At 61.3% G+C, this 57,671-nt stretch carries 50 protein-coding genes (1 of these 50 running past the window's edge); 31 read left to right on the forward strand and 19 right to left on the reverse strand.

Annotated elements, in window-relative coordinates; genetic code table 11:
- Positions 1 to 47: 47 nt before the first annotated feature.
- On the forward strand, positions 48 to 806 hold the full coding sequence (locus AB839_RS02885) for a hypothetical protein (RefSeq protein ID WP_223224790.1): 759 nt from the start codon (positions 48 to 50) through the stop codon (positions 804 to 806).
- Positions 807 to 826: 20 nt separating this feature from the next.
- Here AB839_RS02885 and AB839_RS02890 read toward each other — a convergent pair whose 3' ends face one another.
- The gene (locus AB839_RS02890) at positions 827 to 1,879 is read right to left on the reverse strand and encodes a DNA-binding protein (RefSeq protein ID WP_033835653.1); all 1,053 of its coding nucleotides are present in this window, start codon (positions 1,877 to 1,879) and stop codon (positions 827 to 829) included.
- Positions 1,880 to 2,153: 274 nt separating this feature from the next.
- On the opposite strand from AB839_RS02890, the gene AB839_RS02895 reads away from it, so the two are divergent.
- Together AB839_RS02895 and AB839_RS02900 are read left to right on the forward strand one after the other, a co-directional pair.
- The gene (locus tag AB839_RS02895) at positions 2,154 to 3,734 is read left to right on the forward strand and encodes an AAA family ATPase (RefSeq protein WP_033835654.1); all 1,581 of its coding nucleotides are present in this window, start codon (positions 2,154 to 2,156) and stop codon (positions 3,732 to 3,734) included.
- Positions 3,712 to 4,809: a UvrD-helicase domain-containing protein gene (locus AB839_RS02900; protein WP_033835655.1), complete on the forward strand. Its 1,098-nt coding sequence runs from the start codon at positions 3,712 to 3,714 to the stop codon at positions 4,807 to 4,809. The genes AB839_RS02895 and AB839_RS02900 overlap by 23 nt, the downstream gene beginning before the upstream one ends.
- A gap of 15 nt (positions 4,810 to 4,824) precedes the next feature.
- On the opposite strand, the gene AB839_RS02905 is transcribed toward AB839_RS02900, so the two are convergent.
- From AB839_RS02905 to AB839_RS02930, 6 genes are all read right to left on the reverse strand, one after another.
- Entirely contained in the window at positions 4,825 to 5,100 is a 276-nt protein-coding gene (locus AB839_RS02905) for a hypothetical protein (RefSeq protein ID WP_019184735.1), read from the reverse strand.
- A complete protein-coding gene (locus tag AB839_RS02910; RefSeq protein WP_033835656.1) occupies positions 5,097 to 8,288 on the reverse strand; it encodes a CusA/CzcA family heavy metal efflux RND transporter in 3,192 nt (1,063 codons plus the stop codon). The genes AB839_RS02905 and AB839_RS02910 overlap by 4 nt, the downstream gene beginning before the upstream one ends.
- A gap of 8 nt (positions 8,289 to 8,296) precedes the next feature.
- Entirely contained in the window at positions 8,297 to 9,247 is a 951-nt protein-coding gene (locus tag AB839_RS02915) for an efflux RND transporter periplasmic adaptor subunit (protein WP_021201906.1), read from the reverse strand.
- Complete coding sequence (locus AB839_RS02920) at positions 9,244 to 10,521, reverse strand: TolC family protein (protein ID WP_012480227.1); 1,278 nt, start codon at positions 10,519 to 10,521, stop codon at positions 9,244 to 9,246. Before AB839_RS02920 ends, AB839_RS02915 begins: the two co-directional genes overlap by 4 nt.
- Positions 10,522 to 10,929: 408 nt before the next feature.
- Entirely contained in the window at positions 10,930 to 11,547 is a 618-nt protein-coding gene (locus AB839_RS02925) for a cation transporter (protein ID WP_005413376.1), read from the reverse strand.
- 24 nt (positions 11,548 to 11,571) lie between these two features.
- Positions 11,572 to 13,530: an FTR1 family protein gene (locus AB839_RS02930; RefSeq protein WP_021201907.1), complete on the reverse strand. Its 1,959-nt coding sequence runs from the start codon at positions 13,528 to 13,530 to the stop codon at positions 11,572 to 11,574.
- 90 nt (positions 13,531 to 13,620) lie between these two features.
- Between AB839_RS02930 and AB839_RS02935 the strand changes: the two genes are divergently transcribed.
- Together AB839_RS02935 and AB839_RS02940 are read left to right on the forward strand one after the other, a co-directional pair.
- The gene (locus tag AB839_RS02935; protein WP_012480230.1) at positions 13,621 to 14,034 is read left to right on the forward strand and encodes a helix-turn-helix domain-containing protein; all 414 of its coding nucleotides are present in this window, start codon (positions 13,621 to 13,623) and stop codon (positions 14,032 to 14,034) included.
- Positions 13,977 to 16,988: a Tn3 family transposase gene (locus tag AB839_RS02940; protein ID WP_229295631.1), complete on the forward strand. Its 3,012-nt coding sequence runs from the start codon at positions 13,977 to 13,979 to the stop codon at positions 16,986 to 16,988. Before AB839_RS02935 ends, AB839_RS02940 begins: the two co-directional genes overlap by 58 nt.
- A gap of 43 nt (positions 16,989 to 17,031) precedes the next feature.
- Here AB839_RS02940 and AB839_RS02945 read toward each other — a convergent pair whose 3' ends face one another.
- Positions 17,032 to 17,310, reverse strand: coding sequence for a hypothetical protein (locus tag AB839_RS02945; protein ID WP_033835997.1), 279 nt, complete (start codon positions 17,308 to 17,310; stop codon positions 17,032 to 17,034).
- A 94-nt stretch (positions 17,311 to 17,404) separates the two neighbouring features.
- Between AB839_RS02945 and AB839_RS02950 the strand changes: the two genes are divergently transcribed.
- From AB839_RS02950 to AB839_RS20945, 4 genes are all read left to right on the forward strand, one after another.
- On the forward strand, positions 17,405 to 17,650 hold the full coding sequence (locus AB839_RS02950) for a helix-turn-helix transcriptional regulator (protein ID WP_033835998.1): 246 nt from the start codon (positions 17,405 to 17,407) through the stop codon (positions 17,648 to 17,650).
- A 789-nt stretch (positions 17,651 to 18,439) separates the two neighbouring features.
- Positions 18,440 to 18,730, forward strand: coding sequence for a hypothetical protein (locus AB839_RS21845; protein WP_049402761.1), 291 nt, complete (start codon positions 18,440 to 18,442; stop codon positions 18,728 to 18,730).
- A 519-nt stretch (positions 18,731 to 19,249) separates the two neighbouring features.
- Entirely contained in the window at positions 19,250 to 19,759 is a 510-nt protein-coding gene (locus AB839_RS02960) for a lactoylglutathione lyase family protein (protein ID WP_033836000.1), read from the forward strand.
- A 177-nt stretch (positions 19,760 to 19,936) separates the two neighbouring features.
- Positions 19,937 to 20,305 (forward strand): hypothetical protein, encoded by a 369-nt coding sequence (locus AB839_RS20945; RefSeq protein WP_229295632.1) that lies wholly within the window; start codon positions 19,937 to 19,939, stop codon positions 20,303 to 20,305.
- Between the two features lie 25 nt (positions 20,306 to 20,330).
- Here the strand turns inward: AB839_RS20945 and AB839_RS02970 are convergent, their stop codons facing one another.
- Together AB839_RS02970 and AB839_RS02975 are read right to left on the reverse strand one after the other, a co-directional pair.
- The gene (locus tag AB839_RS02970; RefSeq protein ID WP_033836002.1) at positions 20,331 to 20,936 is read right to left on the reverse strand and encodes a hypothetical protein; all 606 of its coding nucleotides are present in this window, start codon (positions 20,934 to 20,936) and stop codon (positions 20,331 to 20,333) included.
- Between the two features lie 149 nt (positions 20,937 to 21,085).
- Positions 21,086 to 22,060 (reverse strand): DNA-binding protein, encoded by a 975-nt coding sequence (locus AB839_RS02975; RefSeq protein ID WP_049453653.1) that lies wholly within the window; start codon positions 22,058 to 22,060, stop codon positions 21,086 to 21,088.
- A 104-nt stretch (positions 22,061 to 22,164) separates the two neighbouring features.
- On the opposite strand from AB839_RS02975, the gene AB839_RS02980 reads away from it, so the two are divergent.
- Complete coding sequence (locus AB839_RS02980) at positions 22,165 to 23,241, forward strand: site-specific integrase (protein WP_049453654.1); 1,077 nt, start codon at positions 22,165 to 22,167, stop codon at positions 23,239 to 23,241.
- Between the two features lie 101 nt (positions 23,242 to 23,342).
- Positions 23,343 to 25,307, forward strand: a complete 1,965-nt coding sequence (locus AB839_RS02985) for an AAA family ATPase (RefSeq protein ID WP_024956865.1) — start codon at positions 23,343 to 23,345, stop codon at positions 25,305 to 25,307.
- 168 nt (positions 25,308 to 25,475) lie between these two features.
- On the opposite strand, the gene AB839_RS02990 is transcribed toward AB839_RS02985, so the two are convergent.
- Complete coding sequence (locus tag AB839_RS02990; protein WP_197467664.1) at positions 25,476 to 26,177, reverse strand: adenylate/guanylate cyclase domain-containing protein; 702 nt, start codon at positions 26,175 to 26,177, stop codon at positions 25,476 to 25,478.
- A gap of 2 nt (positions 26,178 to 26,179) precedes the next feature.
- Positions 26,180 to 27,100, reverse strand: coding sequence for a TIR domain-containing protein (locus tag AB839_RS02995; RefSeq protein WP_088428977.1), 921 nt, complete (start codon positions 27,098 to 27,100; stop codon positions 26,180 to 26,182).
- Positions 27,101 to 27,233: 133 nt separating this feature from the next.
- Between AB839_RS02995 and AB839_RS03000 the strand changes: the two genes are divergently transcribed.
- The 10 genes from AB839_RS03000 (at position 27,234) to AB839_RS03055 (ending at position 39,164) form a co-directional block, all read left to right on the forward strand.
- On the forward strand, positions 27,234 to 28,766 hold the full coding sequence (locus AB839_RS03000; protein WP_043033494.1) for an adenylate/guanylate cyclase domain-containing protein: 1,533 nt from the start codon (positions 27,234 to 27,236) through the stop codon (positions 28,764 to 28,766).
- A 597-nt stretch (positions 28,767 to 29,363) separates the two neighbouring features.
- On the forward strand, positions 29,364 to 30,110 hold the full coding sequence (locus tag AB839_RS21420) for a Pycsar system effector family protein (protein WP_128990601.1): 747 nt from the start codon (positions 29,364 to 29,366) through the stop codon (positions 30,108 to 30,110).
- A 916-nt stretch (positions 30,111 to 31,026) separates the two neighbouring features.
- The gene (locus AB839_RS21425) at positions 31,027 to 31,266 is read left to right on the forward strand and encodes a hypothetical protein (RefSeq protein WP_126412177.1); all 240 of its coding nucleotides are present in this window, start codon (positions 31,027 to 31,029) and stop codon (positions 31,264 to 31,266) included.
- A gap of 720 nt (positions 31,267 to 31,986) precedes the next feature.
- Positions 31,987 to 32,310 carry a hypothetical protein gene (locus AB839_RS03020; protein WP_024956858.1) on the forward strand — a complete coding sequence of 108 codons (324 nt, stop codon included), beginning with the start codon at positions 31,987 to 31,989 and terminating at the stop codon, positions 32,308 to 32,310.
- Positions 32,311 to 32,685: 375 nt separating this feature from the next.
- Positions 32,686 to 33,402 carry a hypothetical protein gene (locus AB839_RS03025; protein ID WP_049401583.1) on the forward strand — a complete coding sequence of 239 codons (717 nt, stop codon included), beginning with the start codon at positions 32,686 to 32,688 and terminating at the stop codon, positions 33,400 to 33,402.
- Positions 33,395 to 35,245 carry a hypothetical protein gene (locus AB839_RS03030; RefSeq protein ID WP_024956856.1) on the forward strand — a complete coding sequence of 617 codons (1,851 nt, stop codon included), beginning with the start codon at positions 33,395 to 33,397 and terminating at the stop codon, positions 35,243 to 35,245. The genes AB839_RS03025 and AB839_RS03030 overlap by 8 nt, the downstream gene beginning before the upstream one ends.
- 22 nt (positions 35,246 to 35,267) lie before the next feature.
- Positions 35,268 to 36,314: an ATP-binding protein gene (locus AB839_RS03035; RefSeq protein WP_157806056.1), complete on the forward strand. Its 1,047-nt coding sequence runs from the start codon at positions 35,268 to 35,270 to the stop codon at positions 36,312 to 36,314.
- A gap of 826 nt (positions 36,315 to 37,140) precedes the next feature.
- Positions 37,141 to 37,686, forward strand: a complete 546-nt coding sequence (locus AB839_RS03040) for a hypothetical protein (protein ID WP_126412179.1) — start codon at positions 37,141 to 37,143, stop codon at positions 37,684 to 37,686.
- 403 nt (positions 37,687 to 38,089) lie between these two features.
- On the forward strand, positions 38,090 to 38,470 hold the full coding sequence (locus tag AB839_RS03050) for a DUF3653 domain-containing protein (protein WP_061478214.1): 381 nt from the start codon (positions 38,090 to 38,092) through the stop codon (positions 38,468 to 38,470).
- Positions 38,471 to 38,735: 265 nt separating this feature from the next.
- Positions 38,736 to 39,164 carry a hypothetical protein gene (locus AB839_RS03055; RefSeq protein ID WP_197467665.1) on the forward strand — a complete coding sequence of 143 codons (429 nt, stop codon included), beginning with the start codon at positions 38,736 to 38,738 and terminating at the stop codon, positions 39,162 to 39,164.
- 219 nt (positions 39,165 to 39,383) lie between these two features.
- Here AB839_RS03055 and AB839_RS03060 read toward each other — a convergent pair whose 3' ends face one another.
- Entirely contained in the window at positions 39,384 to 39,863 is a 480-nt protein-coding gene (locus AB839_RS03060) for a DMT family transporter (RefSeq protein ID WP_061478216.1), read from the reverse strand.
- A gap of 8 nt (positions 39,864 to 39,871) precedes the next feature.
- Complete coding sequence (locus AB839_RS03065) at positions 39,872 to 41,269, reverse strand: amidohydrolase family protein (RefSeq protein WP_061478217.1); 1,398 nt, start codon at positions 41,267 to 41,269, stop codon at positions 39,872 to 39,874.
- A gap of 140 nt (positions 41,270 to 41,409) precedes the next feature.
- On the opposite strand from AB839_RS03065, the gene AB839_RS03070 reads away from it, so the two are divergent.
- Both AB839_RS03070 and AB839_RS20950 read left to right on the forward strand, forming a co-directional pair.
- Positions 41,410 to 42,315, forward strand: a complete 906-nt coding sequence (locus AB839_RS03070) for a LysR family transcriptional regulator (RefSeq protein ID WP_061478218.1) — start codon at positions 41,410 to 41,412, stop codon at positions 42,313 to 42,315.
- 536 nt (positions 42,316 to 42,851) lie between these two features.
- A complete protein-coding gene (locus tag AB839_RS20950; protein ID WP_082783271.1) occupies positions 42,852 to 43,757 on the forward strand; it encodes an SDR family oxidoreductase in 906 nt (301 codons plus the stop codon).
- Positions 43,758 to 43,913: 156 nt separating this feature from the next.
- Here the strand turns inward: AB839_RS20950 and AB839_RS20955 are convergent, their stop codons facing one another.
- Positions 43,914 to 44,582: a DUF1349 domain-containing protein gene (locus AB839_RS20955; RefSeq protein ID WP_241776743.1), complete on the reverse strand. Its 669-nt coding sequence runs from the start codon at positions 44,580 to 44,582 to the stop codon at positions 43,914 to 43,916.
- Positions 44,583 to 45,353: 771 nt separating this feature from the next.
- Complete coding sequence (locus AB839_RS03075; RefSeq protein WP_061478327.1) at positions 45,354 to 45,749, reverse strand: low affinity iron permease family protein; 396 nt, start codon at positions 45,747 to 45,749, stop codon at positions 45,354 to 45,356.
- A gap of 237 nt (positions 45,750 to 45,986) precedes the next feature.
- Between AB839_RS03075 and AB839_RS03080 the strand changes: the two genes are divergently transcribed.
- The 3 genes from AB839_RS03080 to AB839_RS03090 all read left to right on the forward strand — a co-directional run bounded on the left by AB839_RS03080 (position 45,987) and on the right by AB839_RS03090 (position 50,415).
- On the forward strand, positions 45,987 to 46,760 hold the full coding sequence (locus AB839_RS03080) for a glucose 1-dehydrogenase (RefSeq protein WP_061478219.1): 774 nt from the start codon (positions 45,987 to 45,989) through the stop codon (positions 46,758 to 46,760).
- A 206-nt stretch (positions 46,761 to 46,966) separates the two neighbouring features.
- Positions 46,967 to 49,576 (forward strand): cation-translocating P-type ATPase, encoded by a 2,610-nt coding sequence (locus AB839_RS03085; protein ID WP_061478220.1) that lies wholly within the window; start codon positions 46,967 to 46,969, stop codon positions 49,574 to 49,576.
- Entirely contained in the window at positions 49,573 to 50,415 is an 843-nt protein-coding gene (locus AB839_RS03090) for a universal stress protein (RefSeq protein WP_156476606.1), read from the forward strand. Before AB839_RS03085 ends, AB839_RS03090 begins: the two co-directional genes overlap by 4 nt.
- 88 nt (positions 50,416 to 50,503) lie before the next feature.
- Here the strand turns inward: AB839_RS03090 and AB839_RS03095 are convergent, their stop codons facing one another.
- Positions 50,504 to 51,094, reverse strand: a complete 591-nt coding sequence (locus tag AB839_RS03095) for a GNAT family N-acetyltransferase (RefSeq protein WP_061478222.1) — start codon at positions 51,092 to 51,094, stop codon at positions 50,504 to 50,506.
- A 269-nt stretch (positions 51,095 to 51,363) separates the two neighbouring features.
- On the opposite strand from AB839_RS03095, the gene AB839_RS03100 reads away from it, so the two are divergent.
- The 4 genes from AB839_RS03100 (at position 51,364) to AB839_RS21430 (ending at position 55,930) form a co-directional block, all read left to right on the forward strand.
- A complete protein-coding gene (locus AB839_RS03100) occupies positions 51,364 to 52,071 on the forward strand; it encodes a helix-turn-helix domain-containing protein (RefSeq protein ID WP_061478223.1) in 708 nt (235 codons plus the stop codon).
- Between the two features lie 148 nt (positions 52,072 to 52,219).
- A complete protein-coding gene (locus AB839_RS03105; protein WP_061478224.1) occupies positions 52,220 to 52,966 on the forward strand; it encodes a response regulator transcription factor in 747 nt (248 codons plus the stop codon).
- A gap of 2 nt (positions 52,967 to 52,968) precedes the next feature.
- Positions 52,969 to 54,924: a PAS domain S-box protein gene (locus AB839_RS03110; protein WP_061478225.1), complete on the forward strand. Its 1,956-nt coding sequence runs from the start codon at positions 52,969 to 52,971 to the stop codon at positions 54,922 to 54,924.
- A 13-nt stretch (positions 54,925 to 54,937) separates the two neighbouring features.
- Positions 54,938 to 55,930, forward strand: a complete 993-nt coding sequence (locus tag AB839_RS21430; protein ID WP_197467666.1) for a hypothetical protein — start codon at positions 54,938 to 54,940, stop codon at positions 55,928 to 55,930.
- A gap of 103 nt (positions 55,931 to 56,033) precedes the next feature.
- Here AB839_RS21430 and AB839_RS03125 read toward each other — a convergent pair whose 3' ends face one another.
- Positions 56,034 to 56,480, reverse strand: coding sequence for an Hsp20/alpha crystallin family protein (locus AB839_RS03125; protein ID WP_061478228.1), 447 nt, complete (start codon positions 56,478 to 56,480; stop codon positions 56,034 to 56,036).
- Positions 56,481 to 56,596: 116 nt separating this feature from the next.
- Positions 56,597 to 57,052: a hypothetical protein gene (locus tag AB839_RS03130; protein ID WP_156476609.1), complete on the reverse strand. Its 456-nt coding sequence runs from the start codon at positions 57,050 to 57,052 to the stop codon at positions 56,597 to 56,599.
- 212 nt (positions 57,053 to 57,264) lie between these two features.
- Between AB839_RS03130 and AB839_RS03135 the strand changes: the two genes are divergently transcribed.
- Positions 57,265 to 57,671, forward strand: the 5' portion of a protein-coding gene (locus tag AB839_RS03135; protein WP_061478230.1) for a CBS domain-containing protein. 43 nt of this gene lie beyond the right edge of the window; 407 of the gene's 450 nt are visible here — the first part of the coding sequence; its start codon is at positions 57,265 to 57,267; its stop codon lies beyond the right edge, outside the window.

Here is a 57,671-nt window from a genome sequence, read left to right on the forward strand (position 1 = left end):
CCCCCCCCCCCCAGGAGCCACGCCGCTCCCTCATCCCCGGAAACCGCATGCCCGGAACCTCGTCAATGACGCCATCTGGGGTCGCCAGCATCGAGGAGTTGGGCCTTCGTGGCACCCTTTTCCTAGCCGCACTGTTAGCCGCGCAGCTACGACGCCTACCGGTGGCGCCCACACGCCGCTCCACCTTGCTGGTGCTGGACACGCTGCGAGACTTGGCCTTGATCCAAGTTCCCTGGCCAGCGGATCGATGGCAGATCCGCCCCGATGCCGAGGTCACGCCCATCGAAGATCTGCAATGGGCTTTCGCCTGGTCTACCCACGAGCGCAGGCACCTGCTCCCGGTGCTGGAAGACCAACTCGGCGATATGGCACACGATGTAGACTTGGCGGACGCGAAACTGGAGCTGTGGGATGAACTTGCACTCTGGGAGACCGAGCAGTTTCTGGAGCAGCAATTGCTCAAACATCACTTCGACCCAGGCTGGGCACGTGATGTGGGGTTCGTCTTTCAATCCGGACCGCGGGGCTTGCCGATCGCGCGGTGGCGTTACTGCTGCTGGGCGGCGGTACGCCAAGGTGCCTCGGTGGCGATGCGTCTTGGCGTGCACGACAGCGCCCATGTGCGGGAAGCCATCTTTCAGGAGGTCCAGAAGCGCCTGCGCTACCTGATGACCAGTTCGCCCGAGCAAGGCATGTTCAAGCCCTATCATTTGGCACCGGAGTCCTCAGTAGCCAAACTGTTTGTAGATTGGGTCGTCCCTATGGAATGGGCGTACTGGACAGGTGAGCGCCACCCCAGCCGCTAGCAGACAAACGAGCAGCCTCGTCAGTCGGCTCCCCCATCTTGCGCATGGCCGCGCCGAGTTTTCTTCACCGCATTTTGTGCTGGCGTCAGTTGATTCAGTAGAGGCTCTAGCGCTTCAAGACGTGCATTGGCACGCAACGCATCGGCTTCAGCGCTCTCGCGGCGCTCACGCTCCCGCGCAAGGGTGTCTTGAACTTGAGCTAGCTCGTTGCGCATGGTATCCAAGGTCTTGGCGTCAGTCTTCCAGCGCTCCTGCAGTGCCAAATAGTCCGTCGCGGTCTGGCGCAACGCCACGACCTCGCTGTGTTGGCCTTCGTGGGCCTGTCGTAGCTGGGCAAGCTTACGCTCAATCCGCCCGTGGCGCTCCAGCCATTGACCATTGTCGCGGTTCAGCACCAACAGCTCCTGATTCTTCGCGCCCAAGGCTTCATTGGCCTGACGTAAGGCTACTTGCAGCTCTTGGACCTGATGCTCGTGACGGCGAAGCTCTTGCTCACGCTGCTCTTTGGTTGAAGTGCGGTAGTGCTCAAGCGCTTCCCGGGCATGGGCATGCTTGTCCTCCAGAGAACGCGTATGCGCCTCATGATCAGCCAGCCGCACCGTCATGCCAGCGATGCGCTCGTTCAACTGGGCGATTTCCGCGATCCTGTCACCTAGATTCTGTTGAAGGAGGGCGTGAGCAGCTTGCTCTTGGTGCAGGCTTGCTTCGGTGCGCTGCAGCCGACTGCTCAAGGCGGCAGCCTCCTCTTGGGCACCGGAAAGCGCCTGTTGCCGACTGTGGAGCTCAGCCTGATGGCGCTCACGCTCCTGGGTGAGGATGGCCTCTGCTTCCTCCTGGAGCCGCGAGGCCAAGCGCGCAACCAAGTCCTGCAAAGCATCACTAACGGCTACCGTCCTCGCCGGACCGCCGCCTTCCTCTCCTTCCAGTTCACGCAAGTAGCGGTGGATCGTGGTCTTGGAGCCCGTGTTGCCCAAGGCCACTCGCACCGCGTCGACTGACGGCTTCTTGCGTTGGGCCAGCAGCGCGTCGCGCGCCTTCTGGACGTCACTCTTATAGAGTCCTGCGCGCGCCATCGTGCCACCTCACTTTATTTCGTAATGTATTACATACCATGTAATTACATACTATTAAAGCAGGTAGACGACCGCTCGTCGGCGAAAATAATTATACGGGATAATATTGAATTATCCCGCGTAAGGCGGATTCTGACCCTTCCCCGCGTCCCAAGCAGTACGAAACCGCCCAGGGCCGGCGATCGCTGGGTAGTATGGCCCAGAGCGGAAAGGAGGCCAGCCAGGGTGCAGGCAGGCTCCGCCACCGAGCCCGTTGGCCATCAAAGGACTGTGCATGCCGATCGAACGTATCGTCATCGACAACTTCAAGTCGTTTCGCCATCTGGACCTGCCCCTCAATGCCCACATGAACCTGGTGGTGGGCGACAACGAGGTCGGTAAATCCACCCTGCTGGAGGCCATCCACGCGGTGGTCACCGGCCAGCTGCATGGGCGCAATCTTGCCTACGAGCTCACGCCCTACCTGTTCCACCAGCCCATGGTGCAGGAGTACTTGGGAGCGCTTGCCACGGGCACGCCGGCCTCGCCGCCACGGATCTCCATCGAAGCCTATTTGGGCGCCGACGCCGCGCTGGCGTCGTTACGCGGCACCAACAACTCCCTGCGTCTGGATACCGCCGGCATCCGGCTGCTGGTCGAGCTCAACGACGACTACCGCGAGGAGTTCAACGCCTACCTGCAGCAGCACCAGGGCGCGGTCAGCCTGCCGGTGGAGTACTACACGGTGCGCTGGTACTCCTTCGCCAACAATGGCGTCACCGCCCGTAGTATTCCGTTCGACTCGACCATCATCGACACGCACGGCATCAAGACCTTGTCCGGTGCCGATCGCTATATCGCCGGCATCATCGAGCAGGCACTGACGCCTGCGCAGCGCGTCTCGCTGTCGCTGAGCTTCCGCCGCATGCGGCAGAGCTTTTCCGAAGAAGCGGATGTGGCAGCGATCAATGCCTACTTGACCGAGCACACCGGGGACATCAGCCACAGGGCATTGACGGTAGGCGTGGACACATCGCCGCGCTCAACGTGGGAAACCAGCCTGTCACCCTACCTGGATGAGCTCCCGTTCATCCAGGCCGGCAAGGGCGAGCAAAGCGCGGTGAAGATGAAGCTGGCGATGCACGCGGCCGGCGCGGCTCACGTGCTGCTGATCGAGGAGCCGGAGAACCATCTGTCCTATTCCAGCATGACCCAGCTGATCGACAAGATTGCGGCCCACTCCACCGCCCAGCAGGTGATCATCGCCACCCACAGCAGCTTCGTGTTGAACAAGCTGGGCGTGGACAACGTGATCCTGTTCAGCGCGCAAGGCCAGATGAAGCTGGACCAGCTGCCCAGCGATACCCACGACTATTTCATGAAGCTGCCGGGCCACGACACGCTGCGGTTGATCCTGGCCAAGCAGGCGATCCTGGTGGAAGGCCCTTCCGACGAACTGATCGTGCAGCGTGCCTACAGTGACCATCACGGCGTGGCGCCGATGGCTCACGGCGTAGACATCATTTCGGTCAAGTCGTTGGCATTCAAACGCTTCTTGCAGATTGCCGATCGACTGAGGATTCAGGCCAAGGTGATCACCGACAACGACGGTGATATCGCAGTTGTGCAAGAGCGCTATGCCGAGCACATCAACGCGATCTATTACGATTCCGACGAGAGCGCCCCTTCGCTGGAAGAGCAGCTGATCAAAGCCAACTCGCTGGCCGAACTCAATACCGTGCTGGGCAAGGCCTTTGCCGATGAGGTGGCGCTGCTCAAGTACATGAAGGGCCATAAGACCGATACGGCCTTGGCGATTTTCAATAGCCCGCACTCGATCAGGTTCCCGGACTATGTCCAGCGTGCCATCACCTAACCGGGTCCTGCTCTCGGCAGCCGGCTCGGGCAAGACCACGTTGCTGGTCCGGCAGGCCTTGGAGCGACCTGGGCGCCGCATCGCGATTGTCACCTACACGCTGGAAAACCTAGAAGAGATCCGGCGCTCGTTTGAGGCCCACGCAGGCGCGGTCCCCGCGCATGTCACCTTGCACAGCTGGTATGGCTTTCTGCTGCGCCAGTGCATTCGCCCGTACCAAGCTGCGCTTTGCCCTGAGCCTCGCATCGAGACCATCCTGTTCGTAGAAGGTGTCACCAACAACCGCGCCCCACGCACCCAGGTGGCGCGCCACTACCTGGCGGGCAACCGGATGTATTCGGACCGAGCGGCCGATTTCGCTGTGCGCTGCGATGAGCTGACCCAAGGCCAGGTCGTGGCGCGATTGGCGGCGATGTACGACGAGCTCTACATCGACGAAGTCCAGGATCTGGCCGGCTTTGATCTGGATCTGGTCGAACGGCTGTTGAAGAGCGAGATTGCCATCACGTTGGTAGGCGATACGCGCCAAGCCACGTATGCCACCAACTATGCGCAAAGGTACAGCCAATACCGTGGTCCGAATCTGGCAGCGCTGTTTCAGATTTGGGAGGCCGACGACTTATGCCGGCTGGATCACCGCCTCACCAGTCTGCGCTGCGTCCAGGCCCTGTGCGATATGGCTGACACGCTCTATCCGCAGATGCCGCGGACCCAATCAGGCAATGGCGAGGTCACCGGACACGATGGCATCTACCTCGTCGCTCCAGGGGATGTGGCCGCGTACATGCAGGAGTTCGCCCCCACCGTGCTCCGGCATGACCGGCGGCAGGCGTGCGACGGACTGCCGGCGGTGAACTTTGGGCAGTGCAAGGGCCGCACCTACAGTCGGGTCCTCATCTTTCCGAACGGGCCGTTGACGCAGTACCTGCGCACGGCCGATGCAGCGCGTATCACCGCGCCGCCGAAATACTACGTGGCCTTCGCCCGGGCGCGGCAAAGCGTGGCCTTTGTGTATGCCGGCGCGTGCGCGTTGCCGGGTCATCAGCTCTATGCGCCTGCCAGCGCAGACGCATAGAGCCAGGGGCTGCGATCACATCTTCTTTAACGGCGCCGCGGTGGGCGGCGGCGGTACCGGGCCCGGGTCGTTGAAACACAGCATGATCTGATCGATGCCGAATTGATCGGCCAGGACCTGGGCAATCACAGCATGTACCAGGTCCAGGTCGACCGAGGGCGCCGCGACCGTGATGGTGGCCGCGATCGCACGGCCATGCTCACCGGCGACCAGGCGCAGGTCGTCCACCGCTTTCACGCCCGGGTCGGTAAACATCGCCGCACGGACCTGTTCCAGGTTGAGCTCGTTCATGGGGACTCCAAAGCAGTGCTACCGGCGCGGGGAGCTCGGTCGCGATGCAGCCAACGATAGAGCACCGGCAGCACCAACAAGGTCAATGCGGTGGATGAGACGATGCCGCCGATGACGACAGTGGCCAGCGGCCGCTGCACTTCCGAGCCAGCACCGACATTCAAGGCCATGGGTAGGAAGCCCAGCGAGGCTACCAGGGCGGTCATCAACACCGGTCGCAGGCGTCCAAGGGCGCCGTCGCGCACAGCGTCGTCTAGCGGATCGCCCTGTTCGCGCAGACGGCGGATGAAGGCGATCATGACCAGCCCGTTGAGTACGGCCACGCCCGACAGCGCGATGAAGCCCACACCGGCAGAGATCGACAACGGAATCCCGCGCAGAGCCAGTGCCAGCACACCGCCGGTCAGCGCCAGCGGCACGCCACTGAACACAATGGCCGCATCCTTGGCCGAGCCGAAGGCCATGAATAGCAGAGCGAAGATCAACGCCAGTGTCACCGGAACGACCACGCCCAGGCGTTGGGTGGCCGAGATCAGCTGCTCGAAGGTGCCGCCGTAATCGATCCAGTAGCCCTCTGGAAGCGCGGCATCCTGGCCGATGCGTGTGCGCAACTCGCCGACGAACCCGCCCAGATCGCGCTCGCGCACGTTGGCGGTGATCACCACGCGGCGCTTGCCGTTCTCGCGGTTGATCTGATTGGGCCCGCGCTCTACCTGGATCTTCGCCACTTCCCGCAGCGGCACCGTGCGAGGCCCCCCATTGGCGCCGGCGGCCAGACGGCTGGACTCATCGACACTGGTGCTTGCCGGCAGCGGAATGGGCAGATCTGCCAGCACAGCGGGGTCTTGGCGCTGCGCTTCGGGCAGGCGCACGACCAGGTCGAAGCGGCGGTCGCCCTCGATCAACTGGCCGGCAACACTGCCCCCAATGGCGGTGGCCACCGTTTCCTGCACATCGCCCGGGTTCAGGCCATACCGTGCCAATGCCGCCGGATCTGGCATGATGGTCAGCAGCGGCAGGCCGGAGACCTGCTCGGCCTTGACGTCTTCGGCGCCGGGGACGCTACGCATGACCCGCTCGACCCGGCTGGCCAGGCGCGTCAACTGGTCAAGGTTGTCGCCGTAGACCTTGACCGCCACGTCCGAACGGACGCCGGAGATCAACTCGTTGGTGCGCATCTGGATGGGCTGGGTGAACTCGTAGTTGCTGCCCGGGATTTCCTTGGCCGCCGCCTCCAGCTCTTCCACCAGCTCGGCCTTGGGCTTGCGCGGGTCGGGCCACTGGTCGCGGGGCTTGAGCATCAGGAAGGTGTCGGCCATCGACGGCGGCATAGGATCGGTGGCCACCTCGGCGGTGCCGATCTTTGAGAAGATGTTGGCCACCTCCGGGAACTGGGCCAGGCGCTTCTCCAGCGTTTCCTGCATGGCCACCGACTGCTCCAAGCTGGTGCCGGGAATACGCATGGGCTGCAAGGTGATGTCGCCCTCATCCAGGCTCGGCACGAACTCCGAACCCAAGCGGGTGGCCAGCACGCCACAGCCCACCACCAGCACGGCCGCGCCGGCCAGCACCACCACGCGCCGACGCAGGGCCCAATCCAGCAGCGGCGTATAACGGGCACGCGACCAGCGCATCAGGCGGTTGTCGTGCTCAGCCACACGGCCGCGCAGGAAGCTGGCGATCGCCGCCGGCACGAAGGTCAGCGACAACACCATGGCGCCGGTCAGGGCCAGCACCACCGTGATCGCCATCGGGTGGAACATTTTTCCTTCTACCCCGGACAGCGCGAAGATCGGCAGGTAGACCGCGGCGATGATGCCCAGGCCAAACAAGCTGGGACGGATCACCTCGGCGGTGGCCGAGGCGGTCAGGTCATAGCGCTCTTCATCGTTGAGCTGGCGGCCCAGCGCGTGCTGCGCCTCGCCGAACCGGCGCAGACAGTTCTCGATGATGATCACCGCCCCGTCCACGATCAGGCCGAAGTCCAGCGCGCCCAGGCTCATCAGGTTGCCCGACACGCCGCCACGCACCATGCCGATGATGGTGAACAGCATCGCCAACGGGATCACCGCCGCGGTGATCAACGAGGCGCGCACATTGCCCAGCAGCAGGAACAGCACCACCACCACCAGCAGCGCGCCCTCGATCAGGTTCTTGGACACCGTGCCGATGGTGCGATCCACCAGTGCGGTGCGGTCATAGACGGCCTTGGCATGGACGCCGGCAGGCAGGCTGGCGTTGGCGGCATCCAGCTTGGCCGCGGCCGCCTGGGAGACTTCCCGGCTGTTGGCGCCGAACAACATGAAGGCGGTACCGACCACGACCTCGTGGCCATTCTGGGTGGCCGCGCCCGTGCGCAGCTCCTTGCCTTCGCCCACGCTAGCGACGTCGCGCACCCGAATGGGCACGCCATCGCGCCGGTCCAGCACGATGTTGCCGATTGCCTCCAGATTGGCTAGCTGGCCCGGCACGCGCACCAGGAACTGCTGTCCGTTGCGCTCGATGTAGCCGGCGCCGATGTTCTGGTTGTTGCGCATGACCGCGGCGACCACGTCGTTCAACGTGAAGCCCAGCGCCACCAACTGAGCTGGATCGGGAGTGATGTGGATCTGCCGCTCGAAGCCGCCGATGGTGTTGACCTCGGTGACGCCGGGCGTGGTGCGCAGCTGCGGCCGGATCACCCAGTCCTGCAGGGTGCGCAGGTCCGTGGCCGTGTACGGGGTGCCGTCGGGCTTGCGAGCGTTGGGCTCGGCCTCCACGGTGTACATGAAGATCTCGCCCAACCCGGTGGAGATCGGCCCCATTTCCGGGTCCAACCCTTCGGGAAGCTGGGAGGCGATCTGCTGCAGGCGCTCGGCGACCTGCTGGCGGGCAAAGTACAGGTCGGTGCCGTCCTTGAAGACGACGGTGACCTGCGAAAGCCCGTAGCGCGACAGCGAGCGGCTGTAGTCCAGCTTGGGCAGACCGGCCATGGCCGTTTCGATGGCAAAGGTGACCCGTTGTTCGGCCTCCAGCGGCGAGTAACCCGGGGCCTGGGTGTTGATCTGGACCTGGACGTTGGTGATGTCGGGTGTGGCGTCAATGGAAAGGTGACGGTAGCTCCACACGCCCAGCGCAACCAGCGCAGCGGTGAGCACTAGCGTCAGCCAGCGATGGCGGATGGACAGCCCAATGAGGCGTTCGAGCATGGCGGGCCTCATTCTTCTTCCACGGTGGACTTTTCGATGTCGGCCTTGATCAGGAAGCTTTGGGCCACCACCACCTGTTCACCGGCCTTGAGGCCTTCCAGCACTTCGGCGCGTTCGGCGTCGCGGCGCCCCAGCTTCACCGGCCGGGTGTGGTAGGTTTCGCCCTGCTGCACGTAGACCACGTCCTGGTCTTCTGCGGTCTGCAGCGCCGTGATCGGCACCACCAACGCTGCCGATTGGCGATCCACGGTGACCCGCGCCTTGACCGCCGACCCCGGCCGCCACAGGCCATCGGTGTTGGCCACCGTGCCGCGCGCAATGGTGCTTTGGCTGGCGGTGGCGGTGCCGGGCAGGACGCGCTCCAAGGTGGTCTGTGCGGTGACGCCATCGCTCAAGCGGGTAACCGTCACCGGCACGCCAGCACCGATGTGCTGGGCGTCGGCGCCGAAGATGTGCAGGTCCACCCACAGCGTGGACAGGTCGGCGACCTCAAACAGCGGCGCGCCCTCAGCGGCGGCCATGCCTACGGCGGCCGTGCGCGCCATGACCACGCCACTGATCGGCGCGGTGACGGTATAGGTGGTCAGGCTCAGGTTGCTCTCTACCGTGGCCAGTGCCTGGCCGGCCCGTACCTGATCACCCACGCCCGCACGCACGGAGCGGACCGGTCCGGGGAAGCGTGCCGTGACCTGCGCGATGCGACCGTCAATCGGGGTCAACAGCCCTTGCACCTCATGCTCGTCAGCAATCTCACCGGGGCCTGCCGGTGCGACCTGGATACCCGCTGCCTGCGCAGCTTTGGCGGCAATCTTGGTTTCCAGCGGCGCTTCCTCGTGCTCGCCGTGCTCTTCGCCCTCAGCGGCGGCGCCGCCTTCGGACGCTTCGTTGGGGGCCGACGCGTTGCAGGCGGCCAGCATCATCAGGGCCATGCCCAGTGCGGTCCAGGAAAAGCGATTCATGGGGTCTCTCCGGTGGAAGCAGCCGCCGGCGGCGCGACAAGCGCCTGGCCGGTCAGGCGTTGAATTTCGATCAGGGCGCGCTGCGCATCGAGCGCCACGTCCAGCTGCTGCTGGGCCATGGCCGTGCGTTCGGACTGCAGCTGTGCCCATTCCAGGTAGCTGATCGCGCCGGCGCGATAGGCGCGCTCGGCGGCCTGCTCAGCCCGGGCCAACTTCGGCAGCACCTCGCCTTGCAGCCGTGCCACCTCGGCCTGCGCCACGGTGTAGCGACCATGGGCTTCGACCAGCGTGGAATACAGCGACAGGCCCTTGGCCTCGCGCTCGATCGTCAGAACCTCCAGCTCGGCTTCGCCGGCGCGGATCTCCGGCTGCGCGCGGCTGCGGCTGCCCAGTGGCATGGACAGGCTGGCCACCAGCGCGGTGTCGTCAGTCTCCTGCAGGCGGCGCACGCCCAGCTGCCACGACAAGTCCGGCGAGGCCGCCGAACGCGCCAGCTGCAGTCGTGCCTGCGCGATCCGGCGGGCATCGGCAAACTGCGCCAACTCGGGAGTGCGCTCCAATTCCTCGGCCAGCGACTGCATGGACGCGATCGCCGGCAGGGTCATGGGATCCGCCGCGGCCACCTCGAAGCTCGGAGCACGTTCGCCCCAGAGGGCAGCAAGGTGCTGCCGGGCGGCAATGCGCTGCTGCTCGGCCCGATCACGGGTCAATTCTGCTCTCGCCAGTGCTGCTTGTGCGGTGAGCATCACCGATTCGGGAGACGCGCCAGCCTGCAGGCGCTGCCGGGCAGCGGCGACGGTCCGCTGGCGCTGGCCGACATCCATGTTCGCCAGGCTGCGTTGCCGGTCGGCACCGACAACGGCCAAATAGCGCTGCGCCGTCTCGGCGAGCAGGTCCAGCCGCCCGGTCTCGCGCTGCACGGCCAGTGCATCAATCCGGCTTTGGGCCAAGGTGCGCCGGGCGTCGAGCTTGCCGCCGCGCTCCAGGACCGAGCTCAGGCTCAAGGTCAACTCCGCGCTGTCCAGGCCACGGGCCGCGCCCGTGCCCAGCGCATTTTCAACCTCCGCCCCCAACGTCCACGGTGGCCGCTGCACGGCCTGGTCGCGCTCGGCAGCGAGCACCGTGGCTCGCGCATCGACCAGGCGCAGCTCGGGGTGGGTTTGGGCCACGCGTGCAAACGCGTCGTCCAAGGTCATCAGCTCTTCTGCTGTCGCCGGCGTTGCCGCCGCGCTCAACAGTAGCCACGCGGCCAGGGCCGCCAATCGCACATGCATGAAGTACTCCAGAATTTTCGATAGCCAACAGGGATCCGGCGCACGCCGGCGCGCATCACCCTGCGACCGGCGGCCGGAACGGCGCGAGCAGGTGCTCATGCCGATATCTGTCCGCATGGGCTGTCGCCGACGGCCAATGCCGGCCGATATGAGCAATGGCCAACACTATTTCTGGAGCCGGCGCGGCCTGGCTACAGCACAGCACCAGCTGCTGTAGCCGGTGCAGCGCGGCGTCTACGCCACGCTCGGAAGCTGGTGATGCCACTGCCGGGTCATGGTCGGCCGCGGCCAGATGGGTTTGAGCATGGAGCTCGCCAACCACTGCCAGCACCGGCTGCGTCACAAGGCCCACGGCCAAGTGCGCCAGCAGCAGCCAGCGCAGGCCACAGCTCAGCCGGCCAAGCGCTGTCATGCAGGCGTTTTGCGCGCGTCGGCACGCGCCCGGCGAGCATCACCCAAGATCTCGAAAGCCTCCTTGATCACATACAGGCCGATCAGGGCGCCGATCACGAAATCCGGGTAGGGGCTGGCCAGCCACCACACCAACAGGCCGGCCAGAATCACCCCAACGTTGGCCACCACATCGGCGCGGGTAAACAGCCAGGTCGCTCGCAGATGCACTTCGCCAGACTTCAAGGGGGCGAGCATACGGAGCACCTTCAGGTTCACGGCCAGCGAGACCAGAGCGGTACCGATCATCCAACCGCTGACCGGCTCGGCGCCGTACATCACCCGGCGGCCGACTTCGACCAGCACGCCTACGCCCAGCACCAGCAGCACGCTGCCACTGACCCACGCGGCGTTGGCCTTGAAGCGCGCCGTGCGCCCGATAGCGACCAGGCCAATGGCATAGGCGGTGGCGTCAGACAGCATGTCCAGCGCGTCAGCCAGCAGCCCGGTGGAATGGGCAATCCAGCCGGCAATGCCGCCGATCACGGCCATCGCTGCATTCAGGACCAAGGCGATCCAGAGGATGCGTCGCTCCTCCTTGTTCTTGGCTTCGTGGTGGCACCCGCAATCACTCATGTCTTGGTCCTCTGCTGTGTTGTTTCATTGCTTGTTTGCGCCTGGCTGTCTACGCACACCGGAACGGGCATTGGCGAGGAACCCCACGATGGCGGCGGTGCCTACCAATACCTGCGCCAGCAGCGACTGCCAGGTGGGATACAGGCCGATCCACTCGATGCGCGGCAACGCGAGCGGTGTTTGAGAGATCCAGCCCGCTTCCTGCAACGCGGCCACGCCTTTACCGATCAGGATGACCGCCATCACCGCGATGAGAATCGAGCTGATCGAAAAGAACCGGCCAATCGGCAGCCGCCTGCTCATGCGCAGCATCCAGTACGCCACCGCAGCCAACACCGCGATTCCCGCCACCAGGCCTGCGAGGATGGCGGTGGACGCCTGATCGCTCCACATCGCGATGTAGAACAAGATCGTCTCAAACACCTCGCGGTACACCGCGACAAAGGCCAGCATGAACAGGAAAACAGCCGAGCGCCGTGTCAGCGCAGTCGTCAGCTTGGCGTGCAGGTACTCCTGCCACCGCCCTGCAAGGCTCTTTTGGTGCATCCAGATGCCTACGCTGAGCAGGACAGCGGCAGCGAACAAGGCCGAGACGCCCTCAGTGACTTCCCGGTTCGCACCGCTGATATCAACAAAGTAAGTGGCCACTGCCCAGGTAGCTGCGCCTGCCAACAACGCGCAGATCCAACCCGCATGCACATACGGCAACACATCAGACCGCTCGGCTTTACGCAAGAACGCCACGATACCAATCACGATCAGCAGCGCTTCCAGTCCTTCGCGTACCAAGATGGTAAAGCTGCCTAGAAACGCGGTGCTGGCGCCTATTCGGGTGTCCTGCAGCGCCACGTCCGCGCGATCAAACAGCTGGGCAATTTGCGCTGCCTGCCCGGCAACGTCAGCCGCGGGCGCATGCTGATCCAGCTGCGCGCGGTAGCCTGCCATGGCCGTCTCGATCTCTCGCAGCAATGACGGATTGCGCGTGGCCAGCGTGGGTTCAAGCGGCTCTACACCATCCAGATAGGACGAGAGCGCAAGCTTTTTGGCTTGAGCCAGGTCCTCATCAGCGTAAGCGCGCTGGCTGGCGGCCAGTCGCTGCCGCGCCACCGCAAAGCGATCGGCTCCTGGTACCGCTTCGTTTACTGCCTGTGGCTGCGAACGCAGGTAGGCGATGATCGCGTTTGCCTGATCGGCGGGCATCGTGGTGGCAAGATCGGCCTCTCGCGTGCGTGTCAGCGCTTCGAGCGAGGGAATGTGCGTATGGGCCTCGGCACTGGTGCGCCATAACGCCTCACCTTGAGCCTTGGCTTGCGAGGAGTACCCCAAGCTGCCCACATAGAATGCCAACGCCCAGCGATCACTTTCTGACAGCCCAGAGAAGCTGACCATGCCGGTACCCGGCACACCCTGGGAAATGACCTCGTACAACGACAGCGGCGTTCGCTGCGCGGCGCGAGTGGCATCGGTGAACGCGATCGGCGGCGGACTTAACGCTTGCGCGGCGGGGCCATCACCGTGACCTGTGGGGCCGTGACAGGCCGCGCACTGCTGGCTGTAGATGGACGCGGCCTGGGAGGTCTTCGGCGCGCTCGCCGGAACAGCGCCGATCGGGTAGCGGGCCAACAGCGTCGTGCCGAGCCCGCGCGCCAACGTTGCCACTTGCGCCGGGTCGGCCTTCTCTGCCACCGCCTGGACCAGGCGGTCGGCCTGGGCCGTCAGCTCCTGCTGGTTCTGGCCACCGGGCAATGCTGCCAGCTGACTGCGCACGGCGCCGGCAAACTCGCTCATTTCGGCGTATTCGTTGGGGGCAATTACGCGACCGGCCTGGACCGCGCCGGGGTAGTCGACCGCGATGTAATCGAGCATCTGCCAGGTTTGGCGCAGGTCTGCTGCGGCAGGCTCCGCCTGAGCAGAAGCGGGCAGAACCCAGCCGATCAGCAAGGCAATCAGGCAGTAGCGAATCAAGGCGATGGGCAGTGGCATGGTCGTCACATGCAGCGCCGCGGCCGGAGTGGCGGCGGATACGGGTTCAGCGTAAAGTCCGTAGCTACTACGGAGTCAAGCGTACTACGAATGAAAATCAGTGAGGCTGCCGACGCCAGCGGATGCCACTTGGAGACGATTCGCTATTACGAGCGGATCGGGTTGCTGCCGCGCCCGGGGCGCACGGGCAACGGCTACCGGGTCTATGGCCCGGCCGACATCGAGCGGCTGCGCTTCATTGCGCGTGGCCGGGACCTGGGCTTCAGCCTGGAGGAGGTCCGCAGCCTGCTGCAGCTGGCCGGCGATGAGGAGCTTTCGTGCGGGGACGTGGACCGGTTGGCCCGCAGCCATCTGGCCGACGTGCGCGCCCGCATGGCCGACCTGCAGCGCATGGCCAGCGAGCTGGAACGGGTGATTGCCAGTTGCCATGGCGGGCAGCGGGCGGAATGCACCATCCTGTCGACGCTGCGCCAGACGACCTCGGTGGAGGCCACGCGCCAGTGACCGAACTGGACCGCTACCTCGATGCGGCCACGCGCCAGAACACGGTGCGCAGCTATGCGTCGGCGCTGCGGCACTTCGAGGTTGAATGGCAAGGCCACCTCCCAGCGACACCTGACAGCGTGGCCCGGTACCTGGCCGCTTATGCGCAGACCTTGGCGACCAGCACCCTCCGCCAACGTCTGGCGGCCATCGCCTCTTGGCACCGCGACCACGGCTTTGTCGACCCGACCCGATCGCCGCTGGTGCGCAAGGTGCTCAAAGGCATCCAGACCCTGCACCCGGGCCAGGTCAAGCAAGCCGCGCCGCTCCAGATTCGGCGGCTGGTCGAGCTCGATGACTGGCTGGCCGCGGCGATCGCTGCGGCACATGCCCGGGGCGATGGGCCGGCGGCGCTGCGCCATCAACGAGACCGAGCGCTGGTGCTGCTCGGGTTCCGCACTCTGGAGCTGGCCGCCATCGGCGCCCGTGAGCGGGTCAATCTGGGCTACTACCGCAGCATCAGCCACGCGCTGACGCCTGCCACGCGCACGCTCATCGACGAACTGCTGCGCGCACCGGAAGGGTCCAGGTTCACCGGCTGGCAATCACTCAAGCGCGAGCCCGGCCGGCCCACCAACAAGGAAGTTCGGTTCTACCTGCAGCACATCCGCATGCTGCAGCAGTTGGCCGACCAGCTGCCTCCCATCGATGTGCCGGTGCCCAAGCTCAAGCAGTTCCGTGCAATGGCTCGGGCCTATGACGCCAGCGAGCTGGCCGAACTGGCTCCGGACAAGCGCTATGCGCTGGCCACCATCTTCATTCGCGCCCAGCATGCCAAGACACTGGATGATGCAGCCGAGTTGTTCATCAAGCAGGTGCGCGGGCTGGAGAACACGGCCCAGCAGAAATTGCTGGCCTACCAGCTCGAACATGCCAAACGGGCCGACTTCCTCATCGGCCAGCTCAAGGAAATCCTGCAGGCCTATCAGCTAGACGGCAGCGATAGTCAGCGCGTGGATGCCATCGACAACAGCCTGGAAGCGGAAGTGTCGACCTTGCTGGCCGAATGCGAAGAACATATGGCCTACGCCGGGAAGAACTACCTGCCTTTCATGCTGCAGCCCTATGGCGCGGTCAGGCCGCTGCTGTTCAATGGGCTGGAGCTGATGAAACTTCGGGCGACCAGCCACGACGCCGGCATGGAGCCGCTGATCGCAGCGGTGCTCTCGCTGCGCAACCAGCGCCGTGAGCTGATCGAGGTCGCCTCCCTCGGTTTGGACCCGGAAAAGGACTTTGACTGGATGTCCAAGCTCTGGTGTCAGCACGTGTTCGGCAAGCGGGCCAGTGCAGCCGGCGCCGGCTGGATGCACCGTAAGTACTTCGAGCTGGCCGTGCTGGTGCAGGTCAAGGACGAACTGAAGTCCGGAGATCTCTTCATTCCCAGCAGCGAACGGTTTGATGACTACCGTGAGCAGCTGGTCGATGAAGCCACCTTGGCCCAGGAACTGGAAGCCTACGGCCAGGTGTCAGGCCTGCCCACCGACGCCGAGTCTTTCGTGGCGGGATTACGTGCACAACTGACCTCCCTGGCCGATGAGGTCGACGCGCGTTTCCCGGAGAACGTACATGCGGACATCCTGGATGGGCGCCTGGTGCTGCGGAAGGGGCAACGCGCCGAAGTCTCCAGCGCGATTACCACGGTGGATCGCCTCATCGCCGAACGGCTTCCAGAATCCAGCATCGTCGATGTCCTGATCGATGCCAGCCAATGGCTGGATCTGCACCGTTTCTTCCGCCCGATCGCCGGCACCGAGAGCCAGGTCGAAGATCTGCCCCGACGTGTGATCACCACGCTATTCTGCTATGGCTGCAACCTGGGGCCGACGCAGACGGCGCGGTCGATCAAGGGCTTCAGCCGGCGCCAAGTCGCTTGGCTCAACCTGAAATACGTGACCGAGGATGTGCTTGAGAAGGCCATCGTGGAGGTCATCAATACCTACAACAAATTCGACCTGCCTGGCTATTGGGGCAGCGGCAAGAGCGCATCAGCTGATGGCACGAAGTGGAGCGTCTACGAGGACAACCTGCTGTCGGAGTATCACATCCGCTACGGCGGCTACGGTGGCATCGGCTACTGCCACGTGTCCGACAAATACGTAGCGCCGTTCAGCCACTTCATTCCCTGTGGCGTGCACGAGGGCATCTACATCCTCGACGGTCTGTTGGCCAACACTTCCGACATCCAGCCTGAGATCGTCCATGGCGACACGCAGGCCCAAAGCTATCCGGTCTTCGGCCTGGCCCACATGCTGGGCATCCAGCTGATGCCCCGGATCCGGAACATCAAGGACCTGACATTCTTTCGGCCCGAACCGGGTAGGGCTTATAAGAACATCCAGGCACTGTTCGGGGACAGCATCGACTGGCAACTGATCGCCACCCATCTCCACGACATGCTGCGGGTGGTGATCTCAATCCGATTGGGCAAGATCACCGCGTCCTCGATCCTGCGCCGGCTGGGCACCTACAGCCGGAAGAACAAGCTGTACTTCGCCTTCCGGGAACTTGGCAAGGCCGTTCGAACGCTGTTCTTGCTGCGCTACATTGATGACAATGAGATCCGCAAAACGATCCATGCTGCCACCAACAAGAGCGAGGAATACAACGGCTTCGTGAAATGGGTGTTCTTTGGCAGCCAGGGGATCATTGCTGAGAACGTCCAACACGAGCAGCGCAAGATCATCAAGTACAGCCAGCTGGTGGCCAACATGATCATCCTCCACAACGTGGAAGGCATGAGCCGGACCTTGGCCGAGATGAGGAAGGAGGGGATTGAACTGACGCCCGAGATCCTGGCCGGCCTGTCGCCTTATCGGACCAGCCACATCAATCGCTTCGGCGACTACCACCTGGATCTTGAAAGGGAAGTGGCGCCGCTGAGCTACACAGCCAAGGTGCTTGAACAGACCCCATAGATGGGGAGAACCTGATCGAGAGACGAGCAATCAACTTTGAAATTCAGTCGCTTAGGCAGCTTTTGGCCCTGTACGTAATGATTCCCTGCCGACCCTCTTCAAGGTTCATCCCAGCGACTGCCCAGTTGAAGGCCGCTCTTTCGTGGGCATTGAGTTCCGCGTCGATAGCGTCAATTGACTGCCGGTATTGCTGCTGGGTTCCATTCGTAACCATCTTCTTGTCTGTCGGACCGCTGCAGGCAGCTAGCAGTGCTGATGCTGCCAGGATCAGTGTTGCTCTGCTTCTGGCCGCGGTGATGAAGCGGTATGGCTGTTCGCTCATGCGTCCCCCTGTCAATGAAGAAGACAGAATATCGGGTTTTTAGATATCGGAGAACTGGATATAGCTTTCTAGGCCGCTCAGCCAAGGCGCGGTCGTGTCGAAGTCCATCCATCGAAAAGAGTACGCTGCCCTCATTGAGGCTGTTCGCGAGGCGCGGCTAGCTGCCGGTCTGACCCAGGCCCAGGTGTCCAGCATGCTGGGCCGCAGCCAGTCATTCATCAGCGACGTCGAAACAGGCAAGAGAAGGGTTGATGTGGTGGAGCTGAGAGATATCGCCCGCCTGACAGGCCTTTCGCTGGGCAAGTTGATCACAAACTTTGAGAAGCGAATCAAAGGCTAAAGCCCCTTAGGGTGTAGCGGTAGGTTCGCGCTTCTTGCCGGCCGGTCGGGACCAGGCGCACACGCCAGTGACAGACGGCCAACCGGATGGAAGGGGCACGCCCTGCCGGAAATCCCTGACGTAGATCGGCCTCGGCGTGCCGGGTCGAAACTTTAGGCTGTTTTGTGGAACCGTGGGGTCTGAACCCTCGTGTAGATCCGGGTGAAGCGACGTCTTTACAGTTGTTGATGTGAAGACATTTCTCCGGCCCACTCCACAGCAGCTCCACAGGTCGCTAAAGCGAACCCCTAAATGCCTCCGATGGGCTTGTCGCGGGGCCTATACCCTTTCGGCGCGACTGTCTGACGTGGAGGATTGCGCCCTACACAAGCTTCGAGACGCAAAGGCTATCGCTTGAGCGCTTGGCAAAGCGCGAGCTAGGGATGGGGTTCGGAGAGTGGCGCAGTCGGCTTCGTTTTCTGAGGGCAATTGATGCCTTGGGTTCAGACCGATCAATTACGCAGATTGCAGACGATCTGGGCTATGCAAACTCAACGTCTTTCAGTGAGATGTTCAAGCGACACTCTGGCCGGACCCCAGACCAGTATAGAAGGGGCCTCAGTCCGCTCCAGCGAGAGGTGGAGCCCTCCTCCCGCTGAATCGAGGCAGGCCTCGAAGCTGTTGGGTCAACCATTTAGCTGGCCCAGACAGTGGCCATTCGGATCGATGGATCATCCAGAGGGTGTCAACCACCGGAGATCCACAGTCAACCACCTCAATTGCGTCTTGCCGAGCGAAGGATTCACGGGCGTGTCGCGGAATGACAGTGAATCCCAGCCCGAGCGATACCGGCTCAAGGATGAGCGCAACCTGATTGGTGAAGCCGTGTATAGGAAGCGCGCGTACGCCTGGATTTCCTGGGAACTTGCGGGCGAGAAGGCGGGTGGCCATAGCCTGGCCATCTGGATGATCAACGAAACCCAACTTTTGAAGATCCGCCCAGCTGTCCGCGCAGGCACCTCTCGGAACTACCAGCTCAAGCGCCTCCTCGGTGAAGGGCTCAGCCCGCAGCCGAGGGTCATCCGGCCGAAGTGCAAGTAGACCCACCTCGTACTTCTTCTCCAGTACCGCCGATAGGATTTCTGGGTCCGGCGAGAAGCGATGACGAATGATCAAGCCGGGATGGGTGCGCTGGAAGTCCAGCAACACCGGGTAAAGAGCAAGGCCAACACTCCCGGGGGTTATCAGCGCAAACTCCCCCTGATCGCTGTCCGCGCTCGCGAGCTTGGCTTGAAGCCGGCGATCGGCCGAATCCATCTCTTGGCAGTACTGCAATAGAGCCATTCCCGCCGGCGTCAGTTCAATAAATCGTGGTCTGCGCAGAAACAGGGCACCCAGCTGTTGCTCAAGATGACGTACATGCTGACTGACCGCAGCCTGGGTGAGCTGCAGCTGGCCTGCGGCCCTGGTAAAGCTCCCGACCTCTGCGATAGCCCGAAAGGATCGGAGCCAATGCTCATTCAGCATAAGAATATTTTATCAATCTGATAAAAATGGATCAGATCATGGTTGAGTTGCAGGGTCTAATCTTGCGGCTACCCCTCTCTTCAGTGGTGTGCCGTGCCTGCCCTACCCCCTCCCTACCCTCGCGCCTTCTCCCACATCGGCCTGTCTGTTACCGATCTCGATGCCGCGGTTTCCTTCTATACAGAAGTCTTGGGCTGGTACCTCGTCATGCCGCCGACCAGGATTGCTGAAGACGAAAGCGCAATTGGCGTGATGTGCACGGATGTGTTTGGGCCTGGATGGGGCAGCTTCCGCATTGCACATCTATCCACTGGTGACCGGGTTGGAGTCGAAATCTTCCAGTTCAATAACGCCGAGCGTCCCGCGAACAACTTCGAGTACTGGAAGTCGGGCGTCTTCCACTTCTGTATTCAGGATCCGGACGTTGAAGGCCTGGCCGCTCGGATTGTGGCAGCTGGTGGAAAGCAGCGAATGCCGGTTCGAGAGTACTTCCCAGGGGAGAAGCCCTATCGGATGGTTTACATGGAGGATCCGCTGGGCAACATCCTGGAGATCTACAGCCACAGCTACGAGCTTACGTATTCAGCTGGCGCGTACGTCTAGCTCCACGCACACCCTCAGCCAGCTTTCGACTGCCAGGCAGTCCTCGCCAAACTGAGACACGACGGTACGGAGCAAGTGTCTCGGCTGTAGAAGTCAGAGGTCTGCAAGTTAGAAGCTGGCGAACGTAATTTTAACGATTCATCGGCGAGCCGCGCCGCTAGCCCTAAGGAGCATATGATGAAAATGAACGGCATTCGTTGGCCGGAAGGCTACCTTCCTGGTTACACCGAAAACTTTGTCTCGAATGAGCTGATCGTCCTCGGCCTTGCCGCAGCTGATGTTTGGCCGTTGCTTGAAGAGCCACGTCTGTGGCCGACCTACTACGGAAATTCAGCCAATGTGCGCTTCCACGATGGCGCCGGCCCTCTGTTGCGAAACGGGGATCGATTCTACTTTGAAACCTTTGGCTTCCCCGTGGAGGCTCAATGCGTCGAGCATGAGGCTCCTACCTCCGAGGGTCCGGGCCGGATCGCTTGGCATGGCTGGGCCGGTGAGCCCGGGTCTGCCGATCGACTTGACGTTCATCATGCGTGGATTACCGCGTAGTTGTAACGAACAGCATTTGCATGGGCTATTCATTAGGCAGCACGATTGTGTCGTAGTTGAAGTCTCGAGGCCGCTGACCGGTTGCCTTGATTGCTTCTTCGACGGCTCTATCGAGCATGAGCAGGTACTTTTTAACGATCTCGCTCCCCCGCCCCTTTTTCATCTCTTCTTTTCTCAGAAAGAGTTCCTGGATCTCCTTAAGTGCACTCACAGCCGTTGCTGATTGCTGCAGCGCAATCGCCAAGGATCGGTTCGGCACGTCAACATAGTTGACTGAATCGAAAGCCTTATGAAGCTGGGTCAGATGCGCCAAGATCAGCCGGGGGCCGCCGAATCCTCCCTCGAACTGCGCCAGCATCAGTGTCGCTGGAAATCGCGCATAGGAAATCAGCTCTATGAGGGACTGTGTGACCTCCCGTCTCCTGACTCTGGCGTGCCAAAGGGGGATCAGTCCCGCGGCGATGATGGCTGCGATGCTGCCGATCGCTTGCACCCACGCCGGCCAGTCAAGCGCTAACGTGGCGGATTTGGGACTCGGCTTGCTCATGAGTGCCCAAGTCAAGACGGCTCCTGCGGCAAAGGTCATCACAGCGACCACCGCCCAATCTCTGTCAGTTCTTCCCTGCTTCATGGCGTTCCTCCTCCGGCGTGCTGGTTTCTACCGTTCGTACGGGGCCTGTCGCGCCGTGCTCTCGGGCGCGGTCGAGGATGAACTTTGGGGGGGGGCGTGTACGTCCTCCAAGTCTTTCGGGGAAAGAAGCCTTGATCGAATGGATGGCCTCAAGTCTTAGATTTCCTGCTATTGGATTCTTGTGTCGGCTCGCCCACTCTTCTGGGCGCGGTGCGGCGTGGCTTGCTTTGCCTGCTTGGCGTTGCCGTGTTCGCTCTCCCTTGTCGGAGTGCCTCGGTAACTTGCCGAGTGGTTTCCTTCAGTGACGTCAGCTGCGCCTCCAAGCCATCAGCCCGCGCGTTCACGCCTTCCAGTCGGCGCAATGCCTGTTGCTCGCGGTTGGCAGCAGCAATGGCTTGTTGCTCGCTCTCTCGCAATGAGGTGGCCAAGGCCATGCGCTCCCGCCCCCACTCCTGCTCGGCTGACCGCAACGCCTGGCGATGCCGGTCAACCTCCGTATGGGCACGATCCTCCACTGCCCTGACGTGCGCCTGGAGCGCCCTCCTCTCTTCTTCGTGAGCGGCCGCGGCCTCGCCCAGACTGCGGCGTACGGCATCCAGTTCCTGCTCGAGTCGCTCCGCCCGTCCATAGGCTCCATCGCGTTGGCGCAGCAGGTCTTGTACTTGTGCCGTCATCTGGGAGACCTGTGCCGCCAACTGCTCCGCGGTGGTGGCGGCGGCCTGAGTCTGGACCTGAGCCTCCCTTTCGCGCTTCTGGCTGGCCTCAATCGCCAGCGTCAGGGCCACCCGGTCCTCCTCCAGCAGGCGCTCGCGTTCCTCCAGTGCGTGCCTGGTCGACTCCAGCTGGGTCTGAGCGAGCTCGCCGGCATCCTGCAGCGCGGCCTGCCACAAACGCTGGCTCAGGTGAGCTACCCGCTCTGGGATGCCTGGAACCGCCGCCTCAATGGCGCGCTGGCGCAGGCGAAAGCCTACGGTCTGCCACCAGGTCTCCAGCCAACGCGTGACGGTGTTGGGCGAGCCGGTGCCCAAGTGGGCTCGGATTCGCTCGACGGTGGGACGTTCGCCGGCGGCGATGATGTCGTCCGCTGCCTGGTGCACATCCAGTTCGCTGATGCCCTTGGCCATTGGGTGTCCTTCTGCGGAACGGTGAGAATTGGCAGGCCATGTCTGATAAGGCATATTTATCAGATGTAGCTCAACCTAATCATAGTGCACAATACATAGTACATATGAATAATATCACTGCTGCGTCAGGGGAACTCGTTTCGGGGCTGGTTCCGGAGCGGCTGGCCACTTCCGCCGCAGAAGCGGTGCGAGACATCCTGCAGGAGGCCGAAGCGCCTAACACCATTCGCAGCTACGCCGGCGCCCTGCGCTATTGGGCGGGCTGGTTCGAAGGGCGCTATGGCAGGCCCATCGCCCTACCCGTCCCCCCGGCGGCAGTGGTTCAGTTCATCGTGGATCACATGGGGCGCTCAGGCGATTTGGGGCTTCGTTGGGATCTGCCTGCAGACTTGGATAGTGCCTTGGTGCATGCGGGCCTGAAGAAGAAGCCTGGGCCGCTGGCGTTCTCCAGCCTGGTCCACCGGGTGGCGGTCTTGTCGGCGGCCCACAAGCAGGCCCGCCAAGACAACCCTTGCGAGGATCGCGCCGTGAGGACCCTACTGTCCAAGGGGCGCAGGGCTTCTCACAAACGAGGCGAGCGCCCGGCCAAGAAGACCGCGCTGTCAGCCGCAGATCTGCGCGCAATGGCGGCCACCTGCGACACCTCGCTCAAGGGGAAGCGCGATCGCGCCCTGCTCTACTTTGCCTTTGCTAGCGGCGGGCGCCGCCGCAGCGAAGTCGCCGAGGCGACGGTGAATCACCTCACCCGACTGCCCGAAGGCGGCTACACCTATCGCTTGGATCACGGAAAAACCTTGCAGTCCGGGCCAGTGGTTGGCAGCAGCCCCGACAAGCCCATCCTGGGAGAGGCAGCCACCGCACTGCAGGACTGGCTGGACGTGGCCGAGATTACCGACGGCCCCCTGTTCCGGCGCGTCTGGCCACGGTCATTGGGCGGCGCGCTCAGCGGCAAGGCGGTCGCCGCCATCGTTAAGGACCGGGCGCGGTTGGCCGGTCTGGACGGGGACTTTGCCGGCCACAGCCTGCGCTCGGGCTTTGTTACCGAAGGTGCGCGGCGTGGGGTGGCCCTGCCGGCGCTGATGGCGATGACCGATCACCGCTCCGTGGCCAGCGTGATCGGATATTTCCAGCAGGGCGGCGTCGGCAGCAACCCCGCCGCGCGCCTGATGGATGAGGACTGAGCCTCCGGCCCGAGCTGCCAGCAGTGCGCGTTGAATGTGCCCCGCTCGGGCCCTATCCTGCACAAGACGCGCACCATCCACGGCAGGAATCAGGGGGCAGCATGAAGCTAGTCAAGGCACGGATCCGAAACTTCCGTTCTGCAGAGGATTCCGGAACGTTCGATGTCGGAGAGCTGACCTGCTTGGTCGGTAAGAACGAGGCGGGCAAGACTGCAATTCTGACGGCGTTGTTTGGTACCCGTCCCATCGCCGACCAGTTTGCTTACGACACGGTGCGCGATTACCCCCGCCGCTTCCTCACGCGGTATGAGGAACGCCACGACGACGAACCCGCACCGGTTGCCACCCTGACCTGGGAGCTCAGCCACGAAGACCAAAAGGCGGTCGCCGACGTCCTGGGTGCCGGCGCGTTAAGTAGTACGACCGTTGACGTAACGACAGATTACAGTGGCCACAGCACTTGGAGCATTCACGTCGATCCCAACGTGGTGCGCGCGTTTCTGCTCGACCAGCACGGTGTGGCAGGCGAAGAGCGGGAGAAGTTTTCCAAGATATTGCTGGATCGACTCGTGGTCGAGATAGATGCGCACCCCGAGCCGTCTGACCAATTGCAGGCGGTCAAGCGGTCCATCAGCGGCTTCCGCAAGGGGAAACCAGTGCTGGCGGCCATCGATATCCTGCAGAAAAGGATGCCGGCGTTCTTCTATACCTCTCACTTTGATCGCATGTCCGGGGAGATATCGCTGGACAAGCTGTCTCGTGACACCCAAAGCGGCGCGACGATCTCCCCGGGTGACCAGATTTTCCTCGACTTCCTCGAGTACGCCGGGACGTCGGTCAGCGAATTGCAGTCCAGCACACGCCTGGAAGAGCTCAACGCACGTTGCCAAGCCGCCTCCAATGAAATTACCGATGAGATCTTCGAGTTTTGGAGTCAGAACGACGCGCTCAGTGTAGAGATAGCGCTTGCCCAAGGCCTCTCCGAGGATCCCGCCCCCTTCAATAGCGGGACTGTTGCCAAAATCCGCATTCGGAATGACAACCACAAGGTTTCGGTGCCCCTGTCTGAGCGCAGCGCCGGATTCGTCTGGTTCTTCTCCTTCCTGTCGCAGTTCAAGCAGATGCGAAAGAGGAACCCCGGTGCGATCATCCTTCTGGATGAGCCTGGATTGACGCTACATGGAAAGGCGCAAGCTGATCTGCTCCGCTACATCATTGAGCGTCTACTCCCCGACCACCAGGTCATCTATAGCACCCACTCGCCCTTTATGGTGCCGGCCGATCGTCTTGCGGACGTTCGCGTCGTCGAGGACGTTGTCACCTACGACCAGCGTCGCCGCCCCACCGTTAAGGGCACACAGGTCTCCGCGGACGTCCTGAGCGTCGATCAGGACACGCTGTTCCCCCTTCAGGCCCATCTCGGTTACGAGGTTACCCAAAGCCTGTTTGTGGGAGCGCATACCCTGTTGGTCGAAGGACCTTCGGATGTGCTCTATCTTCAGGCGGCATCGCACGCGCTCAAGCAACGCAAGCGCCAAGGCTTGGACAGCCGGTGGGTGATCTGCCCCACAGGCGGCATAGACAAAGTGCAATCGTTCGCCTCGCTCTTCTCTGGCAAGGGCATCCACATGGTCGCCTTGTGTGACTACGGCAATGGCGATAAAGGCAAGGTGCAGCGGCTGAGGGAGTCTCAGATCATGAAGACTTCCGGCGTCTTGGTAGCCACGGATTTCACCGGAAAGGCGGAGAGCGACATTGAGGACTTCTTCGCACCCGCCGTCTTCGCCGACATCCTCAACGGTGCCTACGGTCTGAAGGGAAAAGGGCAAATTTCCGCCCGGCAGTTCAGCCAAGACGGTGCCCTGACGCGCCAGGTCAAACAGGCCGAAGCACTGTTTAATGTCATGGGGGCTTCCGTTCCGCCCCTGGATCATTTCACTCCCGCCAACTGGCTCATCCAGAATCAGCACGTGCTGGCCGCGGAAACTACGGCCATCAATGAAACGCTGGAGCGCTTTGAGAAGGCCTTCGCTGAGATCAATGCGGCGCTAGGGGCCGGTGCGTAGATGAACCTCTGCCAGAGCTCCGCAATGGCAGCGGGTTCCTCTCCCGGCGCGCACTCATCGGAGGGCAGGACTCGGCTGCCTGACTCCCGCGCCATGAAATCGGCCTCTAACAGTGCGCCCTTTCCCTGCCATGCTGGCCCTGCGAATGCCGGGTCCGCAGAGGGCGCTTTAGACGCGCCAAGCCCAGTCTGATCCGTGAATGCGGCGACCACCCTGCCGGTTCCAGCGGAACGCCTCCCACATCAGAGTCGGCGGCGTTCCACCGTACTTCAACTCATCAGCCAACCGGATGAACACCTCATCGGTAATCCAGGTTGACGGGGCAAGGTCCAGGTCCGTGAGCTTGGCCGCATGATTGGCCGCGCGTCCAACCCAGACGATGTCGTTGCCGCCTCGAATACCCGTGCGAGCAGCTCGGATTGGGCTGCTGTCGATTCCGACGACATGCCTCACGGTACCTGTCCAGTCGGGGTACTGCTGTTTCAACGCTGGCATGACGATCATCTTGACCGCATAGTTGATTTTCAACCCGGCCTTAGCCGCCGGCGTGGCTTGCCGGTCACCCACCCAGATGCCCATGACACGATCTCCGTCGTAGGAGGTGATCTTGCCGCCCTCTTTCCTGATGATCGTCGCTGCACAGTGCAGGAACGCTTTGTAGATCTCTGCACTCAACTGCCAGGCTTCGGTGTCGACCATATTCGTTGAGCCGTTCAGGTCCGCGTACAAAACAGTGGCACGATCAAACTCCACTGCGTCATTGCCCAATCGCACATCTTCTGGATCGGGTACAACTTGACCTCTCCGTGTAGACCATCGGGTTTGTGCTATCGCCTGCACGGCGGCCGTCATCTCTTCCAGCAGTGCCACCGTCAGTCCCTCGGCCCAGCTTCGAGAATGCGGGAGCGAATTTGTTCGCATGCCGGTGCAATCAAAGCCCGGGCGTCCGGGCCAGGGGTGTATCGGTAGGGGACGGTCGTGAGCCCCGTGAGATCACTGGGAAGCTTCAGCTTGTCTTCGCGCGGCTCCATCAAGAAGGCGCGCCGACGCCCCAGGAATCCAATGAACATACCCAGTTCAAAGACGACGTTGTCGCGCATGACAGGCCACTCGTCACCGCGGCTGATGACCATGTCATCCGCGTGGGCCACGGCAATGGCAAAGTCTGCCTGTTCCAGCTGGCGCTCGAGCTCGTCAAGTGTGTAGTTGGCGGCGCGGAACACCCCGTGGTCCCATACCACCGTCAGGAACGGGTCGTGCTCGAAGTGCTGTACCAGCAACCGCGTGACAGGGAGCGCCTCCACCGACGACATCACAAAGACCCGGACCTGTCCGCGAGGTTGGGTAATCATGTGATTGCGCTCTTTTAGACGGCGCGAAAGGGTCGCGGCCAGCCGCCGCCAGATGACGGGGTGTGAATCCGCAATCCTGCTGAAATCGATTTCCGGCACCTTTAGCACTACGGTCGGCTCGCGTGCAGTAACAGTTGCCGCCCGCAGTTGCGCCGGTTCGATGGCTGCCATTTCGCCGACGTGGTCCCCAGCCCTTCGGGTATTAACCACTTTGCCGTTGACCAGCACGTCCACGGAGCCGGAGACAATGAAGAAAACGTCGGTCTCTGGGGCGCCCTGAGTGATAAAGGCCTGCCCTGTCCCCACGTCGAGCAATTCCCCGGCCTGTGCCAGCTGGGCTGCGGCCGCGTCCAAACCGGCCAGCAGGCGGAACTCAGCCAAGGCGGCGATCAGTCGCCTGCCATCATCCGCCGCGAGGCGCTCGACGATCCCAGTCCCCATACTGCCCCCTTGAAAGTGTGAACTGGGTCCCAATATACGCCCAAAGGAGCTGGAATGAATCCGGCTGCCAGCCACGCCGTAGGCGACGCGACCCGCCCGGCCTGGCCTCCTCTTGGGCGCAGGGAGTAGCACGATGGGACACAGCTGGAAAAAAGATCGCACCAAGAAGCGCATTGCCACCCGTTACGCCGAAGTCCGCGACGTGGACATCCGCGATTACAAGCGGGAAACCTCGCTGGTGGATATTCCAGTCAATCGCGCCTATCGCGTCCAAGGGGCGCATGTCTACATCGACATCGTCAATCTGGCGGACATGCTTAGCTGCACTGACATCGAAGGCGAAACCTGCCACAAGCGGGCCCTTCGATTCCTGAATCAGCACTACCGCGCCGTCCATCGCATCCTCGTTGAAAGTGATGCCATCCGTGTGGACTTTCACAACCAGCGGCTGCATGCGGTTGTGACCAAGCCGTACGGCGATGCCAACGAACGCGCCCGGATCGAGCGCGCGGTTGCGATCGCCCAGCTCGCCATCGATGTGCTGGCTGAAACGGGCGACTCGGACGCGCACATCCCCAATGCCCAGGTTCGTGTCGGCATTGACAGCGGGATGGCGTTGGCCGTCAACAATGGTCGTCGCGCCAGCCGAGAACCTCTTTTCTTAGGCTCCCCAGCCAATCAGGCGGCCAAGTGTGCCGGGCATGGAGGGGCTGAAGGCATCTACCTGACGCACGGCGCACGTGCCGTGCTTGAACTGCCTACCTTGACCGGCAACAAGGACCGCACCACTTCGCTGACCGATGCTCAGATTTCCGCATGCGTCGAGGCCGCTGCACTCGGCATTTCCAAGTCGCGCATCATCGAACTCTGGAAAGATGAACAGGCCGAGCTCCCTATCGGCGAATTCAAGTTCAGTCGACCGACGCCTCCGCTTTCTGATCTGGACTTCTCCCTGCTCAGCGCGGCGAACTCAAGGCGATTTGATGGCGTTTCGATCTATGCCGACATTGACGGATTCACCGACTTCGTGGACAAGCACTTAGAGGAGGATCCCGAACATCTGGTTCGAACACTGCACGTATTGCGCTCTGAGCTGGATGCGGTCGTACACGAGGATTTTGGAGGGCGTCGTGTCCGTTTTATTGGCGACTGCCTTCATGGGGTGCTGCTGGAGGGCACGTCACAGACGACAGATGCGCAGGACACGGTCAGCACCGCTGCCCAGTGCGCGGGTGCATTGCGCAGCAGTTTCTCCACTGCCCTAGAGCAACTGAGCGCCGAAGGCGCGGAAGTGGCAGAGCTGGGATTGGCCATTGGCTTCGAACTTGGCCCCCTTGCCATTTCCCGCCTGGGCATGAAGGGGAGCCTTCTGCGGTGTGCCACGGGGCGAGCGGTGTTGGAATCTGAAGCCCAACAACGACTCTGCGACGGTGTGGAGACGGCCATTGGTGAAAATGCCTACAAGGCCGCCAGCGCCGCGATACGGACCGTCTTTACCGACAAGCGAAAGGCGGCGAACCTAGACTATGCCGCAGCGGTGGAGGAACTCGCCGCATCCGGGGACCGCGTGGCGAAGGCAACACTGGAGGCACACTACGCTGAAGTGGCACCCGCAGTGGCTCCTGCGCTCGCGCAGCCGATCCGTCCTCATGTGGCCGCGACGTGACGCCAAGGCCTTTGGAGCTGCTGCAGCGCGTGGCACCGGACTACGGTGCCACGTTGATCGTAGACCCTGTCGGGGGGCTGGTTGGGATCACAGTGGTTCGGGCCGGCGGAGCCGAGTACGCATTTAGATTGCTCGTCTCCGTTGCAGGCGAGCACGTCTCAGTGCGCGAGATCGCCGACCCCGGCATGCTGCCGGGGTTCTGTCCCGATCGGCATATCAACGGTGACCGTAGCTTCTGCCTCGGCTGGGGAGAAGACAATCCGAGCCGGATCCAAGACGAAGCAGCAGCGAGGCATTGGTGGGCCACGGTCTACCAGTACCTGACCTACCAGATCGGCGCGAACGCCCGCCGGGTCTTTCCTGGAGCGGAGAACGGCCGCGCGCACGGTCGTGCTGCGCAGCATCAGGCCAATGCTGAGCAGGCAGCCGAACGACTGGGTCCGGCATTCAAGGCAGATGTGCTCGCGGGGCAGTTCATGGTCCGCAAGGATTCGCGCCCTCAGAAGCGGAGGCTCGAGCTCTGGCACGGCAAACTACTCCTTGCTCGGGTGTCGACGCGCACTGAAACCTTGGTCGGGAGACCCCCAGTCTGCCCATGTGGCCGCGATCCTGACGGTGCGATCACTGCATGTGGCGACCACGCTGCGGCCCTGGTCACTTTCATCTTGGAACAGCACCGATGTGCGCTGGCCGACACAGCTTTCCTTGAGGATTGTGCGGCTGCAGGAGCGCGCTGCTGCGGAACGCTGGACATCTGCGGTCTTCGATCTGCCATCAAACGAACACAAACCGTATCCCTCAAGACAGAGAACTCACCCCGTGCAAGAACCTCAAAATTCTGGCGGCCACCCGCCAAATCAAAGCGACCGCGTTAGTGCCGCTTGGCAGCAGCTGAATTTGGTCTTGGGCTTCTTCTCCCGTGTAGACACAAAACTCTCGGTCGGCCTGGGTATCAACCTGGGCATGCTTGCCATGATCGCGACGCGGCTGCCGAAACTTGATGAACTAACGGCCCTGATCTCGGTTGTGGGCGTTTTGTTCCTTACACCGCTTACTGTTAGCTTCTGGCACCTGTGGTACGGATATTTTCCGGAACTGCGAGGCGGGTCAAATTCGCTCATCTTCTTTGAACGGGTGTCGAGCATGGCCGAGCACGAGTTCTTGCAGAAGTGCGCGGAGCGTACGCTGATGGAGTTCGAGGAAGACCTCCTGGGTCAATGTTGGCGCAATTCCAAGATTCTCTCGTCAAAATTCAGCTGTTTGAAGTACGCGTACATTGCCACTGTTCTGGCAATCGCCCCATGGATGGCACTCATCGTTGTGCTGCCTCCGCCGGCAAAGTGACACACAAGTGGCTTCTGCTCATCCAGTTGTTGAGCCGGAGCCCCGGGCAGCGCTGACAGGGCCGGGCCTTCCGGCCCAAGTCGGCCCAAGGTGAGAAACGGTGCTGGCCATTGCCGGAGTTTGGCCATCGGCTATCACACGCACGTCGCAGTTAGCTCCCTTTCGGAAGGGGATGCCAGCCTAGACGTGCAGCAAACTCACGACGATAGACGGTGTCAATCTGGGGCGGGGCTCGCCGGACGTACTCTTCTGCGAGCGTCGCAGTTTGCCCTGAGAGGCTTGCGAGGTAGGCAACTGCTTCTTCCACTGATGGGACGCGTTGATTTTCCCCGTTGAACTTCGGTGGCAGCGCCGTCCATAGCACAGTGGTAATCCCGCGAGCAGCGGCCCAGTCAGCGAGCCCAGGAATACTCGCCGGTGCTGGACAGCCATGTGTCCAGACCCCCAAGTGTCGCTCCATGTTCTTTGAGGGAATGGCTTCCCGCTCACGCAAGGCTCGCTTGGCGTCGCCCTCGTCGTCGGTACCAGCCTCAACCCAGAAGGAGGTGACAGCAGACGCGGCCGCATGCATGACCAACGTAAGCCGTCCATTGCCGGATTGCCTTAAAAACTCTACGCAAACCGTTGGCCCGTCTGCCAGCCACTGTCCACGAACCGGTAGACCGTCGGGTTGCCATACCAGCGACCCCCAACCAAGATAGGCAATCATCTTGAGCCTCTACTCGACTGCGACAGCCGTGCCGCCCACCACAAGCGGCTCATTTCGTAATCGGTCGAGCCTTTAGTCTCTGCGCTCACCATCCTGGATGCCTCCTCGTCTCAACAAGACTCTGTATTGATAGCGCTACCGCGCCATCTGCCGCGATGTTGCGCTGCAGGGTCCGACGCCGGGCGAGAAGAAGCGCGAAGACGGAGCATGCTGCTGATTGCGGACTACCCGCAAGAGCGGGTGACGCATGCCTGGGAGATAGTCGAACCCGCTGTCTTCAAGCTCAAGTACGAGGCGGGAGAGAACCTCATGCTGCAGGAGCAAGCGGCGTCGCGACGATGCAATCCGAACACCCCGGCACCCTGTGAAAGGAAGCACGAAATGGCTGAAGTACCAGAACAGCTCTTCGGCAATAAGCTGGATGGGACTATCCTGCCCCACCAGTAGCAGGCAATCGTGCAGTGCACGCCCCAAGGCAAAGCAGTCATGCCGTCTGCCCTGCTCATGGGCGACCCTCAACATCACCACTAGTGCCGCCAGGCTATCCAGAGTGCCCAGCCCGCACAAGCCCTCGGTGATCTCTCGTAACCGACGGTCTCGGCGGACAAACATGCCGGCTCGCAAGCTCGCTCCGCTGAACACTTCCAGTTGCACAGGTGCACTGAGCGACATGAGTATTGATTCTCCACAACCGCCAAGTGCCTCGTGGACATTCAGAGCGGCCCAGACCGGTGAACATAGAACCATGCGGGAGCCGGGATAGCGCGCCTCGGCTGCTGCCTGCGTCGCCTGGGACGGGACGTGTTCCGCATGGGCATATTTCACCCACACATTGGAGTGGCAGCCGGGACGCTCCGGGGATATCGACTGTCCGAGCGCGTATGCGCTGGATAGGCCCATTCGGCTTCGCAAGCATTCAAACCACAATCCGACACTGAGTGATCGCAGGCAGTACGGCACGGCTCGGTTGGCGGGAAGTATGCTCGTGCTTGCACGCATGCGGGCAAGTCGCGCCTCGCCGTAAAAGGGTATCTCTTTGAGCGCCATGGCCGTGCCCCTCCCCATTCACCTTTGATGGGTAACGAAACGCGAGTTTGTTACTCCTTCCACCATCCGTATTAGAGGGGCAGAATCAGGAGGACACAAGCGACGGGGTGTGACCACGCCATGACGGAGCGGACCAACGAATCAATCCTGGCCCCGGAACGCCGTGAGATCGAAAGAGAATTGACCTTTCATTTCGGGCCTCTCATCGGCTATGAAAACTTGCCGCGAGCTCTTGGCTATCGCTCCAGCCACGCGCTCCGCCAAGCAGAGGCACGCGGAACCTTGCCCGTGAAGATATTCAAAGTGCCCGGCCGCCGCGGCAAATTTGCCTTTGCGATGGACATCGCCGACTGGATGGTTGGGCTGAGGGCCGCAATCAGTCCGCCGGCAGTATCTGGCACCCCGCAAGATGAAGCGGCTGCTCTGAAGCCCAACCAGGAATGACGCCCCACAACCCAAACTCAAGGGGCCGGGCTTGTAGCGTTTCAAGAACAGACTCAAGACGTCCCCGAAGATGCGCTCGCCGAGCGCCGAGGAGAGTACCAAGAGCCGGAAACTAACATCTCCGAACCCTGGAAATGACTTGCCCCCGTTGGCGCGGGGGCAAGTGACATCTGTTGGAGCAGATGGTGGTGAAACTCAGCCTGTACCCTGAGGCTCACCCTTTTCCTTGACAAAGTCAAGCGACTTCCCGTTCGCGCGGAGGGGTGCGCCCATTTCCTCCCCATCTCATATGGCGGAGGCGAACCTGAATGGGCACCTTGTTCCAATCTCGAGACCGGGCAGACGTTCGCAAGCCGACGGCTGAGGAGCAGGATGATGACCGCAGGAAAAAGCGCGACCGCCAAACCGACGGACGAAGACCGCCGTGAGGGGCATCTGCCCCATTCCCCTCTCGAGCTAGCACGCGGCAAGCGCGACCGCCGCGAAATCTTTGTATTTCAGTCCCCGAAGAATGGGCGGACCGTAACGGTGGCCGACCTGGTCAACTTTTGCCAGGCGCTGATGCTCGAATTTGACCCCCAGGTGGAGATGTATGTTGAGAGGCCGCGTCGAATCACGGTAGGCGAGAAGCGCGACCTTGAGTTGAGCTTCTGGGTCGGGCGGAGGGATGGCACCCAGCACTACCAGTTTGTAATCCCTACAAAACGGGTGGCTTCACTGAGCGTTGGCTTAGTCAAGCTTCCCGCAGATGACGAGCTCATCCACATGGCCTTGAATCAAGGGCTCGTATTGCGACTTGTCCACGAAAACTCTCTGGCATCTCGCGCCAGCGAGGTCGCTGTTGCCTACGAACTACTTCCGCTTGTCTGGGCCAATGCAAAGATCGCGGGGGCCAGGCAGTTGGAAGTGAGGATTGAGGACATGCTCCAGAACGTTGAGCGCCTCACCATGAGCGCATTACAACTGCAGACGGGCCAGGCCCGGTTCGCAGTGGCTTGCGCAGTGGCAAGCCTCGTCTACACCGGCCGCGTACAACTCGTGGACTATCGCCCAGGGGATCCGGATGCCCTCGTGGAGGTGCGTCATGGCTAGGTACGAAATCTATGATCAGGCGACACTCGACGAGTGGTACTCCCCACATCCGGTTGATATTGCACCAGATCATCTCTCCAAGTTCCGCGTGGCCAAGGAAGCACTCACCGCCTTGCTTCTGGGCCGTTCCACCATCACCGCTATATCCCGGAGATATGGAATCTGCCACAAACGCCTGAAGCGCATGGCAATGAAAGCGCCCACGATAGCCCACGATGGCATGCCGCACGGATTTCGCGTATGCATTCCATGGGGCAGTTACTCGACTGAGCTTTCCTTCGAACCCGCGGAATTGCCGCTGGTTCCAGGAAGATTTGCGTGGCACAAAGTCTCCGAAGCTGTGCCAAGTGTTAAAGCCTTGATCGATGGCTTTGCAACCCATCTGCCGCCGGGCCGCCCTCCAAGCGCGTTCGTAAAATTGCACCAACGAGTCCTTGCGGAGCTGAAGCAGCACAACCTGGAGGACAAATTCCCCCTGAACGATCCTGGCAAGGGGAAGCGCTCGCTGCTTGCTTTGCTCAAGCGGCGGCAGTCGGCAGTAGCCGACGTGGACCTTTATGAACCTCAATCGGCATCGAACGCTCCTGTCGCTTTGGAGCAAGCAGTACGGATGGGCCTGTTCGCCAGAACGGAGTTTGACGCGCACCAAATCGATGTTGAATGCAAGATCTCCATCGATATGCCCAATGGCGCGCGTGTTACGCGCAAAGTGTCACGGCTATGGCTTCTCATCGAAATAGAGACTGAATCCAGGGCGGTAACGGGATGGCTTCTCTGTGTCGGCCAGAGCTATGACAATCTTGATGTAGCGCTCTGCTTGTCCAAGTCAATGGAACCCTGGGCTCCCAGGGACCTGACGATCCCGGACCTCTTCTACGCACCTGGCGCTGGAATGCCCGTCTATCAGGCAGCAACGCCGATAGTCACGCGCTCGGCCGCTGTCGCACTGGACAACTTCCTTGCGCACTCGGCCCATGCACTCGAAGCAGCATTCTGCAGGGCTCGGGGAGGTGTGATGATCTTCGGAAAGTCGCACACACCGCGCTCACGACCCATTGTAGAGCAATTCTTCTCGCGCTTGGAACGTGGTGCGCTGCGTAAGATCCCCGGCGGTTTTGAGCCCGCCAAACGGCTGGGGGAAAACAAGATCAGGATCAGCAACTTCTCTCCGGATGCCCATCCCATCCAGATGCACCTTCTCGAGGAGCTCCTGGACGTCATCATAGCCAACTACAACGCGACGCCTCACTCCGCACTCGGACAGATGACGCCGCTAGCGTATCTCACGAATCGCAAAGAGTCAGCGTTTGCGTTTGCGCCGGAAACCTGTGGCCTGGATGCTGCAGATATGGCTTCGACAATCGTAAGCCTGCCCGTAAAAGGCAACAAGGATAATGGGGAGTTGCCCCATGTCACCTACTTGTATGCGGACTACCGATCCCCTTCCCTTAACGATAAATGGGGACTGATTGGCACCAGGATTCTTGCGCGCGTGAATAGGCGCGATCTTCGTTCAATCGTGCTACTTCAAAGTGCCACCGTGCCATTCGGAGTGGCTACCGCGCGAGCGCCTTGGTCGCGCGCGCCGCATGACGAGAGGACGCGAAGGATCATCTGTCGTTGGTCCAAACAGCGCAGTGATTTCTCAATCGCTGGCGTGGAGTGTGCAATTGAAGCCTTCATAGCGCATCTTCGATCTACTGCAGACACGTCCCAACCCGCAGTCGACCAACTTGCGCGCTTGCAGCAGTTGCACTTCGGCCGTCTGCCCGACATTCGGTCCCAGCCAGCTCACATCCCGGTAAGAGTCCCCCGGGGAGGCAAGGTGAATCTTGATGACTAGATCGGACCTTGCGGAGGCCATCATGGCCGTCCGTCGCCTTGACCCCGACCATCCACTTTTCATTGAGTCTGGCTACCGTATCAACACGAAGCCTGTCGAACGCATGGCGGATTTCGTTCTGTACAACATTCAGCAGGGTCATCATGGGTGCTCTCTTTATTCAGAGAGCGGGGTTGGCAAATCCACGGCGCAAGACTATCTAGTCGAAACCGACTGGCGCTGGCTCGTGGAGGACGGACGCCGCGCAGGTGTGGCCAGGGCAATCGTCGCAACCTCAGATGCATGCAGGAGCCCGCTGAGCTTCTGGCACGCGCTTTCACATCAACTGGGAATGCCGCGCTGGTCATCGGCCAGGCCTCACGAGCTGAGGGCACGAATACACAATCACATGCGCGCCGCGTGTGGGCACGCCGACGTACGCAGGTACGTATTGTTCATCGACAGTGCTCAACGGCTCACCAATCTTGAGTTTCAGTGCTTAGAAGATCTTGATAACTTGATGAGCAAGGACAAGCTTACTCTCTTTTTGGTCTTTGTGTACCAAAGTGACCAGCAGGGCATCGAGCTTGGCGACATGTGGCAGCACCATCCGTCACATGTTGTTCGCCGGTGGTTTCTGGACTCAGCCCCATTTCTTCCTCTTGCGGCGCGAGATGAGGTCAGGCATGCCCTGTCGCGCTACGACGGCGCAGCATGGTGGCCGACAGAGGACATGCCATTTTCTAGATACTTCGCCACCGACGCATTTGATCGCGGATGGCGGCTGGAATCTGAAACGGAGATGATTTGCGATGCTGTGTCCGCCCTCCGGAGGGAGGTGGGACTTCCCGAACATAGTGGCTGGCCGATGTGCTCCTTCACATCGACCGTGCGGAATCTGCTAACGAACGCTTGGTTTCAGCAGAGTTTCGAACGCTTCACTCCATCTGACGTCCGTGCTGCGCTTGTGCATGTCGGGTACCTGCGAACCGAGTTCATTCGCATGCGCGAGAAGATGTCCGACAAGGCAATCGCCATCATTGAGAAGATACAGAATACGGCAAACCAGGTAGGGGGAAGCAATGAATAGCTCTCGCGCCGTAAATCCTTCTACGCCTCGGATTGTCGGCGCAGAGCATGAGTTCTATCCATACATATCGGGCTACGGCGTGCTGCAGCGGATCGTTGCACTGGGCATGCCAACAAGTGAGCAACTCATGATCATGGGGGTGAGGCGTAAGACTGGGCGCTCCATGCTCCGCCCTTTGCTTCTGCCGGGCCGGGTGCAGGATACTTTTGCGTCAGCCATCGAAGTCCGTGACGTCACAACGAAGAATCTATGGAATCCGGCCGCGTGGCTTCCAGTTCAATCACTTCGACTTCTCGCGGGTAGTGAGCTTCCATATATGCGGTGCCCCGCATGCGCACTTCACGGCTACCATTGTTCACTATTTCTCCTTCCTTCCATCTCTGCGTGCCCTTGGCATGGCGAGAAGCTCATCAGCCACTGCGAGGCATGCGGAAGGACGCTGGGCACCAGTTTTGACCACTCCGGTGGTCTCGGGACTTGTACTTGTGGATTTCAGCCAATCGACGCCCACACAGCGCTACTGGACGTCAGGCAATTTCCCGCTCGTGAAGTGTCGCAGTGGGTGGATGACTACCTTCATTGGGCATCACGCCAGCGGGCAGGCCGAGTGATTCACTTCCCCAGTGATGCGCAAAGCTGGCCTTCAGCTCTGGCGCGCCTGATTGATAGAACGACTCCTATGCCGCCCGTCCACCAGGACGATGGCAATGCTCACGTAAGGTATGAGGCTTTCCAGCCATCCGCTGACGATCCGGAGCCAGGGGCGTTCTGGGGCTGGGCAATGATTGGCGGCAACTCGGGCCTCATGTGCGCTCCGCTCCCATTGATGGCCTACGATGCTTTGACGCGGGCCACTGCAGCGGCATGCGCCAGGGTCGGACTTGAAGGCCTATCTGTCCTGAGCTTCCGCTCAACGCACTACGACACCCAAGGACCCACTGAGGTAGAGCGGCACGAGTCGTTCCTAGCTCCCTATGGTGTTTCTGCCAGCGGCGCGACTTGGCTCAATCTCTCGGTTGTCGACCCGATGGTAACGTTAGCGTGCGGCACAGCGCTGGAGCTGGCCGCTGCGGCCTTTGGTATCGCGAACGACAAGCCGGATAGGTCCCCTTCCGTAATCGTCGCTTCGGTATTGGACAGCATTAAGGGAAGATCCGCCTTGGTCGACGCGCTTGTGTGGGTTCTGGCAACCGCTTATGAGGAAGGCTTGGCGTTGACGCTTGCAAGGGTGTTCAAGCTGAATCCGAAGGATGTACTGCCTTCAGGTGGGTATCCGGTCATCGAGCTTCAGGGTTCCGCCCGTTCCTTGAGAGAAGTCCGGGTCGCCTGGGTGACACCTCGAAAAACAGCTAGAATCCAGCAGAAATCCTAAGGCAGGCAGTTCTTAGCAATTTTTGCCATCATTGGGGCAACGGCACTGTCTCGTGCCGGACTGCGAACGGCAGTAGCCTTCATGCGAGTACGCAACACAAGGGGAGGCTTTGCCGCCGCGTGGGCTAATTGGCAATTCTAATGAACCCCCGGCAGTCGTGGGCGTGTTTTATGGGCTTCCGGAACTGTTGGGCGTTATTTATGTACTTCTGGAAATGCCGGGCGTCTTTGGTGAACTTCCGGGAATATCGGGCATCTTTGGTGGACTTCCGGAAATATCGGGCATCTTTGGTGGACGGAAGCTGCCAGGAAGAGGCTAAGCTCACCCCATCCATATCTTCTACAATCAATGCGTTAGAGGCCGGGCGTTTTCGGTGCGGCAGACACAAGGATGAGATCGCGGCATGATTGAGTTCGACCCGCACCACCGTATCGACCTGACCGGCCCTTGGGCCGGTTTTTCTTTCATCGGTGATCGTCTGATCACGCCCGAAGGCCGCGAGTTGTTGCCCGAGGATCTGGCGTGGCTGTCTCTCACCGCCTGTCAGGCGCAGGAATGGCGCCGGATGATGGAAGCTGCCCGCTCGGCGCCGTCGATCGACAGTTCCAGAAATGTGCGCAATCGCGATGCCGGCATCCGCCATCATCCTGCCACTGTCGTCAATCTGCGGGACGTTGTGAGCCAGCGCAAACAGCGTTCGGCGGTGGTGATGGCTGGTCCTGACGCCGAGCCACCTGCAGCAGACCTACCGGCGCCGGGGCCAAGGCGCTGCGAGCGCGTGTGAAGCGTTTCCGTAGGGGCGCTGCCCCTACACCCCGGTTCATTGCTCGCGGCAGCGCAGCCATTCGCCCTGCTGGGCCATGCTCGGCCCATTTGCTAGCTTGTACATCTGCAGGTACATCTATGATGCGCAGACTGTGCCGTCTGACGCAGTCGCCGTGATTGATCTTTGCCTGACTCGGCTTCTAGCGGACCGAGCATTCAAACGTGACAGTTATCGTGCGGGCGAGTTGTCCGGTTTCGATTTACCGAGGCTTGTCGAAAGCTTGATGTTCGTGTCAATCGAGCGGGCTGAACGTGCCAGCCGTTACGTCAATGGTGACTGGGCGGAGATTGAGAGAATCATGCCGCAGGTGGACCGGTACGTGCGTGCGGCGGGCTGGGCGGTTCCGGTAATGGCGGCATACCTTACTCTATGCGAACGATCGCGAGCGCATTACCCCTCCGGTGCGTTCGCGGACCAAGTTCTGGAGGTCCTTTCACTGGGCCCTGATGGGCTGCGAGGTTGGCGCGGCACACTCTTCTGCGCACGAATCGCCGGCCTTATCCAGCATCTGTCACATCGGGACGCCCCGATGAACCTCTCGATGGCGCAGGCCTTCCTTCGGATACTCGACCAGCTGATCGACATGGGCGACCGTCGCAGCGCCGCACTGCAACTGGGTGAGGGCTTCCGCGACATTCGTCTGGGATCTTGAATAGTGGGACAGCACGAGTCGTCCGGTTAACAGTCCTGCGCGTAAATCGCCCATTTGTGACGCGAGATCAGTCGTTCGCGCTCGAGGAATTTGTCTCGACTACCCCCGATAAATCTTCCTAATCCCCTGCCCCGCCGACCTCCGCTTCCGGCCAGAAGCGGACGTTTTCGGTCAAGCCAGGGTTCGAGCGCGCGGCCGCCTGCACCGTTCCTCGAGCAATCACACAAGCAACCTGGACCAGCGATCTCCAAACAGCGAGATTGCAAGTCCGGCCAGCATGACCAGCGCGCCTGCAAGCTTGATGAGGGAGACGGGACGATGGGCAGAACCCATCAATGCGAAATGGTCGATGGCCAACGAAGACAGCAGCTGCCCGGCGATCACCAGCCCCACCAGGGCGGCCATGCCGGTACGGGGCACCAGGATGACGTTGCTGAGCAGCGCAAATGCGCCCATCACTCCGCCCAGCAACACCCAGGCCGGCTGCGCCGGGATGCCTGCAAGCAGGCCGAGGGTGTTGCCCCGTACGAGACCGACGAGAGTGAGCGACAACAGCCCCACCATGAAGGAGAAGATGGCGGCTGCAACAGGATCGCCGCCCAGGCCCTTTGCCAACTGACCATTGAACGTGGTCTGCAATGTGACGGCCATTCCCGCAACCATTGCCAGTGGAAAGGCCCAGGCACCGAAGCTGTTCATGTTTACTCTCAGTGATTGGTTAGAACGGGGAAGGAAGTGCCGAACACGTCCGGCGTGTAGCCGGCAGCCGAGAACAGGTGCGCGCAGGATTCGTCCACCGCAGCGCGCAACTTGCCCATGTCCAGGCCGCACATTTCGCCGCCCCGCTTCAGCACCCGGCCGCCGACCATCACGGTGTCGATGTTGCTGCGCTCCGCCGCATGCACCACTGTTCCGAACGCATTGTTGGACGGATACAGGTTGATGTCGCCGGTGCGGAACAGCACGATGTCGGCCTGCTTGCCCGGCGTCAGGCTGCCAATCCTGTCCTGCAGCCCTGCGCAGGCCGCGCCATCAAGCGTGGCGGCTTCAAGCAGGCGGTGGGAATTGAGCGGATCCTGTGAGGTGCCGGCACTACGCGGGGGACGTGCATTGACGCGCAGCACGCGCTCCAGGTAATAGGCCACGCGCATTTCCATGAACATGTCGCCGCTGTAGGACGTCTCGTTGTCAACGCTGAAGCCGGGTCGCAGCCCGTGCCGAACCGCCGCATCCCAGGCGAACATGCCATCCTCGATACCGTAGTGGGCATCCGAGCGCGGGCAGACATTGATGTGCACACCGGCATCGCGAAGGATCTCCCAGCCCTCATCCTTCAGGCAGGTGCAGTGGTTGAAGATGTTGTCCGGGCCCAGCAGCCCTTGCGCATGCAACTGAGGGAGCTGGGCGCCCATCTGTTCACCGAAGAACTCGGTGACGATCGGGATACCCAGGCGGCGTGCTTCGGCCCAGAGCTCCGGCTCGATGTTGGCCATGGTCGCCAATGTGACCAGGTCGTTGGCCGGGTCCTTGAAGTACTTTTCCTGCAGGCGGGCGAGGTTTCCCGGCCAATGCGCGCGGTCCCAAGTGCCGGACACGGGAGCGCCTGATGCATGCAGCGCACGGATGCCGGCATCGAGCAGAGCTTCAACCGATGCATCGGAGTGCGCGGCTGTGCGGCTGTTGTGGGAGTTGTCGATGACCGTAGTGATGCCAGCATCAATTGCGCCCAGCGCGGACAGCAAGGTGCCGACATACATGTCCTGCGGACGGTAATGCTTGGCGAACGAGAAATGCGTGGCGTTGGAGTAGTGCTCCAAGGTCTCGGCGTTGGAGTTGATCCGGCGCAGCTGACCCTCCCAGGCGTGGCGGTGGGAGTCCACCATGCCCGGGATGGCGATCATGTCCTTGGCATCGATGACGAACGCGTCCTCGGCGCTGAGGTTCTCGCCAACGGCAGTGATGGTCCGACCGGAGACCAGGATGTCGCCCTTCACGAGGTTGCCCACAGCCGGGTCCATGCTGATGATGGTTGCGCCACGGATGAGCGTCTTTTCGGCCGCTGCGGTTGTCGGTTGCTGAAGAATGTCTCGCGGGAGGGGGCTCATTGGGGCAAGGTCGATTTCTGGAATGGCGTGAACTCTATGCCCCGCTGACCCTGCGAAAAATCCATGCTCTTCGTTTTTATTATTCGTAGAACGCGCATAATCAGGATCGAGGTGACCGTCAACTGTAGGGTGGAAGCGAAATGGATCGGATTCTGGCGATGCAGGCGTACGTGCGGGTGGTAGAAGCGAAGAGCTTTGTGCGTGCCGCCGAGGCTCTCTCCATGCCCCCCTCCACCGTCACGGGCTTGATCAAGGGCTTGGAAAAGCACCTGCGCGTCCGCCTGCTCAACCGGACCACGCGCAGCGTCAGCCCCACTTCGGAAGGCGAGCGCTACTACCTGCAGTGCCGCGAGATCCTCAACCAGATCGAACAGGCGGAAACCGGCCTGAAGTCGTCGCCACAGGACCTGCGGGGGCGATTGAGGATCGACATGCCAGGCGGCCTCGCGCACTCGATACTCCTCCCGAACCTGGACAGCTTTCGCCGTCAGTATCCCGGGGTCCATCTGATGATCGGCGTGGGTGACCGGCCGGTCGACCTCGTCCAGGAGGGTGTGGACTGCGTGATCCGGACCGGGCCGCTGGAAGACTCCAACCTCGTAGCCCGGCCGCTGGGGAACTTCCGCTGGATCACCTGCGCCGCACCAAGCTATCTGGAGGTGTATGGCGTCCCACAATCACTTGAAGACCTCGCCGGGCACCGCGCAGTCCACCATTTTTCCTCTGGTTCGAGGGGCGGTGGCAGCCTGCTCTTCTCAGCTGATGGGAAGAGACAGGTAGTACCAGTGGAGGGCTCGGTCGCCGTCAATGAGACCGAGCTGTACATCAAGCTGTGCATGAAGGGATACGGGCTGGCACAGTTGCAAGGCGTACTGGTCGAGAAGCAGTTGCAGGATGGCAGCCTGGTTGAGGTGCTTCAGCGGTGGCGTCCGCCGTCGGTGCCGGTTTCGATCCTTTACCCGCACCACCGTTATGGATCGCCCATCGTCCAAGCATTCATAGCATGGGCTGCAGAGCTTTTCTCCGCCAAGAGCGAGAAAGCATAGATCGCGAAGTCAGCCGTCGCGTCCAGAGATTCCGAGGCGGTGTCGAGCATCTATCTCTCGGGTGGACTGCTAGAGATAGCGTATCCCTCAGACAGATGCCTCCCGGAAGCCGCCGGGCAAGGTGTCCGCTTCCGGCCAGAAGCGGACGTTCGCCCTACCCCCGATAAACATCCCTTATCAGCCCTGGGAAAGTTGGCGCACGTCAAAGATGCAGATCCGAAAAAGGAAAGAACTTCTGAGGTTGATTTCAACGCAGACATCGCTGTGTCTGCCATTGAAGTCTGTGTGAAATCTACAGCGGCTGTAACTGCTTAGCTCGCTTGAAATCCGCTAGAGCGACCAGTGAACAGAAGGTTGCAAATGTACACTGGGCGGTGTACATTCACGCAGCAAAACTTACACTGACTAGTGTACTTGTAACACCTGTCATGACTGTGGCAGCGAGACGAGACGCTGGTACTGACCCGCAGCAGCCAATGCGCGAGGCCAAGTTTTTTCACGTCGCATTCAACAGATGTTTAGCCGGAGGGTGCTGGATGTTCACTGTTCCTGATCAGAAGAACCGGCTGATAGTCGTGACAGGTGCCAATAGCGGTACAGGTGAAGAGGCAGTCCGGCGATTAGCCGCTTCGCATGCCGACATCATCATGGCTGTTCGCAATGAGGAAAAAGGGAATGCCGTCTGCAGACTTATACGTGCTCAGCTCCCTTCGTCGTCGATTAAGGTACGCCACTTAGATCTCTCCTCCCTTGCGAGCGTTCACGAATTTGCTGAGGCCACCCTAAGGGATGGCCGTCCTGTGGACGTACTCATCAACAACGCGGGCATCATGATGCCGCCGCGACGTATGCTGAGTGCGGATGGATTTGAGCTGCAGATGGCGACCAACTTCCTTGGCCATTTCGCTCTCACTAACCTTCTGATGTCCGCTCTCCTTGAGGCGGAGGCTCCTCGCGTAAGCACGGTCACGAGCAGTGCGGCAATTGGCGCGAAGATCAACTTGAGTGACCTTCAAAGCTTGTCTTCATATAGCCCAATGGCAGCTTACGCGCAGTCGAAGCTCGCCTGCTTGGTGTTCGCTAACAGATTGGGCGAAATCGCAAATGAACAGGGATGGCCGCTGCTTAGCACAAGTTCTCATCCAGGGCACACTCGAACTAATCTACAGACAAGCGGCCCGAATATAGATACAGGCTCAACGCACAAGAAATTGGCTTTCAGGCTTGTGCCTTCCATGGATGTCAAGTGGGCGACAGACTCGCTTCTAAGAGCTGCGGTGGACCCCACTGCAACGCAGGGTGCGTTCTATGGGCCAAAATTCTTGCTTATTGGGGACTCTCATTTGGCTAAACAGCCACGATCTGCCGCGGTTGTTGATCGGGCACGTCTGTGGCAGCTCGCGGAGGAGCTAACTGGGACTTCGCTTCCAACGGAGCGATAGATCGTTTCTCCCGTCCCGCGCGCCTCAATAAGAGGCCTCGGCGTCTATTCACCGGCACCGTATGGGAATCTGGCGCCACCCACGCCTATCAGTAACGCCGGGGTACTAATATTGCGATGACGCTGCGTCGCTGCATACATGAGTGGCAAAGAGATATCAGGTGAGGTCGTGTAGATCTTTGCCTATGTTCGGGCCCAGCTGCCAATCTGAGAAGCGAACTTTTAGTCCTTCGCGCTCAGGTGTGCACGCCATTGGGCCCACCTCGTACGTACTAGCTATCGGAAACGGACACAATCGGACCAAAGGCCAGTACTTTCCATCTCTTGACACTTGGAGGCGAAGCACACCTTTCCCGATCGTGGCACGCATCCAAAAGTCTGAAGGGTCCGCTTCGTAGGGACTTGTTGCCCAATCAGAACCTCCGTTTGTTACGACGCTGCTAAGCATCGCACGCCCATCGCTGAGCTCGATGCCCGCCTTAACCCACCGCCGCTCGTCGATACGGATCATGATTCCCGCCTGATCATAGAGCGACTCAAAGTCGGCGCGGATGCGGAGCTGGCAGGTAAAACTTGCTGGAGCTTCTATGGCGAGAAAGTGGCCACTATCGCGAATGAACCCATAGTAAGTCTCACGCCAAAAATCAGTGTTCTTATCGGTCATAACCTCTAATGCACCATCTGAAAGTACCCGATGCACCTCAGGCTCGTTGAACCATTTTCCCTCGGTCCAGTAATTAGTTAACGTTGATCGAGCTCCAGTGGATAGGGCCACTCCATCCGTTGCCGTGACGCTCATTGCCAGCCTGCGCCAGATATCTTTCATGTGTGAGTCATTGTCAGTCATGCGGCCATTATAGATCCAAGGAGCAGGCCGCAATAGATCTCAAGGGCGATTCTATATAGCGGCCATCAGATCTTAACTTGTACATCTGTCCAAGGTGACAAGTCAGCCCTCTGCCACCAGCCGGCCTGAGCGGCCGCACCACCATGGGTGTGGAAGCAGGGCTCGGCATTGCGTTCTCCTAGATGCTTGTGCGCCGAAGCAAGACTGCAAAGCAGACGATCCAGCAGCGCTTCATGGCATGCCCCAACGCCTGATCCGACACACTCTTGGCAACATAAGTGCATTTCTCTGCTCTTGGTCAAAAGCTGGCGTCAGCACCGGGCTAGCTACTTGAATAGTTCTTATGCTTGCTATCGGCTAGAAGCGGACCTGCGCCCTACCCTATAAACGCAACGCGGCATGCGAAGCGCGCCTTGGGTGTCCCGGTAGGCCAGCAAGTGCGGCATGAACGTGCGTACGTCGTCACCAAAGCGCTCTGCGTAGACCCTGGCGATGGACGCTTCGACCATTCTTCGATCGAAATGGTCGCGGTCGATCAGCGAGGCTTCGACAAATCGACCCGGATGAGGGGCCAAGGGTATCGGCTGTGGGATCGTGTCCATGGGGCGGGATCGTCAGCCCCGGCGATTAAGGCAAATTTAGGTCGTTGTTAGATGAATGCTAGTGATTCGATAGGATGACGTTCTGTACCGGGACGCCGCCACGGAGACACGCCAAGCGAAGGTCTGGTGGTTGTCCATGCATCCGCCCTCAGACGCCCGGGGCTGTGCCGTTGGCTGACCGGTCATTCCTTGAATTGCGGGCCAAGCTCTCGTACGTCTCGCGGTATCGGTCAAGTGTGGCCTCATCAAGCTCTTCCAGATCCAGGAGTGTATTGCTCGCCTCCTCCGTCGCCCGGATCAACTCATCGAGCTTTATCTGAATCGCTTCAGTGTCCCGCGTCTGAGTGTTCTGGATCAGGAATACCATGAGGAAGGTAATTACCGTTGTTCCGGTATTTATCACCAGCTGCCAACTGTCGCTGAACTTGAAGATGGGGCCGGTTGCCAGCCAGGCCGCCACGCTCAGCAATGCGGTTGCAAAGCTTATCGGTCGTCCTGCAAGTCTCGATATCTTCTTTGCGAAGAGATTGAACAGGGCGTCCATGATGGAGCCTTTGAGAGTGCGGGATGCCATCTTGTACAACGATAGGCCGGCCGATCATGATCTAGGTCAAGGATTGGCATTGCGCAGACCGGTCTGCAATCGCTTCAACGCATCAGTTGGCGGACGTGCACGCTGGATCAAAAAGCCGCATTGTTGATCCAGATCAACTTACATGTTCTTGCCTGGTGCAGCGTAGCAGGCGGAGGCAGGCAATGCGTCGTGCCGTCTGGCAGGGTCATGAACAGGCTGCGTGAGAAAGTATGCATTATCACCGGTGCGGCGGTGGGTATTGGTCAAGCATGCGCCAGACGCCTGGCCCAGGAGGGGGCCGCTGTCGCCCTGTTCGACCTGCTTGATTCGCAGGGGGAAGCGCTGGCCGCCGAACTGCTTCAAGCAGGATGTGCTTCGCGCTACTGGCATGTTGATGTCGCTCGCGAAATCGACGTATCTGGCGCGATCGATGCGGTAGCTGCCGCGTTCGGGCGCGTGGATGTCCTCGTCAACAATGCCGGCATCGCCGGTGCGAACAAGCCGACGCATGAGCTTACCGAAGAAGAATGGGATCGAGTGCAGGCGGTCAACGTCAAGGGCGTATTCTTCTGCACCAAGCACGCGATACCCCACATGCGCCGCGCCCGCGCCGGCAGCATCATCAACCTTTCTTCTATCTACGGCCTTGTTGGAGCGGCTGACGTGCCTCCGTACCATGCCTCGAAGGGAGCTGTCCGTCTCATGAGCAAGACCGACGCCCTCCTCTACGCGTCTGACAACATCCGCGTGAACTCTGTGCATCCAGGCTACATCCGCACGCCAATGGTCGAGCATCACCTGCGCGATAGTGGCGCGACCGATCTGGACCGTGCGCTGACCGAACTTGGGAGATTGCATCCGCTGGGACACATTGGCGACGTGGACGATATCGCCTGGGGCGTTGTCTATCTGGCCTCCGATGAGGCCCGCTTCGTCACTGGTGCCGAGCTGGTCATAGACGGTGGGTACACAGCGCGCTAGAGCGCCTGCCGGTGCACGTCAGGGTCGGCGCTGGGATTGCAGGGTTCCTCTTTGCGGATCGGTCGAATGCGGCGGGTAGTTGATGCAGATCAAAGACCGTGAGCGGGAATGGTTCACGGTGAGGCATCCCTCCAAGGCAATAACTTCCCGTGCGAGTCGTCAGATCCACCGCCGCGCCGCAGCCGCCTGGAAAAGCAGGTGGTCGGGTGCAAGGCCTGTCCTTCGCCGAAGCGCTCCGTCGCTTGGCATCGGAGGGGCCCAACGTGTTGCCCCAATCCGATGGCCGTGGCGGATTGCGCATCATGCGCAGCGTGCTCGCCGAACCGATGCTGCTGCTGCTCGTCGCCGCTGCGACGATCCATTTGCTGCTTGGCGATCCGACTGATGCGGGAATGCTGGGCGTATCAGTCCTGCTCGTCGTCGGCCTGACGTTCTATCAGGAGTATCGCTCCGAGCGCGCGCTCAGAGCACTCAGGGAGCTCGGGAGTCCGATGGCCCGGGTACGCCGTGACGGTCGCCCTGTGTCGCTGTCGAGCCGCGACATCGTGCGTGGCGACGTCCTACAGCTCTCCGAAGGCGACCGGGTGCCAGCGGATGCGCGGCTCGTCGCCGACGATGGATTGAGCGGCGAGGTGCTGCAGTTGGACGAATCGCTGTTGACCGGTGAGTCCGTCGCCGTACGGCGAGTTTGCGGGGTGATGACGCAGGACCGCGTCTACGCCGGCACATTGGTCGTTGCCGGACACGCGACGGCGGTCGTGACGGCAACAGGTACCGATACCGCTATTGGCCAGATCGGCGCATCCCTGCAGCAGGTACGCACCCCACCGACACCAATGCAGCGACAGATCCGGCGCGCCGTCCTGGCGTTCACGGCGCTTGCGCTCGCGGCGAGCACGCTGGTGGCTGTCCTCCACTTTGTTCTTCACCGTGACTGGCTGCAGGCTGCGCTGGCGGGCGTCACCTTGGCAATGGCCAATGTTCCGGAAGAATTTCCAGTCGTGCTCAGCGTCTTTCTGGCGCTGGGCGCGTGGCGAATGGCCCGGCATCGGGTACTGGTCCGGCACCCTCCCGCGATCGAAGCACTGGGTGCAGTAACGGTGCTCTGCACGGATAAGACCGGCACACTCACCGAGAACCGGATGGCCGTCGTTGAACTCGTGGCCGGTCAGGATCGGTCGTGCTTGTCCGGCGACCTCTCCCCTGTCTTCCGAAATCTGCTCGAATCCGCGGACGCCGCCTGTGCCGATGATGCTGTGGATCCGATGGAAAACGCATTGCGGATGTCCCTGCGTGGCGTCCCATCGACGGTTCGACCACCGGCTGCGCATCGTGTCGCCGAGTACCCCTTGACGCGTGCGCTGTTGGCAGTAGGCCATGCTTGGCGCCTGCCTGGCAGCGCCGAGATCGCGGTGTTCTGCAAAGGAGCTCCGGAGGATGTCACTCGCCTGTGCGGGTTGGTGGAGGGTCGGCGAACCGCCGTGCTCGCCGAAGTCGCTGCGATGGGCCGGCGTGGATTGCGCGTACTTGCAGTGGCTGCCAGCCCCCCGGGCGCTGGCCTGAGAATAGCGCCCGCCACCCTGGGCAGCTGCCCGCTGGAGTGGCGTGGCCTGGTGGGCTTCGCCGATCCGCTTCGGGCCGGCGTTCCCGAGGCGGTTCATGAAGCAGCCGCCGCAGGTATCCGTGTGCTCATGCTGACAGGCGATCATCCGGAAACGGCTCGCGCGATCGCCACCCAGGCGGGGATTCCCGGTGACACCGTAGCAGTGGGCGACGCCTTCCCCAGCCTCGACAGGGATGGCATCGCTCGCAAGCTGTATGACACGTACGTCTTCGCGCGAATCAAGCCAGACCTCAAACTGGCGCTGGTCAAAGCGCTGCAGGCATCAGGCCACGTGGTGGCGATGACCGGGGACGGCGTGAACGATGCGCCCGCGCTCATGGCGGCCCATGTAGGCGTGGCGATGGGGGCACGCGGAACTGATGTCGCGCGTGAGGCCGCGTCAATCGTACTGCTGGACGACAACTTCGTAACGATCGTGCACGCCATCCGGCGCGGGCGTATCATTTATGACAACATCGTCCGCGCAGTGCGCTACATCCTGGCCGTACACGTGCCGATCACCGGCCTGGCACTGCTGCCGCTGATGATCGGGCAGCCACTGGTACTGCTTCCATTGCATGTGGTGTGCCTGGAGCTGATCATCGATCCAGCCTCCACGCTGGTGTTCGAACGCGAAGGCGGCGCACCGGACATCATGCGTCGCCCGCCGCGCCGCCCCGATCATCGTTTGCTCAACGTGCGTCTGCTGCTGGAGAGTATGGGCCAAGGGGGGCTCGCGTTCGGGGCAGTGGCCGTGATCTACCTCTTGGGACAGAGCCAGCACTTGCCCGTGCAACAGACCGGTGCAGTGGCGTTCGTTGCACTGGTCGTCTCCAATCTCTCACTTATTGTTATCAACCGTGTCGGTGCCGAGCAAGGGTCGTGGTGGCGCAGGCGCAATCCGGTATTCTGGACCATCGTCGCTTCCGCGCTGTTGCTGCTGGCCGCAGTCATTCTACTGTCAGGGCCGTCGCGTTGGTTCGGATTTGCACGCCCTCCTCTCTCGTTGGCGGCCGTCGCATTAGTGCTGCCGCCCCTGATTCTGGGCGGCGCTGAATGGCTGCGAGCAAGATGGCATGAGCACTTCCCGCGATTCGCAGTGGGCCAATGGCCGCCCTCTCCCGTGATCGGTGAATCCGTTGATCCAGGTCAAAATGGCTCGCCACACCGAACGGGATCTTCGGTTTCGTCATCCCACGGAGAATCGCCGTGATCAAAGATATTCTTCTTCCCATCACTGGAACTCCCGGCGATGGGCCTGCGCTTGCGGCCGCTGTCCGGCTGGCATCTGGATTCAACGCCCACCTTGCGGTGCTTGAAATGGTGAATCTGCCAACCGCCTTCGCCAATCCCTGGGGGTTTCCTCCCGAACCCGGCTTGCTTGCGATGTATGCCGAACTTCGCAAAGTGGGCCAGCAGAACGCGTCCAGACTACGCACGTTCCTGGAGAAGGAAGGAATTTCCTGGGAGGTCCGACTGGATGAAGCCTTGCTGGAGGATCCAACCCATATCGCAGCACTCCACGCGCGATTCAGCGACGTAGCGTGCGTGGCGGCACCTACCCAGGGAGATCGCGGCACCAGCCTGACGCATGAGTATTTCCATGCGCTGCTTTTCGAATCGGGCCGGCCAGTGCTGGTTGTGCCCGCCCATGCTGTCATGCAGGCGCCCCCACGCCACATCGTCCTCGCCTGGCATCCGACTGAAGAAGCCAGTCGGGCACTCAACGACGCACTTCCGTTCATGATCTCCGCTGCTACGATCGACGTGGTGCACGTGGCCGTGGATGAAGAGAATCCGATTGGACGGGAGCGAATCGGCCTGGACATTGGTGTGCACCTGGCCCGTCACGGCCTCGAGGTCAACATGGTGTCCCAGCCTCCGGCGGCCGATTCTGTCGCCCAGAGTGTGTTGATGCATGCACGCGCAACGGGAGCGCAGCTCGTCGTGGCGGGAGGTTATGGACACTGGCGCGCACGCGAGTGGCTATTGGGTGGTGTCACCCGCGACCTGCTGCATGCTGCACATCTACCGGTGCTCTTTGCGCATTGAAGCTGCAGGTGGTATGCGTGGCATTCGGCTGCCGCAGCCGCCGTCCTTGGGCAGCGCTGTCTGGAAGCAGTGCGTGAATACGTTGATCTCAAGCATCCGGTTGGCCGCGGTCAGCCGTATCCAGGTGAAGATCTTGACGCAGGTCGAGCTCGTGGATGACCTGGCAAGGCTCATCGGGATCGAGCCGGCTCGTGAATCCCAGGTGATGGGCCAGATCCCTCATCGCCGCATTGCCGGAGAGGTCCACCGAGTACAACGTACGCATGCCACGCGATCGCGCTACTTTGATGAGATGGCGCATGAGACTGGTACCCAGTCCCTTGTTCTGCCACTGGTCCGACACAGTGACCGCACACTCGCAGTTCTGACCATCGCTGTCCGCACTGAAACGACTGACGCCAATGATGTTGCTGTTGACGTCACCTGTCTCGATTGCGATGAAAGCGGCCTCTTTGACAGGATCGATCACCGTCAGGCGTGACAGGAGTTCCTCACTTGGATGGCACAGTCCACCTAGAAAGCGATAGTGCCGCGTTTGGCTGGAGAGGCCTTCGATGAAGGCGCGCTCTGCCTCGCGATCCTGCGGTCGGATGGCACGAATCAGCACGCGGCTGCCATCGCGCAGCGTCTCAAGCCACTGAGGTTCGATGCTGGTCTGGGTTACGGGTGCGCTTGCCATGAGCAGATGCCTCGATTCAGGACGGCCCCATGCTAGGACTTGATGAGAGCCTCGCTTTGACCTGGATCAACTATCCACGCTGCCGGCACGCGCAATGATGCCCGTACACATTTGTCCGGTCCCGGCACTTGCCGGCCCCAGCTCCGAAAAGGCCCGCCCTGACAGGTTGCCTGGTGTTACACAGTGTTACTAAACGTGTCCGGCGCGTCGTCGGCCGCTGATCGATAGCTTGTACCGTTGATCCACATTCCCTGACGAGGAGCGCGGCGATGTGGGACGGTCAGGTTTTTCCAGATTCGTGCATGCAGGTCGGGCCGTTCGAACCATGCCAAGAGCCGCACGCTGGCACAGTCATAAACGCAGCATTGTTCCCGAACATTACGATGCAGTGCCGACGGCTGCAGTCCAGGCAATGCCTGTTCCGCGCGGGGCAACCCTGCCGCGCCTTGTTCATTGTGAATGCGGGCCTGTTCAAGACCTCAGTGCTCAGCGAGGATGGTCGGGAAAGGGTGACCGGCTTTCATCTGCGCGGCGAACTGCTCGGCATCGACTCATTCGACATGCCCACTTATGCGTGCGATGCGATCGCGCTGGATACCAGTGAGGTCTGGGAACTGCCATTGTCGTGGTTGAAGGGTGAAGGAAGCGACCTGTTGCCATTCATTACCGGCATGCTCGCGGCCGAAATACGGCGGGATTGGCGTTGGATGCTTGCCCTTGGCACCTTGAGTGCCGAACAGCGGGTGGTGGCATTCCTGCTGGATCTGGCCGCACGCCTGCAGTCTCTCGGCTACAGCGCGCAGTATCTCCTGTTGCGCATGACCCGCGCAGATCTGGGCAGCTTCCTGGCCCTGCAGCTGGAGACCGTCACCCGAGCCCTCTCCCATCTTGATGCGACTGGCGTAATCGCCGTGAATCGGCGTGAAATCCGGATCCGTGACGAGACCCGCCTGAGATCCATGCTGACCTGCCCGTGATCCCGATCCCGTGGAGCCACCGCGATCCCGTGGCTGGCGCCTGATACTGCCGCCTTCTGTCTTGAGCCCGCCCCGCGGTGATCGCTTGCCGGTTACTTGGAAAGGGAGTAAATATCCGCGCATAAGCCCATCCTTGCCTGGCGCCCGGATGCCGGAATCGCTTCACCGCCGCGACAGTACGCCCGCAACGGCACCCCATGTGCTGGTGGTTGACGACGACCCGGAGATTGGCAGGCTGCTCTCGCGTTATCTGGGAGCGCACGGGCTGGAGGTCAGCGTTGCTGCAGATGGCACCACTCTGCGGTCGGTAATGCAACGCACTAGAGTTGACGCAATCCTGTTGGACCTGGGGCTGCCAGACGAGGATGGCCTGTCCTTGGTTCGCGACCTCCGCAGCCGCTGGCAGGGCCCGCTGATCATCGTCAGCGGACGCGGCGAATCGGTCGACCAGGTGGTGGGACTGGAACTGGGGGCGGACGATTATGTCAGCAAGCCGTTTGATATGAGGGAGCTGCTTGCGCGTATCCGATCCGTGCTGAGGAGAGTACCCCCACAAGCGCTGACCGTGTCGGTCCCCCAGGAGGGTTTCGAGTTTGCTGGGCTGAGACTGGAACTGTTCTCACGGCGACTGATCGGTCGAGACGGCTGCGACATCGAATTGACCACCGGCGAGTTCGATCTGCTGGTTGCACTGTTGCGCAGACCCAACCACGTGTTGAGCCGCGATCAGTTGATGACCGCGATCCATGGCCGCCAGGCGGGTCCGTTCGATCGCGCAATTGATATGCAGGTCGGCCGTCTGCGACGCAAGATCGACACCGTGGGCCAACCGCAGATTATCAAATCGGTCCGTGGTGCCGGCTATCTGTTCGCTGCTCATGCGCATCCTTTCTAACCATGGCCCTTGTCTTCCCGCAACTGTTCGAGTCGGTTCCCGATGCGCTGGTTGTAGTTGACGAGACGGGACGGATCGCGCTCGCAAACCAGCAGGCTGAGCGGCTTTTCGGCTATCCAGTGGGTGCGCTCTCCGGCTTGACCATCGAACACCTCATACCCGAGGACGCGCGGGCGCGGCATCGTAGCCATCGATCGCGCTACATGCAGTCACCCCGGGTACGGCCAATGGGTGGCGCCGGCATGGCGCTGGTCGGACAACGTCGTGATGGCGCACAGTTTCCAGTCGAGATCGCTCTGAGCCCCCTGAGGCTGGATGAAGGCACCCACTATCTGGCCTCCATCCGGGACATTTCCGAAACCCAGCGCGCTCGCCAGGCCTTGGTCCGCGCCCGTTACGACGCTCTGGTTGCACGCATAGGGCAGGAAGCTATCGAGTTGACCGATCAAGATGCGCTGATCAACCGCGTCCCCGAACTGTTAGCGATCACGCTTGGCGCGAACGCGGTCGTGATCGCCTTCCTCAAAGAGGAGCCCTTGATGGAGATCAGGGCATCGATTGGAACGCCTTGGTCGGCCGGGGAGCTCTTCAACACCGATCATTGGCAGTATGTGAGCAGCAGCCATCCACTTGTACTGGACGATCTTGAAGGAAGTGCGCGCCCCCTGCCGCTGCTGGAGGGAGTGGCTGGAAGTGGTGCCATGGTCCCCCTGTTGGATCGTGGTCACGTCATGGGCGTCGTGGTAGCACGCTCGTCGGAGCGCAGCGCGTTTGACCACGATGCCATGCATCTGCTGCAGTCCGTTGCCAACCTTGTAACCGCAATTATCCAGCGCAGGCGTACCGAAGAACTGCTTGCCCATTCACAGCGACTGGAAGCAGTCGGTCAGTTGACGGGGGGCATCGCCCACGATTTCAACAACCTGCTGACCGTCATGTCCGGCAGCCTTCAACTGCTCGAAGAGCGTTGCCTGAATGATCCTGAGAGTGCAGAACTGATAGCGAGTGCGCTGCGCTCGGCCAGCCGCGGTGCCGAGCTGACCCGCAAGCTGCTGGCTTTTGCGCGGCGACAGCGCCTCCGCCCCAGCGCGGTGTCACCAGCGCGCCTGTTGGATGATCTGGAGAAAATGTTGCGCCGCACGCTCGGCGATACCATGCAGTTGGTAGTGGAATGTCCAGCAGACGCGCCTGCAGTCTACGCCGACGAGTCGCAGCTCGATTCGGCCCTTCTGAATCTGATCCTCAATGCCCGTGATGCCATGCCCAACGGCGGAGAGGTCCGTCTGAGCGCCGAAACGCTGGTATCGCAACACGGCGGCGCCAGCATTCTGTTCACCGTAAGCGACACAGGCCACGGTATGTCGCCGGAAACGCTGGCGCTCGCAGTTGAGCCCTTCTTTACCACCAAGCAGGCTGGACGCGGCAGCGGTCTGGGGCTAAGCATGGTCTATGGCTTTGTGGAGCAGAGCGGCGGCCATTTCCATATCGACAGCCGACTCGGCTACGGCACGCGGGTGCAATTATCGCTGCCGGCCGCAATCGCTAGCGACACCGACGCGACGCCGACGCCGGCCGTCTCAGCCAGAGCTCCCGGCGAGTGCGTGCTCGTGGTCGAAGATGAACCTGCTGTCCGCAGCATCGCGATCGCGTTCCTCAGAGCACTGGGGTATCACGCGCACGCGGTCGGATCTGCGCTTGAGGCCATCGCGCACCTGGCCATGCATGATGAAATCAACATACTGTTCAGCGACGTCATGCTCGGCAGCGGCATGAATGGCGTTGATCTCGCCCTCTCCGCACGTGCAGACCATCCACGCCTCGCCATCCTGCTGACATCGGGATATGAGGACAGTCCGGCCTTTGACGGCGATCAAACCCGGCAGTTTGAACTGCTCCGCAAACCTTACAGCCGCGAGGAACTTGCCACTGCGCTGCGACGCAGCCTTCAGCGCAGGTGATAGTGCAAGCGGATTGACGTGGATCAACAAGCGCTTCGGCGCCTGCCTGCAATGTACGCAGGCAGGCACAAGGGGCGACCACGTGGTACTCACTACCCAGTTCACATCGCTGGCAGCGGTTGAGGTATGGGACTCACGCTTCCGCTGGCGAAACGGCGGCACACTGCTCGACACAACTGTTGACGTGACCTGGCAGCGTGTGGCCGAGGCTATTGCCAGTGTTGAAGGTCCAATGGCCCCGTTATGGATGCGTCGGTTCATCAGCGTATTCAGTCGCTGGGAACTACTTCCCGACGAGCGCTTGCTGGCACTGGCAGGAACCCACCGACCGCCGGAGGAGCTGACAGGACTTGCAGCCGTGCTCAACCTTGCGGCCTTCATCCGCCCGCAGTCAGTCGGTGCCGCCCGTTTGGACTGCGAGCGAATGGTCGCAACCGCTGGCCTCGCCGTACGTCTTCTCGACAACGCCCTGCTTCGCTACGGCGCATGCGCCGATCAGAGCCTGCGCATCGGATTCATAGGAATGGCAGAAGCACTGCGCCGGCTGGGCACGCCGTTCGGCACTGAGCGGGCGCGCCAGTTTGCCGTGGTGGCGGCCAGTCTGCTCGCTGAAGGATGCCTTCGCGGAAACGTTGATCTGGCACGGGAACGCGGGCAGCAAATGGGCCTTGAGCCGCTGGACCAGCGCATTGCACTGTGGCGCAACCGTGCGATACCTGAATCGCTTGCACTGGAGGCCGCGCGCGGCGGGGTTCGCCATTCACGGATCACCGCCCTGGACCACCATCCGGAGCTCGCCCGCTTCGCCAATGACGTGACGGACGCGATTGACCCTCTCGCGATCGATGTGCAGCGAGGGCACGATGTCTTGGGAAACGATATCCAGGTGGCAAGGGCCAAGATGGGCATCGCCATCCAGCCCTACTTCGATGTCGAGATTCAGGATGCCCTCCCTAGCCTGGAATCTACTTCCTCGCTGCAGGCCGTTGATCGAAAGGGCTGGTAGCTGCGTTGATCGACAGTCCTGGCGACTGATCGCCACGTAGCCATGTCGTGCGGTGCGGGCTGGTCGGCGCTTCCGTTCTTATGGACGGAAGCGCCGCATTGCTTCAGTTCACCGGCAGCTTGCGGGAGCCGTTGCCGGCCTTCTTGGGCAAGTCAAGCCTCAGAACCCCGCCATCGTAGTGTGCTTCTGCTTTGGATCCGTCGATATCGGCAGGTAGACTGAAGGAGCGATAGGCCTGCCCCTCATACCGTTCACTGTAAATTTCCTTCTCCTGCTCGTGGGTTCTTTCGCGCTTGGCTTCGGCGGTCACGGTGACCTGGTTGCCATCGATGGAGATATCGATGTCCTCCTTCTTCACGCCAGGCACATCCAGAAGGACGCGGTAGCTTTTGCTGTCCTCAGTCACGTCCATGCGCATCTCGAGCATGTGTTCATACTGGCGCGCCAATGGCCCGCGCATGCCGATGCTTCGGGCAAGATCATCGAGATCGGGAAACAGATCGAAGCGGCTGTTCTGACGGAATGGGTTCCAGCGGGTAGGTAGAGTCATGAGAGTTCTCCAGTAGAAATTGCGGTGCTGCTGTGATTCCCCAGCTTCAACTATCAACGGCGACCATGCGCAAAGATTGTCTGAATCTGGCGTTCGACGGTGCCGCCCTGCTCAGCCTATTTTTCAGCCTCGTTACGCCTGCTGATCCTGAATTCACTGATGGCGATGCCGACGTCGAAACCATCGCCCTTCCCTGCCAGTGCGAGCGACACATCGCCCTTGGTCAGGACCTGAGCGGTACCGGCCTTGGCAACCCCGAGGTCTCCGCTGAGCGCCAGATAGCTCCCCAACACGTCTTCAATCCTGGCAACGCGGGTGAACTTTCCAGTTCCCTTGGTGATCTTCCACTTTCCTGCTGTGATGCCGACACCCTTCGCAGCAAAGGACACCTGAAGGGGGGCGCCATCCTCACAGGTGACCGTCCCTTCACCCACCGCGCTTGAATAGAGCGCCGACCAGGCCTTCGAGTTGAAGCTAAGACTGCACCGGAGGTCGCGTTCCGACGCCGATGTGGGAATTGAGGCAAGGACAAGCAACGATCCGGCGATGACGGTTGAATGTAACTTGTTCACGAAAGGCACTCCCATGTGGATGGTCGCGGTGAATTTTCCGCTGTCTGCCCCGCGGAAACCTGATCCAGATCAAGAAAGTCTCCGATCTGGCAACCCCGGCAATGCGATTCGCCCGCGGGCTTCGGCATCATTGATTGATCCTCGTCAACATCGTTCTCCAAGCGCCTGCTCATCCTGCGGCTGCCGGTCAGTTCCGGCGATGGAGGAGAAAGATGAGAATCGCTGACATATGCTGCAGAAGTGTCGCCTATGTGAAAGGCTCGGAGCCGGTCAGAAATGTCGCGGAGCTGATGCGCAGACGCCACGTGGGTACGGTTGTAGTCATCGATCAGCCGAACGGCAACCGCGTTCCGACCGGGATCATCACCGACCGCGACATCGTGCTGGCCATCGTGGCGAAAGACCTGGATGCATCCATGCTGGTTGCCTCGGACATCATGACGCGCGCGCCTATGACCTGCATCGAGGAGGAAGACTTATTCGACGCTGTCAGAATGATGAAGGCCAGAGGGGTACGAAGACTGCCGGTCGTCAGCAGCAAAGGCGACCTGGTCGGGATAGTGAGCTCGGACGATATCCAGGGCGTGCTTGGAACGATCCAGCGTGACCTGGGCCAAGT

The sequence above is a fragment of the Stenotrophomonas sp. DDT-1 genome (assembly GCF_001580555.1).
Classification (GTDB): domain Bacteria; phylum Pseudomonadota; class Gammaproteobacteria; order Xanthomonadales; family Xanthomonadaceae; genus Stenotrophomonas; species Stenotrophomonas sepilia.

What these genes read in the sequence shown, in the direction of transcription:
- AB839_RS02885 (WP_223224790.1), top strand. Translation starts at nt 48, where the DNA reads ATGCCCGGAACCTCGTCAATGACGCCATCTGGGGTCGCCAGCATCGAG.
- AB839_RS02890 (WP_033835653.1), bottom strand. Translation starts at nt 1,879, where the DNA reads ATGGCGCGCGCAGGACTCTATAAGAGTGACGTCCAGAAGGCGCGCGAC.
- AB839_RS02895 (WP_033835654.1), top strand. Translation starts at nt 2,154, where the DNA reads ATGCCGATCGAACGTATCGTCATCGACAACTTCAAGTCGTTTCGCCAT.
- AB839_RS02900 (WP_033835655.1), top strand. Translation starts at nt 3,712, where the DNA reads ATGTCCAGCGTGCCATCACCTAACCGGGTCCTGCTCTCGGCAGCCGGC.
- AB839_RS02905 (WP_019184735.1), bottom strand. Translation starts at nt 5,100, where the DNA reads ATGAACGAGCTCAACCTGGAACAGGTCCGTGCGGCGATGTTTACCGAC.
- AB839_RS02910 (WP_033835656.1), bottom strand. Translation starts at nt 8,288, where the DNA reads ATGCTCGAACGCCTCATTGGGCTGTCCATCCGCCATCGCTGGCTGACG.
- AB839_RS02915 (WP_021201906.1), bottom strand. Translation starts at nt 9,247, where the DNA reads ATGAATCGCTTTTCCTGGACCGCACTGGGCATGGCCCTGATGATGCTG.
- AB839_RS02920 (WP_012480227.1), bottom strand. Translation starts at nt 10,521, where the DNA reads ATGCATGTGCGATTGGCGGCCCTGGCCGCGTGGCTACTGTTGAGCGCG.
- AB839_RS02925 (WP_005413376.1), bottom strand. Translation starts at nt 11,547, where the DNA reads ATGAGTGATTGCGGGTGCCACCACGAAGCCAAGAACAAGGAGGAGCGA.
- AB839_RS02930 (WP_021201907.1), bottom strand. Translation starts at nt 13,530, where the DNA reads ATGCCACTGCCCATCGCCTTGATTCGCTACTGCCTGATTGCCTTGCTG.
- AB839_RS02935 (WP_012480230.1), top strand. Translation starts at nt 13,621, where the DNA reads ATGAAAATCAGTGAGGCTGCCGACGCCAGCGGATGCCACTTGGAGACG.
- AB839_RS02940 (WP_229295631.1), top strand. Translation starts at nt 13,977, where the DNA reads ATGCACCATCCTGTCGACGCTGCGCCAGACGACCTCGGTGGAGGCCAC.
- AB839_RS02945 (WP_033835997.1), bottom strand. Translation starts at nt 17,310, where the DNA reads ATGAGCGAACAGCCATACCGCTTCATCACCGCGGCCAGAAGCAGAGCA.
- AB839_RS20945 (WP_229295632.1), top strand. Translation starts at nt 19,937, where the DNA reads ATGAAAATGAACGGCATTCGTTGGCCGGAAGGCTACCTTCCTGGTTAC.
- AB839_RS02970 (WP_033836002.1), bottom strand. Translation starts at nt 20,936, where the DNA reads ATGAAGCAGGGAAGAACTGACAGAGATTGGGCGGTGGTCGCTGTGATG.
- AB839_RS02975 (WP_049453653.1), bottom strand. Translation starts at nt 22,060, where the DNA reads ATGGCCAAGGGCATCAGCGAACTGGATGTGCACCAGGCAGCGGACGAC.
- AB839_RS02980 (WP_049453654.1), top strand. Translation starts at nt 22,165, where the DNA reads ATGAATAATATCACTGCTGCGTCAGGGGAACTCGTTTCGGGGCTGGTT.
- AB839_RS02985 (WP_024956865.1), top strand. Translation starts at nt 23,343, where the DNA reads ATGAAGCTAGTCAAGGCACGGATCCGAAACTTCCGTTCTGCAGAGGAT.
- AB839_RS02995 (WP_088428977.1), bottom strand. Translation starts at nt 27,100, where the DNA reads ATGGGGACTGGGATCGTCGAGCGCCTCGCGGCGGATGATGGCAGGCGA.
- AB839_RS03000 (WP_043033494.1), top strand. Translation starts at nt 27,234, where the DNA reads ATGGGACACAGCTGGAAAAAAGATCGCACCAAGAAGCGCATTGCCACC.
- AB839_RS21425 (WP_126412177.1), top strand. Translation starts at nt 31,027, where the DNA reads ATGCTGCTGATTGCGGACTACCCGCAAGAGCGGGTGACGCATGCCTGG.
- AB839_RS03020 (WP_024956858.1), top strand. Translation starts at nt 31,987, where the DNA reads ATGACGGAGCGGACCAACGAATCAATCCTGGCCCCGGAACGCCGTGAG.
- AB839_RS03025 (WP_049401583.1), top strand. Translation starts at nt 32,686, where the DNA reads ATGACCGCAGGAAAAAGCGCGACCGCCAAACCGACGGACGAAGACCGC.
- AB839_RS03030 (WP_024956856.1), top strand. Translation starts at nt 33,395, where the DNA reads ATGGCTAGGTACGAAATCTATGATCAGGCGACACTCGACGAGTGGTAC.
- AB839_RS03035 (WP_157806056.1), top strand. Translation starts at nt 35,268, where the DNA reads ATGGCCGTCCGTCGCCTTGACCCCGACCATCCACTTTTCATTGAGTCT.
- AB839_RS03040 (WP_126412179.1), top strand. Translation starts at nt 37,141, where the DNA reads ATGGCCTACGATGCTTTGACGCGGGCCACTGCAGCGGCATGCGCCAGG.
- AB839_RS03050 (WP_061478214.1), top strand. Translation starts at nt 38,090, where the DNA reads ATGATTGAGTTCGACCCGCACCACCGTATCGACCTGACCGGCCCTTGG.
- AB839_RS03055 (WP_197467665.1), top strand. Translation starts at nt 38,736, where the DNA reads ATGTTCGTGTCAATCGAGCGGGCTGAACGTGCCAGCCGTTACGTCAAT.
- AB839_RS03060 (WP_061478216.1), bottom strand. Translation starts at nt 39,863, where the DNA reads ATGAACAGCTTCGGTGCCTGGGCCTTTCCACTGGCAATGGTTGCGGGA.
- AB839_RS03065 (WP_061478217.1), bottom strand. Translation starts at nt 41,269, where the DNA reads ATGAGCCCCCTCCCGCGAGACATTCTTCAGCAACCGACAACCGCAGCG.
- AB839_RS03070 (WP_061478218.1), top strand. Translation starts at nt 41,410, where the DNA reads ATGGATCGGATTCTGGCGATGCAGGCGTACGTGCGGGTGGTAGAAGCG.
- AB839_RS20950 (WP_082783271.1), top strand. Translation starts at nt 42,852, where the DNA reads ATGTTCACTGTTCCTGATCAGAAGAACCGGCTGATAGTCGTGACAGGT.
- AB839_RS20955 (WP_241776743.1), bottom strand. Translation starts at nt 44,582, where the DNA reads ATGAAAGATATCTGGCGCAGGCTGGCAATGAGCGTCACGGCAACGGAT.
- AB839_RS03075 (WP_061478327.1), bottom strand. Translation starts at nt 45,749, where the DNA reads ATGGACGCCCTGTTCAATCTCTTCGCAAAGAAGATATCGAGACTTGCA.
- AB839_RS03080 (WP_061478219.1), top strand. Translation starts at nt 45,987, where the DNA reads ATGAACAGGCTGCGTGAGAAAGTATGCATTATCACCGGTGCGGCGGTG.
- AB839_RS03095 (WP_061478222.1), bottom strand. Translation starts at nt 51,094, where the DNA reads ATGGCAAGCGCACCCGTAACCCAGACCAGCATCGAACCTCAGTGGCTT.
- AB839_RS03100 (WP_061478223.1), top strand. Translation starts at nt 51,364, where the DNA reads ATGTGGGACGGTCAGGTTTTTCCAGATTCGTGCATGCAGGTCGGGCCG.
- AB839_RS03105 (WP_061478224.1), top strand. Translation starts at nt 52,220, where the DNA reads ATGCCGGAATCGCTTCACCGCCGCGACAGTACGCCCGCAACGGCACCC.
- AB839_RS03110 (WP_061478225.1), top strand. Translation starts at nt 52,969, where the DNA reads ATGGCCCTTGTCTTCCCGCAACTGTTCGAGTCGGTTCCCGATGCGCTG.
- AB839_RS03125 (WP_061478228.1), bottom strand. Translation starts at nt 56,480, where the DNA reads ATGACTCTACCTACCCGCTGGAACCCATTCCGTCAGAACAGCCGCTTC.